Origin of the sequence: Micromonospora sp. NPDC048842, from assembly GCF_040649935.1 — a bacterium.
Lineage (GTDB): Bacteria > Actinomycetota > Actinomycetes > Mycobacteriales > Micromonosporaceae > Micromonospora > Micromonospora hortensis.
In genome coordinates, this window is the sequence record NZ_JBEZGK010000009.1 from 1 (window position 1) to 57,671 (window position 57,671).

Below are 57,671 nucleotides of genomic sequence, written 5' to 3' on the forward strand. Positions count from 1 at the left end.
TATCTTCTCCTCTGATTGTACAGTCATTCCCTTCACGACGCTCTTCCGTTCTCCGCGCCCCGCCCCGCCCCGCGCCCCGCCCCGCCCCGCGCGCGCCGATCTTGCAGTTTCTGTTGTTGATTTGGGTTGATATGCACTCTAGGTCGGGACAAAAAGTGCAAGATCGCGGAGTTGGGTCGGGTGCGGGAGACTCGCGTCGTTGCCGAACTTCAGTCGCCGTCGAGCAGCCAGCGGACCACCTCGATCTTCTCGGGGAAGACGATGTCGTCGGTGACGCTCCAGGACAGCGTGTGCCCGATCGTCCAACCCCGGACCCGTTCCCGGTCCAGCCCCAGTTCGGTGCTGAGCCGGTGCAGTCGATGCCGGACGGCGGCCGCTGAGTGCCCCAACTCCGGGCCGCGCACCATCGGCACGACCGAGAACTCGCGCTCCCCGATCAGCGGCTTCGGGTCGATCGCCAGCCACGGCCCTCGTCCAGCGGCAAGTGCGTCGGCGGCGAGTGCGTCGGCGGCGAGTGCGTTGGCGGCGAGGATGTTGCCGGCGTGCAGGTCCTGGTTGACCAGCACCTGCTCGCCCTGGCTCGACGCCAGACCGGTGGTCAGCTCGAGCGCCCCGTCCAGCAGCCGTCGCTCATACGGTCGCCCGGCCCGTTCCCAGGCCCGGGGCATCCGGTCGATCCAGCCGGCGGCCTCCTGCGCCAGCGGTGCGAACGGCGCGCCGGCCGGTCGCCAGAGCCGGGGGAGCAGACCGACCACCACGTCCAGCGCTCGGTCCGGCGGTAGGTCGTGCAGGGGAGTGCCGGGCTGGCAGCGTTCGAGCAGCAGGGCACGCCGCTCGGGGTCGTGGGCGAGCAGACGGATCGCCGCGTCACCGTCCCACTGGGCCAAGGCGTCGGCCTCGTACCGGCTCTCCTCGTCGGGAAACTGGAGCTTCAGCACCGCCGCAGTGCCGTCGGGCAGGTGGGCGGGGAGCGCCAGTGATGCGTACGCCTGCCGGAAGGGCGGCCCGACCCGTAGCGACCAGCGCTCGGCGCACTCGTTCAGCCACGTCGGGAGTGCCGCCAGCCAGGCGCGACCGGCCTGTGATCCGCGTACCCAGTCGAGTCCCTCGGGCAGATCCATCCGGCGCTCCTGAGTCGTGCGGCGATTCGTGCCGGCCGCCAGGTGATTCAGCCGGGCCACGGCGTTCACACGCCGGTCCACAGTGGCTAGCGTGGACGGGTGCAGATTGGTGTGAACGTACCGAACTTCGCCCCGGGCACCGACCCCGACGTGTTGCGTCGGTGGGCGCAGACGGTGGAGGGTCTCGGCTTCGACCTGTTGATGGTCTCCGATCACATCGCGGTGACCCCGGACGTGGCCGAGCAGTACCCGGCGCCGTTCTACGAGCCGTTCACCACGCTGTCCTGGCTGGCCGGGGTGACCAGTCGGGTTCGGCTGGGCACCACTGTGCTCATCGTCCCGTACCGGCACCCGCTGCTCACCGCCCGGATGGCGGCGAACCTCAACCGGCTCAGCGGCGGGCGGCTCGTCCTCGGTGTCGGCGTCGGCTGGGCCCGGCAGGAGTTCGAGGCGCTCGGCGTGCCGTTCCGGCAGCGCGGCGCGCTGACCGACGAGTACCTGCACACCATGCGCGAGGCCTGGCAGGACACCGACGACTACGACACGGCTGCGATCCCGATCTGGGTCGGTGGCAACAGCGAGGCCGGCATGCGCCGCGCGGTACTGCTCGGTGACGCGTGGCACCCGCTGCGGATCACGCCCGGACGGCTGGCCGAGGCGGTCGGACGACTGACGGACATCGCCGACGAGTTGGGTCGCCCGGTGCCCGCGGTGGTGCCGCGGATCGCGCTCCAGGAGACCCGAGAACCGAGCACCGGCCCGGAGCGGCTCGCCGGCGTCGGCACCATCGATCAGATCGTCGCCGACCTGGACAAGCTTCGTGCGCTCGGCGCGGAGACGGTGGTGCTGGACCCGTTCAACGGCGACCTGACCGAGATCCGCCAGCCCGAACGCGCCTGGCGGACCCTTGCGGCAGTGGCCGCACATCACGCAACCCAGGAGGACCGATGACCCCCGACGACGAGAAGTTTCTCCGCCACGCAGTGGAAATCGCCAGGCGGGCGGGGGCTTCCGGCGAACGGCCGTTCGGCTCGTTGCTGGTCGACGCGGCCGGCGTCGTCCTGATCGAGGACCACAACACTGTGGTCTCCGACGCGGACATCAGCGCCCATCCGGAGTTGAAGCTGGCCCGCTGGGCGGCTCGGGAACTCTCCCCCGAGGTGGCCGCCGGCACCACGATGTTCACCAGTTGCCAGCCCTGCGCGATGTGCGCGACGGCGATCGACCGGTCCGGCCTCGGGCGGGTGGTGTACGCGCTGTCCACCGAGCAGTTCGAGGAGGTCAAGCCGGCCACCCCGCCGCTGCCCCCGGTCCGTTACGAGGGGCCGGCGCTGTTCGACGAGGCACGCCAGCCGATCGACGACTACTACTGACCGGGCCCGTCTGCGGTGCCTGGTAGGTGAGGGCGAGACGACCCGGTGTTGCGGACGCGTGCGCGCCACAGGTCGTCCTGGGTGCCTGTCTTGTGCCAGAGGTGGGCGACGCCGTCCGGGCCGAGGTCGTCGAGGGGTACGAGGAAGTCAGTGGACAGCGTCTTGGCGAATTCGTCGACATCGGCGATCACGCGGGGGGTGCTGGCGGCGGCACCCAGCCGACGCAGCGTCCGGGACAGCAGGACCAGGGTATGGTCGCCGCTCGGCCGAGCGGCCATGAGCGTGGTGACGTACGCCGAGGCGGGGGACGTGGACAGCTCCCGGGAGTGGGTGGCGAAGTCGGCGACCTCCCGTGGCTGCAGGCGCAGGTCGTAGGAGGCGATGGTTCCGCCGGGGCGGTGGTGGAAGCGCCAGGTATCCGGATCGAGCCGCTCAAGCCGGTAGGCCAGACTTCCCTGGATGTGGGGCCCCTCCCGCATCGGCAACGGCTGGATGAATCCGTCGCCGATACCAGCGTCGGCCAGCCAGCGTCGCCCATCGAGGTCGACGAGCAGCGCGTTGTGGTTGCCCCACATCGCCTCGCCGCGGGTAGCGCGCCTACGCGCCGAACTCACCCAGCGCAGCGTGGACCGCTACCTGACCCTCATGCTCGATGGCCTGCGTGCTGGCCCGGACGTCCAAGACCTTCCCCCCGCCGAGATCGGCCTGGTCGACCTCGGGGGCGCCTGATGGATGTGGGACGCGGTCATCGCCACAGCCGGGCGGCCGTCCCCGTTGCGGTGTGACGCAGCCGGAATTGACAGTCGACCGACTGCCGGAGCAGGGTTGAGCGGTGACAACGATGTCAACGGTCAAATGGGAGGAAAAGCCTCCCGCCGCGTGCCGGCCCTGGCTGGTCGATTCGTGGCGTACCGTTGGCGGTTTTGCGGCGCGGACCCGGTCCGTCCGCCGATCCTGGCCGTATGTCCCTTTCCTACCCGACGGTGACCAGCTGAGATGACCGACGTGCCCCGACCTGACGCCGTAACGACCCCCACTCCGGCGGGGTCACCAGACCTGCCCGATCTGGACGAGTTCCTCGTCGACCAGACCCGGACGCTGCTCGACACCGCCCGCCGCTCGGTCCGGCCCGAGGGCGGTTTCTGGTGGCTCACCGACGACCGCACCCCGGATCGTGGCGAACCGATCCACACCTGGATCACCTGCCGGATGACCCACGTGGCCGCCCTCGCCCACCGCAACGGCGACCCGGACGCCGCCGCCCTGGTGGACCACGGGATCGCCGCGCTCAGCACGCTACTGCGCGACGACCGGTACGGCGGCTGGTTCGGCGCGGTGGACCAGCAGGGAGTGCCAGTCAACGACCGCAAGGCCGGCTACGACCACGCGTTCGTCCTGCTCGCCGCCTCCAGCGCCGCGCGCGCCGGACGGCCCGGCGCGAACCGGCTGCTCGCCGACGTGCTGGCCGTCGTGCGGGACCGGTTCTGGGACGACGACGCCGGCGCGGTCCGCGAATCGTGGAACCGGGACTGGACGGTCACCGAGGACTACCGGGGCGCCAACAGCAGCATGCACATGGTCGAGGCGTTCCTCGCCGCTGCCGCCGCCACCGGCGACGCGAGCTGGGCCGACCGGGCCCTGCGGATCGCCACCCACCTCGTGCACGGTGAGGCGGCCCGACACGACTGGCGGCTGCCCGAGCACTTCACCACCGACTGGACGCCGCTGCCCGACTACAACCGGGACCAGCCCGCCGACCCGTTCCGGCCGTACGGCTCCACGATCGGGCACTGGCTGGAGTGGGCCCGGCTGCTGCTGGAGTTGGAGGCGGTGCTGCCGCAGCCACCCCGCTGGCTGCTCGCCGACGCCCGCACCCTGTTCGCCGCGGCAGTGCGTCGCGGCTGGGCGGTCGACGGCGCGGACGGCTTCGTCTACACCATTGACTGGGACGACCGGCCGGTGGTGCGCTCCCGGATGCACTGGGTTCTCGCCGAGGCCATCGGTGCGACGATCACCCTGCACCGCCGCACCGGGGACGCGGTCTACCTCGACTGGTACCGGGTCTTCTGGGCGTACGCCCGCCGCACTCTCATCGACCAGACCGGATGGCGGCACGAGTTGGACGCGCAGAACCTGCCCGCCCAAACGGTCTGGCACGGCCGACCGGACGTCTACCACGCCTACCAGGCGGTACTGCTGTCCCGCGCGGCCGACGGGCTCGGCGGCCCCGGCCCGCTCGCACCGGGGGAGGTGACCGCGTGATCGTCGTCGCGGGTGAGGCGCTGATCGACCTGGTCGTCACCGCCGAGGGGCAGCGGGCCGTGCCCGGTGGCTCCCCGGCGAACGTCGCGGTCACCCTGGCCCGGCTCGACCAGCCGGTACGACTGCTGGCCCGACTCGCCAGCGACGAGTACGGTCGGCAACTCGTCGAGCACCTGAGCGCCAACCGGGTGGACCTGGAGTGGGCGGTACGCGCCGAGGAGCCCACGTCGGTGGCGGTGGCCACAGTGAACGCCGCCGGGCAGGCCAGCTACGAGTTCCGGCTGGCCGGTGCGGCCGACTGGCAGTGGACGCCACAGGAGTTGCCCGAGCTGGCCGGTTCACCGGCGATCGCACTGCACACCGGGTCCCTCGCGCTCGCGTTGGCACCCGGCGCGGACGCGCTGGAGGGCCTGCTCGCCCGGGAACGCCAGCGGGACGGGCTCACGGTCTCCATCGACCTCAACCTGCGCCCGAGCATCGTCACGGATCGGGTGGCGGAGCAGGAGCGGGTACGCCGGCAGATTCGCCTCGCGCACCTGGTCAAGGCCAGCGACGAGGACCTGGCCTGGCTCTACCCGGACCGTTCGGTGGCCGACGTGATGACCGAATGGCGTACGGCCGGTGTGTCCTGCGCCGTGGTGACCCGGGGCGGGGACGGCGCCTGGCTGCTCGCGCCGGACGGCTCGCTGCACGAGGAGCCGGCGGTCCGCACCACTGTGGTCGACACCGTTGGCGCCGGCGACTCGTTCACCGGTGGCCTGCTGGCCGCGCTGGCCGACCTCGACGCGCTCGGTGACCGGCCGGCCGATCGGCTCGCCGCGGTGACCCCGCAGCAGTGGGCGGAGGTGCTCCGACAGGCCGCCACTGTGGCCGCGCTGACCTGCGCCCGCCGAGGCGCCAACCCACCGACCCGCGCCGAGGTCGACGCCCTCCTGACGGCCGCGAGCTAAACCACTCTGCCGGTCGATCATGGACTTGTGGTGGGCGTTTGACCGCACTTTGCGGCATACGTGAGGCACCACAACTCCATGATCGACCCCCGGGAGCGGGGGGATCAGGTCAGGCCGCGGGGTAGGAGCCTCGTGGGGAGCACTGTGGTCGTCGGCGGGGAGTCGTCGCCGGCTATGCGCTCGAACAGCCGTTCGGTGGCGACCCTCGCCAGCTCCCTCGTGTCGTACGCGACGACGGTCAGCGGTCGGGGCATCAGGTGGGCCAGCTCGAAGTCGTCGAAGCCGACCAGCGCCGCGTCACTGCCCCGCCGGTGCAGCTCCTGGAGCGCGCCGACGGTGAGCCGGTTGTTGGCGCAGAAGAAGGCGGTGGGCGGCTCCGGAAGGTCGAGCAACCCGGCGACCGCTCGGCCGGCCTCCTCGGGAGCGATGAGCCGCTCACGGATCAGCGACTCGTCCGGCTCGACCCCGGCGGCGTCCAGCGCCGCCCGTGCCCCGGCCAGCCGCTCCCGCATCGTGGGCACGCTCGGCGCGCCGAGCAGCAGCCCCACCCGTCGGTGCCCCTCGTCGAGCAGCGCGGTCACCCCGGCGTGGCTGCCACCCCGGTTGTCCAACAGCACGGCGTCGGCCTGAAGCCCCTGCGGCGGCCGGTCCAGGAACACCACAGGCATGCCCAGCTCGACCTCGCGACGCAGGAACGAGTGGTCGAGGCCCGCCGGCACCACCAGCAGGCCGTCGACGCGGCGTTGGGTGAAGTCCTGGAGCAGGGCGCGTTCCCGCTCCGGATCCTCCTCCGACGACGCGGTGATCAGCATGGTGCCGTGGGCGGCGGCGATCTCGGCGGCGACGCTGGCGATGGTCGCGTAGAACGGGTTGGCGATCTCCTCGATCAGCAGCCCGACCGTGGCGTTGAGCTGCCGGGAGCGCAGGTTACGAGCGATGTCGTTGCGCCGGAAGCCCAGCTCGGCGATGGCGGCCAGGACCCGGCCGACCAACTCCTGGCCGACCGGCTCGTCGTTCACGACCCGGGAGACCGTCTTCAGGCTGACGTCGGCCCGCCGGGCCACGTCGACCATCGTGGGACGCCGACGCGCTGTCGGCCGGGTCGGGGTCTGGGTCACGGGGTGGTCCTCCACGGCGGGCGCGGGTCAACGGTCGAGGGCGGCGAGCGCGTCGACCGCTTTTCGGGCGGCGATGAGCACCGGATCCCAGACCGGCGCGTACGGCGGAGCGTAGCCCAGGTCCAGCTGTGTCATATCGTCCACCGTCATGCCGTTCCACAGCGCCACGGCCAGCGAGTCGATCCGTTTGGCCGCCTCGGACCAGCCGACGATCTGCGCGCCGAGCAACCGGCCGCTGGGACGCTCGGCGATCAGCTTGACGGTCATCGGCCGGGCGCCCGGGTAGTAGCCGGCCCGGTTGGTCGACTCGGCGATCACCGAGACGAACTCGAAGCCGGCAGCCGTGGCGTCGCGCTCGCGAAGACCCGTCCGACCCACCTCCAGGTCGCAGACCTTCGTCACCGCCGTGCCGATCACGCCCGTGAAGGTGGCGTACCCGCCGCCGATGTTGATCCCGGCGACCCGGCCCTGCTTGTTGGCGTGCGTGCCGAGCGGCACGTGCACCGGCAACCCGCTGACCCGGTGCAGGGTCTCCACGCAGTCACCGGCCGCCCAGACCCCGGGGTGTCCGGGCACCCGCATCCGCCGGTCCACCCGGATCGCACCGGTCGGGCCGAGGGGCAGCCCGGCCGCCTCCGCGAGCGCGGCGTTGGGGCGTACGCCCAGACCCATGACCACGACGTCGGTCGGGATCGGCCCCTCGGCGGTGACCACGGCGGATACCCGGCCGTCCCGCTCCTCCAGGCCGGTCACCGGCAGGCCGCCGCGGATCGTGATGCCGAGGCCGCGCATCGCCTCGGCGACCAGCTCGCCCATGTCGCTGTCGACAGTCGACATGGGCTGCTCGCCGGCCTCCACCAGGGTCACCGAGAGGCCGCGTTGGATGAGGGCCTCGGCGATCTCGACGCCGATGTACCCGCCGCCGACCACCACGGCCCGGCGCGGCTGCGGGTCGGCGTCCAGCCAGTCGCGTAGTGCCGCACCGTCGTCGAGGGTCTGCATGCCGAACACGCCGCCCGCGTCGGTGATCGCCCACGACGGTTTAACAGGCACCGCGCCGGTGGCGTACATCAGGTCGTCGAAGCGCTCGCGGACCTCGCCGCCGTCCTTCAGGTCCCGCGCGACCACCTCGCGGCGTTCCAGGTCGATGGCAGTGACCTCGTGACGCATCCGGACGTCCATCGCGTACTCGGTGCGGAACGTCTCCGGGGTCCGGGCGATCAACGCCTCGGGGCCGGGCACCAGGCCGCTGATCCAGTACGGGATGCCGCACGCCGAGTAGGAGGTGAAGTTGCCCCGCTCGAAGACCACGATCTCCAGGTCGCCGCGGTCACGGCGGCGTCGGGCCTGGGACGCCGCCGACATTCCGGCGGCGTCCCCGCCGATGACGATCAGCCGTTGCGCCACGGGTTCATCCTGTCATGCGGTGATCAGCCGCGGGTCTGCCGCGCGACGTCCTGCACCACGTCGGTGAGTCGGCCGGTGCGCTCGAACACCGCGCGTTGCCGCGCCGCGCCGCTGCCGTGCCGGCGCAACCCACCCAGCAGGTCGGTCACCTCGGCCCAGTCGCCGTGCTGCTCCAGCGCGGGCCGCATCCGCTCCACGAACCGGTCCAACAGCTCCCACGCCGGGCGCAGCTCACCGTTCGTGACGTCGACGGCTTCACCTTCCAGGCCGTCATGGGCGGCCCGCCAGTGCGCGCCGACCAGCAGGTGGTGGTCGGTCTGCAACGCCGGCCGGCCGGCCTCGACATCCGCCATGGCGGTGGCCACCAGCGCCCGGACCAGCGCGGCGACCAGCACTGCGTCGTCCACCGACGGGCAGACGTCGCCGATCCGCAGCTCCACGGTCGGGTACTTCGCCGACAGGCGGGCGTACCAGTAGAGCATTCCCTCGTCGAGCATCACCCCGCTGGAGATCAACTGGCGGATCAGCCGCTGGTAGTGCTCGTGCGACTCCAGGAACGGCGTCGGCGCCACCGACGGCCAGCGCTCCCACTCCACCGAGCGCCAACTGGCGTAGCCGGTGTCCTCGCCCCGGGAGAACGGCGAGTTGGTGGTCACCGCGTGCAGCATCGGCAGCCACGGCCGTACGTGGTTGAGCACCTGCACGCCGGTGTCCGGGTCGGGCACCCCGACGTGTACGTGCATACCGTTGTTGCCGGGGCCGGGAACGAGCAGCCGGAAGCGCTCGATCATCCGGTCGAAGCGGGGCTTGTCCACCACCGGCGGCACCGGGCCGTCCACCGGGCCGGTGCCGATGGCGAGCAGGCGTACGCCGGCCCGCTCGGCGGCGTCGGAGAGCGCCCGACGCAGGACGCCGAGGGAGTGCCGGATCGACGAGAGCTCCAGGCCGGGCGGGCTGCCGATCTCGATCTGACTGGTCTGGAACTCCCGCTCCACCTGTCCGCGAAGTTCGGCTGGCACCTGCTCCATGACCAGGTCCACGGCCGGAACCGCGGCTCCGGTGTGCGGGTCGACGAGCAGGAACTCCTCCTCGACACCCACGGTGAGCAACCCGGCCGCCGCAGCCATGTCGCTGGGCGCCTCCGCCACCTGACCCGTCATCGACATCACCCGTCCGTTCCTACCGTTCGCGGTCCGTCCGCGTTGGTCCTTCGTTGGTTACCCAACGTGGCGATGCCGGGAAACGTGGCGGCGGCGCGTCGTACGGGGCGGGCCGCCGGATTCGGCTGGGTGACGTGACAGCGGGTCCTATGCTGGGCCCGTGCCGGTGCTGCTGGGCTTTGTCGGGGTCGCGTGGGTGTCCGCGTTCGCCCAGCTCACAGTGCTCGCGGGCCGCCCGGTCGACCTGCTGGCGGGCGCCGCGCTGACCGCCCTGGTGCTGCTCGCCGTGGTGCTGGCGGCCCGGGTGCACGATCGGGCGGGCGCGCCCGGTGCCGGTCCCCGGTGGGCCGGGCTCCGGGCCCGCTCCCGCAGTCGCCGCATGCCTCGCCAGATCGACCCGGATGCGGCCGGTCGTCCTCGTCCCCGTGCTCCGGGGCACCCCTGCGCCGCGTAGCGCCTCGCCGCCGCGCGGCCGATCCCGCCGTCACCGGCCCCCCTGCTGAGCGAATACCGCCCGGGGAGGGCCTCACCGGAATCGGACCGAGGGGTTTCCCATGCTTGCCTTCGCACCACTGCACGACGCTGTCGCCGCTGCCGGCAGCGCACTGTCCTGGCTCACCGAACTGCTCGAACCACTGGCCGGCGGCGGAGCGACCGCCGCCGCCATCGTGCTCTTCACCATCGCCGTCCGCCTGCTGATCTCGCCGCTGACCGTCGCGCAGGTCCGCGGCGAGCGGCGCCGCGCTGCGCTCGCCCCACAGGTGCGTGACCTCCAGAAGCGGTACGCGGACGACCCGGCGACGCTTCAGCGCGAGGTGTTCACGTTGTACCGCGAAGCCGGCGCGAACCCGATCGCCGGCTGTCTTCCGTTGCTCATCCAGGCACCGTTCCTGCTGGTGCTGTACCGGTTGTTCAGCACCAGCGAGGGTGGCACCGGGTTGCTGGACGAGCGGTTGGCCGGCGTGCCACTGGGTCACCATCTCAGCGACGGGCTGGCCGGTGCGGCCGGACCGCTGTTCGGCGTACTCCTGGTGGTGTTGCTGGTGGTGGCCTGGTGGTCGTCGCGGCGGGCCCGGCGGGCGTCGGCGGCGGTGGGCACGGTGGCCGGTACGCCGACCGAGGGGCCGGGCGCGGCCACGCTCGGCCGGCTGCTGCCCCTGCTGCCGTTCACGACGGTGCTGGTGGCGCTGGTGCTGCCGCTCGCCGCGGTGATCTACCTGGTGACCACGAGCGTGTGGTCGGCCCTTGAGCAGGCGGTGCTCCGCCGCCCGCAGGCGGTCCCGACGCGCCCCCTGGACAGAAACAGTTAACTGTCTTAATAATTGACAGCAACGTTGACGTCCATGAATGCCCGTCCGGGCCCGGAGGGTCGCATGAAACGCTCCAGATCCCTTGTCCTGTCCCTCGTCGCCGCCCTCGCGGCGACACTCGGCGCGGCCTGGGTGGCGCTGCCCGCGTACGCCGCCGGCGCCACCGCCAGCTTCGTCAAGACCGCCGACTGGGGCTCGGGTTGGGAGGGGAAGTACACAATCACCAACGGCGGCAGCTCGACTGTCAACGGCTGGAGCCTCGCCTTCGACCTGCCGTCCGGCACCACCCTCGGCAGCTACTGGGACGCGTTGCTCAGCTCGTCCGGCCAGCGGCACACCTTCACCAACCGATCCTGGAACGGCGCGATCGCCCCGGGCGCGTCGGTTTCCTTCGGCTTCCTGGCCAGCGGCTCCGGCTCACCGAGCGGCTGCCAGCTCAACGGCGCGTCCTGCGGCGGCGGCACCCCACCCACCACGACGCCCCCACCCACCACGCCGCCGCCGACCACGCCGCCGCCGACCACGCCCCCACCGACCGACCCGCCCACCGGTGGGTTGCCGAAACACCTGCTCACCGGTTACTGGCACAACTTCGACAACCCCGCCGTCGAGCTGCGGCTACGCGACGTCCCCGCCGAGTACGACCTGGTGGCGGTCGCCTTCGCCGAGGCCACCGCGACTCCCGGCGCGCTCACCTTCGGCGTCGACCCCGGGCTGGCCGCTTCGCTCGGTGGTTACACCGACGCGGACTTCACCGCCGACGTCCGCACCCTGCACAGCCGGGGCAAGCGGGTCATCCTCTCCGTCGGTGGTGAGACCGGCCGGGTCACAGTGAACAACGCCGCGTCGGCCGCCGCGTTCGCCGACACGGCCGCCGCGTTGATCGCCCGGTACGGCTTCGACGGGATCGACATCGACCTGGAGAACGGGCTCAACCCGACGTACATGGCGCAGGCGCTGCGCGCGCTGCGAGCCACTGTCGGATCAAGCCTGATCATCGCGATGGCGCCGCAGACCATCGACATGCAGAACCCTGCCGGCGGCTACTTCAAGCTGGCGCTCGACATCAAGGACATCCTCACAGTCGTCAACACCCAGTACTACAACTCCGGCGCGATGCTCGGCTGCGACCAGAACGCTGCCTATGGTCAGGGCACCGTGAACTTCATCGTCGCGTTGGCCTGCATCCAGTTGGAGGCCGGGCTCCGCCCCGACCAGGTCGGCCTCGGCCTGCCCGCCGGAGCGGGGGCGGCCGGCGGCGGCATCGTCGCGCCCAGCGTGGTCAACGCCGCCCTCGACTGCCTGGCCCGAGGCACCAACTGCGGTAGCTTCCGCCCGCCGCGCACCTACCCCGGCATCCGGGGCGCGATGACCTGGTCGGTGAACTGGGACGTCAGCAACGGCAACGGCTTCGCCAACACGGTGGGCCCGCACCTGGACACCCTGCCCTGACCGCGCCCGCCGGCGTCCGGACCGGACGCCGGCGGTAGGCGGTAACGCGGATCAGCGACCGGCGGTCACCGACCGGCGGTCACCGACCGCCGGTCGTCGCGATCACGACGCTTGCGAACCTTGCGGATCGCCCAACTGGCCACCATCACGACGAAGACCGCGACGATCGCGTAGTTGAACCAGTCGCTGTAGCGCTCGACGTCCTGCCAACGGCGCCCGAGCGCGTAACCCGCGCCCACGATGAGGCCGTTCCACACCCCGCTGCCGATGGTGGTGAGCAGGATGAACTCACCCAGCGGCATCCGGTTGGCCCCGGCCGGCACGGAGACCAGGCTGCGGACCACCGGCACCACCCGGCCGATCAGCACCGCCCACCGACCGTGCCGCTCGAACCACTTGTCGGCCTTCTCCAGGTCGTCGCTGTCCACCAACGGGATGTGGTCCAGCCAGCGCTTGAGCCGTTCCTCGCCCAGCGCCGCGCCCAGCCAGTAGAGCACCAACGCGCCGACCAGCGAGCCGACCGTCGCGGCCAGCACCACGAGGAAGACGTTGAACTCACCCTCGTGGGCCAGGAAACCGGCGAGCGCCAGCACGATCTCACTGGGGATCGGCGGAACGATGCTCTCCAGCGCCACCAGCAGCGCCACTCCGACCGGGCCCATCGCCTCGATCACCGAGGCCACCCAGCCGGTCAACCCGGTGAACTCGGACGGGTCGCCAGCCTGGGCGTACGCCATGGGTCGTCCTTCCGGTCGGCTCTCGGGGATCGGATGGTCATACCCAGCGGGGCGTGAGCTACACCTGCGCTCAGTGCTCCGGGTGCAGCGCGGTGTCCGCCGGCCCCTGCCGCCAACCAGTGAACACCACTGTCAGGCCGGCGCGGGACGGCGCGCAGCAGAACGGGCCCGCCACGGCCTCGGCCGTCGGGTCCAGCGGGGCGAGGCGGACCAGTTGCCACGGCTCGCCGTCGACCCGGGCACGGACGGTCAGCGCGTCGCCGGCCCGGCTGACCCGGACGGTCACCTCCCGGCCCGCCCACTCCGGCACCGGTCCCACCGACCAGTCGGAGAACTCCCGGGTCACCACAGCGCCGAGCTGCGCCTCGCCGTCGCTCACCTCGACGCCGGCCTTGGTCCAGGTGCGTTCGTCGACCCGGACGAACGCACCGGCCTGGTCGAACTGCGCCGAGAAGTCGAGCCGGAAGCTCACCTCCATGGCCGTGCCCACCGGCAGCGGCGCCAGCAGGGCCGGGCCGTTGTCGTGGACGAAGCCGTAGCTGGTCCGCCGCCAGAAGTCGCTCTCCGCCGCCGGCTCGACTACCAACTCACCGGCCGGGCCCTCCTCGACGCGTACCGGCGGGTGCAGCCAACTGCCCCGGGACCAGTCCAACGGTTCGCTGGGCGGTACGAGGTCGTTCTCCATGACGGCACGGTAACCAACGCCGCCCACCGCCGCCGCACGGGTTTGCCGCGGTGATCGAACGGAGATGTTCCTTCGGCATGGGTGACCGTTGGTATTCCGAAGCCGTCGTCTACTGCCTCGACATCGACACGTACGCCGACTCCGACGGCGACGGGGTCGGTGACATCCGTGGGCTGATCGGGAGGCTGGACTACCTGGCCCGGCTCGGGGTGACCTGCCTGTGGCTGCACCCGATCCACCCGTCGCCCAACCGCGACGACGGCTACGACGCCACAGACTTCTACAACGTGGACCCGCGCTTCGGCACCCTGGGCGACTTCGCCGAGCTGCTGCACCAGGCGCAGAACCGGGGCATCCGCGTGATCATCGACCTGGTGGTCAACCACACCTCCGACGAGCACCCGTGGTTCCAGTCCGCCCGCTCCTCGCCGGACTCGCCCTACCGGGACTGGTTCGTCTGGTCCGACACCGAGCCGGACGACCGGCACCAGGGCATGGTCTTCCCCGGCGAGCAGGACGAGACCTGGAGTTACGACCGGACCGCCAAGGCGTGGTTCTACCACCGGTTCTACAAGTTCCAGCCGGACCTCAACTTCGGCAATCCGCAGGTCCGGGACGAGATCAAGAAGATCATGTCGTTCTGGCTCCAGCTCGGTGTCTCCGGTTTCCGGATGGACGCGGTGCCGTTCATCATCGAGCTGACCGAACCGGGCAACCCGAACTCCCCGAAGGACTTCGAGTTCCTCACCGAGATGCGCCAGCACGTCCAGTGGCGGCGTGGCGACGCCGTCCTGCTGGCCGAGGCGAACGTCGAGCCGGACCAGCTACCGACGTTCTTCGGCGACGCCAGCGGCTCCGGCAACCGGATCCACATGCTCTTCGACTTCATGCTCAACGGTCGACTGATGCTCGCCCTGGCCCGCGAGGACCCGGAGTCGCTGATCGAGGCGCTCCGCGACACCCCGAAGCTGCCGGTCGGCGGGCAGTGGGCCACCTTCCTGCGCAACCACGACGAGATCGACCTGTCCCGGCTGACGACCGAACAGCGAAACCAGGTGTACGCGAAGTTCGGCCCGGACGAGAACATGCGCATCTACGACCGGGGCATCCGTCGCCGGCTCGCCCCGATGCTCGGCAACGACCGGCGGCACATCGAGCTGGCGTACGCCCTCCAGTTCTCGATGCGCGGCACCCCGGTGCTGCGCTACGGCGAGGAGATCGGGATGGGCGAGGACCTGTCGCTGCCCGGTCGGGAGGCGATCCGTACCCCGATGCAGTGGTCGTACCAGCCGAATGCCGGCTTCTCCACGGCGGACCCGGAGAAGCTGGTCCGCCCGGTGATCGACAAGGGTGAGTTCGGCTACCAGAACGTCAACGTCACCGCCCAGCGCGGCGACGCCAAATCGCTGCTCGCCTGGTTCGAGCGCATGATCCGTACGCTGCGGGAGGCTCCGGAGATCGGCTCCGGCTCGACGACCCACATCGACGTGGCGATGCCGGCCGGAGTGCTCGCCCACCGGGCCGACGGCCCGACCGGGACGATGGTCTTCGTGCACAACCTCAGCACCGAGGACGTCGAGGTGGACCTCAGCAGCCTCGAGCCGGAGTCCGACCTGCCGATCGACGTGCTGGCCGACCGCGGCTACGGAGAGTTGGGCAAGCTCGGCGCTGTGAAGGTCTCCGGCCACGGATACCGGTGGATTCGCCTATGCCGAGGGTCGGCCTGTTGAGGTTAAGCTCCTCCGATCGACCCCAAGTTACCGGGAGGTAATCATGTCGGAGGAGTCCCGCGTCGCCATCGTCACCGGAGCCGCACGCGGCATCGGCGCGGCCACCGCCCGACGGCTGGCCGCCGACGGAATGGCCGTCGCCGTGGTCGACATCGAGGAGGCGGCCACCAAGGAGACGGTGGACGCCATCGCCGGGGCTGGTGGCCGGGCGCTCGGGGTGGGCGCCGACGTGTCCGACCGGGACCAGGTCGACGCGGCGGTGAGCCGGATCGCCGACGAGCTGGGCGCGCCCACAGTGCTGGTCAACAACGCCGGTGTGCTTCGGGACAACCTGCTGTTCAAGATGACCAACGCCGACTGGGACACGGTGATGGGGGTGCACCTGCGCGGCGCGTTCCTGTTCAGCCAGGCCGCCCAGAAGCACATGGTGGACCGGAAGTGGGGGCGGATCGTCAACCTCTCCAGCACCTCCGCGCTGGGCAACCGGGGCCAGGCGAACTACGCCGCCGCCAAGGCCGGTCTCCAGGGCTTCACCAAGACGCTCGCCATCGAGCTGGGGCCGTTCGGGGTGACAGTGAACGCTGTCGCACCCGGCTTCATCGTCACCGACATGACCGCGGCCACCGCCGCCCGGATGAAGGTCGACTTCGACGACTTCCAGAAGCACGCCGCCGCCGAGATCCCGGTCCGTCGCCCGGGCCGGCCGGAGGACGTCGCGCACACCATCTCGTTCCTGGCGAGCGAGGGCGCAGGCTTCGTCTCGGGCCAGGTCATCTACGTCGCGGGCGGCCCACGGGACTGACCCGTACTCCCGACGGGGGCGTTCCGGCAGGTGAGCCGGCGCCCTCGTCGCCGGGTCCGCGCCCGGTCGCGCGGCGGGTCAGCGGGTGCGGCGGGTCAGGCGGGTCAGGCGGGTGCGTGGCGGGTGCGCCAGAGCCAGATCAGGCCGAGCACCGGCAGCACCAGCGGGATGTAGCCGTAACCGCTGCCGAACTGCGACCAGACCGTCTCGTCCGGGAAGAGGTCCTTGTCGACCAGGCTCAGGATGCCGACCGCGACCACCCCGACCAGCTCCACCGAGCAGCACGCCAGCGCGACCTGACGGCCGGTGTGCCCGGCGCGGGCCAGCCCCACCGCCGCCACGATGTAGATGAGCGCGGCCACCCCGGAGAGCAGGTACGCCACCGGCGCCTCGTCGAACTTGGTGGCGATCTGCAGACCCGCCCGACTCGTCGCCGCGATCGCGAAGAGCAGGTAGACAGCGATCAACAGCCGACCCGGGCCGGAGTTCGTACGCTGCCGAGCCGATCCTGTCTCAACCACCGAGCACCTCCCAGGTCTGCTGCAACCGGACCACCACCACAGGGGTCACCAGGCAGACCGCGCACACGATCGCCGAGCCCCAGCGGGTCGGTTCCATCCGGGCCAGCACCCAGGCCAGTGGCGGCAGGCACACCAGCGTGACCAGGTAGCCGAAGAAGGCGCCGGGCTCGCCGGGCCGATCCCCGCCGCCGACCGCGACGAGCGCCAGCACGCTCAACACCAACAACGCCACTTCGAGTACGGCCAGACCGACGAACTGCAACCGGTCCGGTGGCCGGTGGCGTACCGCCGCCAGCAGCGCCCACACCGCCACGAGCAGCGACAGCACGATCGGCACTGTCGCGACGATCCCGTCCACCGGCGAATCGGCGGCCACGCTGGTCACCGGCACCACCCGGTCGTTGCCTCGGTCACCGGCACAGCCTACTAACCGTCGTAGTAAAGGGGGTGCCCTGCCTCTCCGCGTGTGACGCGTGCCCGTCGAGAGGTGGCAAGGAGCAGGTCCGGTCGGTCGTTTCCGAATCTGGAAGTGAAGGTGAGCTGCTTCGATTGGTCGAACCCGCCGCCGTCATGGCCGCCCGGGCGACTAGCGTGGATCACGTCCGTGGCGTTGTCGCGGTGCGGGGAAACAGCGGAGGTACACGTGCTGCGGTTCGGCTTGTTCGGCACCGGTCACTGGGCGATCGAGACGCACGGGAAGGCGCTGCACGCACATCCCGACGCGGAGCTGGTCGGGGTTTGGGGCCGCAACCCGGAGCGGGCCTCCGCGCTGGCCGAGCGGTACGGCGTGCCCGCCTACGCCGACGTCGACGCGCTGATCGAACAGTGCGAGGCGATCGCCGTCGCCCTGCCGCCGGACATCCAGGCCGACATCGCGGTCCGGGCCGCCCGCGCCGGCCGCCACCTGCTGCTCGACAAGCCGCTGGCGCTCAGCGTGGCCGACGCCGACCGGGTCGTGGCCGCCGCCGAGGAATCCGGGGTCGCCTCGGTCGTCTTCTTCACCCAGCGGTTCCAGCCGAACGTGACAGCGTTCCTCGCCGCCACCGCCGCCGCCGGGGGCTGGCAGCACGGCCGGACCACAGCGTTCGCCTCGATCTTTCAGGACGGCAGCCCGTACGGCGGCTCGTTGTGGCGTCGTGAGCACGGGGCGCTCTGGGACATCGCCCCGCACGCGCTCTCGATCCTCCTGCCGGTGCTGGGCCGGGTGACGCAGGTGGCGGCAATGGACGGACCGAGCGGGATGGTGCATCTGCTGCTCACCCACGAGGGCGGTGCCACGAGCAGCGCCTCGCTGTCCCTGGACGCCCCGACCGAGTCGATGGCCCGGGAGTTCGTGTTCTACGGCGAGAACGGCATCGAGAACGTCCCGTTCGGCGAGAACGACGCCGCCACCGCGTTCGGCGTCGCCATCGACCAGCTCGTCGAGCAGGTGCGGACCGGCACCCGGGACCACCGCTGCGACGTCCGCTTCGGCCGCGAGGTCGTCGCCATCCTCGCCGCCGCCGAAACCGCCCGCGCCGAATCCCGCACCATCCCCATCCCCTAACCCCCTCCGGGTGCCGTCCCACCCCACCAGCTCAGGTTGTGCTTGAAGAGCCTGATGTCTGTGAGTCATCCTGATGACTCACAGACATCAGGCTCTTCAGCATGTATGGGCCCGGCTGCCCGCCGGGCACCCCCGACTGGCCGCTGCCGCGGCACGCCCGAGACTGACCGGCCGAGGTTCTGCGACTCCGACACTGATCAAGAAGTTTGCGTCACGACACGCCACAGGGCACGACGCAAACCTCTTGATCACCGAAGCCGGGCCGGGCCGGGCCGGGCCGGGCCGGGGCGGGCCGGGGCGGGGTGGGGTGGGGTCGGTTCAGGTGGGGGTGGAGAGGGCGGCGTTTAGTTCGTCGGGGGAGTTGAACTGGTCGGGTGGTAGGGCCTGGAGCATCTGCAACATAGCCGTGCTGGCCCCGTTCTCCTGACCCCAGCGGATCAGGTCCTCCCGGGAGACCGGGTAGTCGAGCCCGGCCAGGTACTCCTGCAACTGAACCCCCGTGACGGTCATGTCGGCCGGCTACCCGCTCGCGGTGGTCGTACACCGGCGTGGTTGGGGCCCACGACGGCCCAGCGGCCGGCGTGTCGGCCCGCGACGCGCGCACGGTTTGCCGCAGCGGCGGCCGGGTAGCCGCTGGCATGCTGGTTCAGCGGCTCGGCGCGCCGAGCGATTTCGACCCGTTGCTGGAGCGCGTTCGCAACGCCAGGGTGGTGATGATCGGTGAGTCCACCCACGGCAGTTACGACTACTACCGGTTGCGTGAGCAGCTCACCCGCCGGTTGATCGCGGAGTGCGGTTTCTCCTTCGTCGCTGTGGAGGGTGACTGGCCAGACTGCGACCGGGTGCACCGGTCGGTGACTGCCGCGCCGGGCGGCGCGCTCGAACCACAGCTCGCATTAGAGGCGTTTGAGCGATGGCCGACGTGGATGTGGGCCAATGCCGAGGTGGCCCGCTTCGCGAGCTGGTTGCGGGCCTGGAACGTGGAGCGGCCGGAGGAGCAGCGGGCCGGGTTCCACGGGCTCGACGTGTACAGCCTCTGGGAGTCGATGCAGGCGATCTTCGACTACCTGGGCGAGGAGGACCCGAAGTCGCTGGAGGCGGCGCAGGACGCGTACCGGTGTTTCGAGCCGTACGGCAAGAGGGTCGAGGAGTACGGCGCGGCCAGCCGGTTCGTCTCCGCCCGGTGCGAGGAGGAGGTCGTCCGGTTGCTCGCCCGGACCCGCGAACACGCCCTCTCCGACGGGCCGGACCGCTTCTCGGCCTGGCAGAACGCGGAGGTGGTGGCCGGCGCCGAGCGCTACTACCGGGCGATGGTGGCCGGCGGGCCGGACTCGTGGAACATCCGCGATACCCACATGCAGGACACCCTGGACCGGTTGTTGGACCGCTACGGCCCGGACGCCCGGGGCATCGTCTGGGCGCACAACACGCACGTCGGGGATGCGCGGGCCACCGACATGGCCGCCGACGGGATGGTCAACATTGGTCAGTTGGCCCGGGAGCGGCACGGCGAGGACGCGGTGGCACTGGTCGGCTTCGGCAGCTACCGGGGCACTGTGATCGCCGCGCCCCGCTGGGGGTCGCCGCCCGAGGCGATGGTGGTGCCCCCGGCTCGGGAGGGCTCGATCGAGCGGCGGTTGCACGAGCTGATGCCGGAGCGGGCGGTGCTGATCTTCGGCGGTGACGACCAGCCGGGCTGGGTCACCGACACCGTGGACCACCGGGCGATCGGGGTCGTCTACGACCCGTCGTTCGAGTCCTGGGGCAACTACGTGCCCACCCGGCTCGGCGACCGCTACGACGCCTTCATCTGGTGCGACGACACCACGGCCCTGCACCCGCTACCGGTGCCAGCGGTCCCCGGCGAGATGGAAACCTACCCGGCAGGCGTCTGACGGCCACCTGCTCGCGTCGATCAAGGAGTTGTGGTGCTGGACGAAGGCCTCTGATCGGGGCACGACGGGCACCACAACTCCATGATCGACAGGATGGTGTGGGGTGGGGCGGGCTAGACGCGGGTTGGGGTGCGGTCTTCTAGGTGGGTGCGCAGGCCCTCGCCTTCGATGTCCACATTGGGCAGGGCGCGGTTGAGCCAGCGGGGCAGCCACCAGGCGCGGTCGCCAAGGAGCGACATCACCGCCGGGACGATGGTCATCCGGACCACGAACGCGTCGATGGCGACACCGATGGCGAGCGCGAAGCCCATCGACTTGATCACTGGGTCCTCGAGGAAGACGAAGCCCCCGAAGACCGAGATCATGATCAGCGCGGCGGCCGTGACCACCCGTGCGCCGTGCCCCATGCCGCTGATGGTGGCCTGTCGGGCGGTCTCGCCGTGGACGAAGTCCTCCCGCATCCGGGACACCAGGAACACCTCGTAGTCCATGGCGAGCCCGAACAGGATGCCGATGAGCAGGATCGGCAGGAAGCTGATCAGCGGGCCGGGCGTGTCCAGGCCGACCAGGTCGGCGAGGTGTCCCTGCTGGAAGACGGCCACCGTGATGCCGAACGTGGCGGCGACGGTGAGCAGGAAGCCCAGCGCCGCCTTGATCGGCACCAGCAGCGAGCGGAACACCAGCATCAGCAGCAGCACCGAGAGCCCGACCACCAGCAGCAGGTAGATCGGTAGCGCGTCGGAGAGCTTCTCGGAGACGTCGATGCCGATGGCGGTGACGCCGGTGAGCAGTACGTCCGCGTCGGGGATACCGCTCACCGCGCCACGGATGTCGTGCACCAGGGTCTCGGTGGCCTCGTCGGTCGGGCCGGTCTTCGGCACCACGCCGAGCAGCGCGGTCCGGCCGTCCGGGCTGAGCTGGGGCGGCGCCACCGCGAGGACGTTCTCGGTGCGCTGAAGCAGGGCGGTGACCTGCGGTACGGCAGCCGATGTGGCCTGTGGCGTGTCACCGGCGACCACCACCGCGAGCCGGCCGGTGAAGCCCGCCCCGAAGCCCTCGACGGTCAGGTCGTTCGCCACCCGGGCGGGTGAGCCGACGGCGGCCGTCGCGGCGCCTGGCAGGGCCAGCCGCATGTCCGGCGTGGGCAGCGCGAGCAGCCCCAGGCCGAGCAGGCCGACCAGGATGACAGGTACACGGAACCTGGTGACCAGTCGCGCCCAGCGGAAACCGAACCGGTTGCGCTCCTCGGTCGTGGTCGTGGTCGTCGTCGCGGCCGGCCGGTCGGTGATGTCCGAGTCGTCCTCGTCGGTGGCGGTGCCGTCGGTGGCGGTGCCGTCGGTGGGGACGGAGCGGAGGCGGCGGGGGAGCACCCGACGGCCGGCGAAGCCGAGCAGCGCCGGCTGGAGGGTGATGGCGACCAGTACGGCGACGGTGACGGTGCCGGCGGCGGCGAGACCCATCACGGTGAGGAACGGGATGTCCACCACGGCGAGCCCGGCCAGGGCGATGACGACTGTGGCGCCGGCGAACACCACTGCCGAGCCGGCGGTGCCCACGGCCCGTCCGACCGCCTCCTCCGGTGACAGGCCCTCGAGCAGGTTCTGCCGGTGCCGGGAGGTGATGAACAGTGAGTAGTCGATGCCGACCGCGAGACCGAGCATCAGCGCCAGGATCGGCGCGGTGCTGGTGAGCTGGACGGCGCCGCTCAGCGCGAACAGGCCGGCCATGCCGGCGCCCACGCCGATCAGCGCGTTGAGCATCGTCATGCCGGCGGCGACAAGGGAACCGAACGTGATGATCAGGACGATCGCGGCGACCAGCACGCCGAGCGCCTCGGTGGAGCCGATCTCCGGCTCGCCGCCGAGCACCTCACCGCCGGGGGCGACCTGCCAACCCTGCGCCTTGGCCGCTGCGCCAACCTGCTCGTACGCGGTGCGTTGCTCGTCGGTGACGTCGTCCCCGCCGGTGGCGAACTGCACCTGGACCAGCGCGTACCGCCCGTTGGGTGAGACCGCGCCGACCTGGAGCGGGTTGACCGCGCCGACAACGCCGGGCAGTGTCGACGCCTGCTGGACGAGTTCCTGCACCACTGCCTGACCCTGCGGGGTGGCCAGTTGACCATCGGCGGGCGCCTTGACCGCGATGGTGCCGGTGGCGCCGCTGGCCGCGGGGAACTGGTCGGCCAGCAGGTCGAGCGCCCGCTGGCTCTCGGTGCCGGGCATTGTGAAGTTGCTCGCCGTCGGGCCGCGCAGGGTCGCCGCGGCCAGGCCGGCGACGACGAGTACGACGAGCCAGAGCGCGACGACGAGCCGTCGCCGGCGCAACGCGCCCCGGCCGAGCCGGTAGAGCAGGGTGGCCATCAGGAGTCCTTGTCCTCGGTCGTGGGTGGATGGGGCAGGGGTGCGTCGACGGGTTCGACGGCCCGTCGGGCGAGGGTGAGCAGGGCGAGGCGCAGTTCGTCGTCGGGGATGTCGGCGAACTCGGCGCACGCCTCGGAGATGCCGGCGAGCAGCACCAGCGCGGCGATCCGGGCGCCCGGCCGGTCGGAGTGGCCGGCCAACGCGTCCCGCAGCCGGTCGGAGATCTCCTGGATGTGCGCGAAGGCCGGCTGGCACAGCAGTTCCGGGAACTCGCCGCGCAGTACGGCGATCTCCTGCCGGAACCGGACCGCGAGATCGACGAAGCCCTGTGCGGCGACCTCCTGCGCGGCAGCTCCGGTCAGGCCGTTGAGCTGGTCGTCGAGGCTGCGAAGCACCTCGATCGCGGGGGCCATCAGCTCGGCGAGCAGGGCTTCCTTGTTGGCAAAGTGGTAGAGCACAGTGGCCTTGGAACAGCCGACCTCCCGGGCGATGTCCTGCAGGGAGGTGCCCCGGTAGCCGGTCACCGTGAACTGCCTCGCCGCCGCGGCGAGGATCTCGCCGTGCGTGTCTGGTACCGCTCTGACCATGCCCGGTCCACCTCCCGCAGACCAGCATGCCTGACCGATCGGTCAGACCCTGACCGATCGGTCAGATGGAAGCGGTGGCGTTCACCACACCTCGGCGGGTTTTATCCGGCGTGCTGGGTGTCGTACCTGGTCCGCGCCTCGGCGATGGCCCGGCGGTGCCGCTCGGCCCAGCTGGTCAGCGCGACCAGCGACTCGTAGAGCTCCAGCGCCATCGGGGTGGCCGTGTATTCGACCTTGGGCGGGACGGTCGGGTAGACGGTGCGGTGCAGCAGGCCGTCCCGTTCCAGGTTGCGCAGCGTCAGCGTGAGCATCCGGCGGCTGATCCCCTCGATGTGCCGCTCCAACTCGGTGAAGCGCACCGGCCCGTGTGAGGCGGCCACCAAAATGCCGATGCTCCACTTGCCGCCGACCCGGTCGAGCACCTCGCGGACGGTGCACGCCCGCGCCTGGCCCGGGGTGAACGGAACGTTCCCGGCCGCGCAGGTCAGCTCGGCCTCGACCAGCGCGGACACATCGCTGTTCCTCTGGGACATCAAAGTGCCTCCTTCCGCTCCGGTTCATGGTCACAGACGATGACCTCGGTAACAAACCGTGCACCAAGGAGGGTTTCGTGGAGCGTGTCGTCCCATCCCGTTGGCCGGCGCTGCTGGTGCTCTGCGCCGGCAGCCTGATGATCATCCTGGATGGCACCGTCGTCGCGGTGGCGCTGCCTGCCATCCAACGCGACCTGGGCTTCAGCGCCGCCGACCTGGCCTGGGTGGTGAACGCCTACCTGGTCGCGTTCGGCGGGTTGCTGCTGCTCGCCGGCCGGCTCGGTGATCTGCTGGGCCGGCGCAGGGTCTTCCTGGCCGGCGTCGCGTTGTTCACGCTGGCCTCGCTGGCCTGCGCGGTCGCCACCGGGCCGGCACTGCTGGTGGGCGCGCGGTTCGGGCAGGGCGTCGGCGGCGCGCTGGCCATGGCGGTCAGCCTCGGCATGATCGTTCGGCTCTACTCCGAAGCGGCCGAGCGGGCCCGCGCCATCGCCGTCTTCAGCTTCACCGGTGCGGCCGGTGCGTCGGTCGGCACTGTCGCCGGAGGGGTGCTCACCCAGGCCGCCGGGTGGCGGACGATCTTCCTGGTCAACGTGCCGATCGGGGCGGCCATCCTCATCGCGGCCCTCCGCCGGCTCCCGGCCGAACGAGGGATCGGCCTGCGCGCCGGCCTGGACCTGCCCGGCGCGCTGCTCGCCACCGCCGGTCTGATGGTTGCCGTGTTGGGCATCGTCGGCACTGGCGAGCACGGCTGGACCAGCCCTCGGACGCTCGGCACTGTGGCCCTCGCGGCGCTGCTGCTCGGCGGGTTCGCGCTGCGCCAACGGGTGGCGGCGACTCCGCTGGTGCCGTCCCGGGTGCTGCGCGTCCCGGGTCTGGTGGCGGCGAACGCCGTGCAGTTCCTCATGGTCTGCGCGTACTTCGGATTCCAGTTCCTGCTCGCCGTGGAGTTGCAACTGGTGCTGGGGTTGGACGCCGCCGCTACCGGCTGGGCCTTCCTGCCCACCCCTGTCGTCATCGCCGTGGTCTCGCTCGGCCTGGCCGGTCGGCTGATCGCCCGCTTCGGTGCCCGGACCGTGCTGCTGGCCGGGCTCGGCCTGGCGACCGTCGGCTTCCTCCTGCTCGCCCGGCTGCCCGCCGACGGCGGCTACGTCGCGGACGTACTCCCCGCGATGCTGATCTTCGGGGTGGCCGGCGGCCTGACCCTGCCGGCGGTCACCACACTGGCCATGGCCGGCGCGACCGACACCGACGCCGGGCTCGCCTCCGGCCTGGCCAACACCACCCAACAGGTCGGCGGGGCGGTCGGCCTGGCCGCGCTGGCCACCCTGGCCGCCACCCGCAGCGACGGGCTGCGGGCCGCCGGTTGGGCCGAGACCGCCGCGCTCGCCGGCGGCTATCGGACCGCGTTCGCCGTGGCCGCCGGTCTCGTGGTCGCCGCGTGGCTGGTGGCGGCGACCACACTGCCCCGACGCCCGGCCGGGCCGCCGTCGGCGGCCGACCCGTCGGAATCGGCCGGGTTGGGCGCCGGAACCGATCCGTATCGAAGCGCCGCGTCCAGTTGACCGACGGCGGCGAGGCCGGGAGGGTGGTCGGGTGAGCGAGGCTGACGAGACCCGGGACGGCGTGGCCCTGACCAACCTGGACCAGCCGCTGTCCGACCGCGACGACGCGACGAAGCGTGACCTGGTCGACTACCTCGACGCGGTCCGGGACCGGATCCTCCCGCAGTTGCGGGGCCGGCCGCTGTCGGTGATCAGGGTCCGCCCCGGCCAGCCGCCGTTCATGCAGAAGAACCTGCCCCGCTACACCCCGGACTGGGTCCGCCGGGCGCCGGTCTGGGCGGAGGCATCGCACCGGGAGATCTCGTACGCCCTCTGCGACGACCGCCGCACCCTGCTCTGGTTCGCCAACCAGCGCGCGGTGGAGTACCACCCGACGCTGGCCACCGTGGCGGATCTGCACCGCCCGACCCACCTGATCCTCGACCTGGACCCGCCGGACGGCGACGGGTTCCGTCAGGCGGTCGACGCCGCCCTGCTGGTCCGTCAGGCGCTCGCCGACGCCGGTCTGGCCGGCGCCGTCAAGACCAGCGGCGCCAAGGGCGTGCACGTCTTCGTCCCGGTGACCGACGAACCAACGGCCGAGGAGTTGGCAGCCGCCACCCGGGCGCTCGCCGTCCGCGCCGAGCGGCTCGACCCGGCGCTGGCCACCACTGCGTACATCAAGGAGGACCGGGGTGGCCGGGTCTTCGTGGACGCCACCCGGGCGGGCGGGGCGACAGTGGCCGCCGCGTACAGCCCTCGGCTGCGTCCGGGGATGCCGGTCTCGTTCCCGGTCGACTGGGCCGACCTGACCGAGGTGACCCCCGCCGACTTCACCATCCGGACCGCGCCCGCACTGCTCGCCGACGGCGACCCGTGGGCCGCGCTGATGCCGGCCCCGCAGTCGCTCCCCGCCGACCTCGTCGCCGAGGGCCGGACCATCCCGGTGGCCCGGGTGCAGGCCATGCACGAGGGGAAGCGCCGGGCCCGCGCCCGCCGCGAGGCCGGCTGACCGGCTCGTCGGACCCCAGCCCGCGCTCGGCGTGCGGCGGATTGTCGGTGGGTTGTGGCACGATTTCGCAGGTGAGCAGCAAATCCGACGCGACCCAGCGACTGGCCGACCTGGCGCGGCTGCGCCGGGTCCGCGACCGGATCGACAGGGAGTACGCGTCTCCGTTGGACGTCGAGGCGCTCGCCCGTGGCGCGCACATGTCGGCCGGGCACCTCAGCCGCGAGTTCCGGCTCGCCTATGGCGAATCTCCGTACAGCTACCTCATGACCCGACGGATCGAGCGGGCGATGGCCCTGTTGCGCCGTGGCGACCTGAGCGCCACCGACGTCTGTTTCGCTGTCGGTTGTTCGTCGTTGGGCACCTTCAGCACCCGCTTCACCGAGCTGGTGGGCGTGCCGCCGAGCGTCTATCGGCGGCAGGCGGCGCAGGCGACGGCCGGAATGCCGTCGTGCGTGGCGAAGCAGGTGACCAGACCGGTCAGGAATCGAGAAGCGCGGGTCACCGAGCCGCAACTAGCGTGACCAGCATGGACATCACCATTCACTCGAGTTTCCTGCCGCATACCGACCCGGAGGCCTCGCTGGCCTTCTACCGCGACATCCTCGGCTTCGAGGTCCGCCTCGACGTCGGGTACGAGGGGATGCGGTGGATGACGGTCGGGCCGGTCGGCCAGCCCAGCACCGCCATCGTCCTGCACCCGCCGGCCGCCAACCCCGGCATTACCGACGACGAGCGGCAGACCATCCTTGAGCTGATGGCCAAGGGCAGCTACTTCGGCGTCAACCTCGCCACCACCGACCTCGACGCCACCTTCGCCAAGCTGGAGGCCAGCGACGCCGAGGTCGTCCAGGAGCCGACCGAGCAGCCGTACGGCGCGCGCGACTGTGCCTTCCGGGACCCGGCGGGCAATATGGTCCGCATCCAGGAAGTGCGCTGAGTCCTGCGCGCCCGACAGATGGAGACACGATGAGCACGGCCATCCAGCCGTCCGCGCCGCACGTCGCCGACAGCCATGACCTGATCCGGGTGCAGGGCGCGCGGGTGAACAACCTCAAGGACGTCAGCGTCGAGATCCCGAAGCGGCGGCTGACGGTGTTCACGGGTGTCTCCGGCTCCGGCAAGAGCTCGCTGGTGTTCGGCACCATCGCGGCCGAGTCACAGCGGATGATCAACGAGACCTACAGCGCCTTCGTGCAGGGCTTCATGCCGACGTTGGCGCGGCCCGAGGTCGACCTGCTGGATGGCCTGACCACGGCGATCATCGTGGACCAGGAGCGGATGGGCGCCAACTCCCGCTCCACCGTCGGCACCGCCACCGACGCCAACGCGATGCTGCGCATCCTGTTCAGCCGGCTCGGGCAGCCGCACATCGGCTCGCCCAACGCGTACTCCTTCAATGTTCCCTCGGTGAAGGCGACCGGCGCGATCACGGTCGATCGCGGCGCCGGCAAGACGAAGACCGAGAAGGCGACCTTCAACCGTCTCGGCGGCATGTGCCCGCGGTGCGAGGGCATGGGTGCGGTGACCGACATCGACCTGTCGGCGCTCTACGACGACAACCTCTCGCTCAACGAGGGCGCGATCACCATCCCGGGTTACAGCATGGAGGGCTGGTTCGGCCGGATTTTCCGGGGCTGCGGCTACTTCGACCCGGACAAGCCGATCGCCAAGTTCACCAAGCGGGAGCTGCACGACCTGCTCCACAGGGAGCCCACCAAGATCAAGATTGATGGGATCAACCTGACGTACGCGGGCCTGATCCCGTCGATCCAGAAGTCCTTCCTCGCCAAGGACATCGACGCGTTGCAGCCGCACATCCGCGCCTTCGTGGAGCGGGCGGTGACCTTCACGACCTGCCCCGAGTGTGCCGGCACCCGGCTCAGCAAGGAGGCCCGGTCGTCGAAGATCAAGGGCAAGAACATCGCCGACGCGTGCGCCATGCAGATCAGCGACCTGGCGGCCTGGGTGCGCGGGATCGAAGACGCGTCGGTGGCCCCGTTGCTGGCCGGCCTGCAACACCTCCTCGACTCGTTCGAGGAGATCGGGCTGGGCTACCTGTCGCTCGATCGACCGTCGGGCACCCTCTCCGGTGGTGAGGCGCAGCGCACCAAGATGATCCGCCACCTCGGCTCCTCGCTCACCGACGTCACCTACGTCTTCGACGAGCCGACGATCGGGCTGCACCCGCACGACATCCAACGGATGAACGAGCTGCTGCTCCAACTGCGCGACAAGGGCAACACGGTGCTGGTCGTGGAGCACAAGCCGGAGGCCATCGCCATCGCCGACCACGTCGTCGACCTCGGGCCCGGCGCCGGCACCGAGGGCGGGACGGTCTGTTACGAGGGCACAGTGGGAGGTCTGCGGGCCAGCGGCACCATCACCGGCCGCCACCTCGACGACCGGGCGGCACTCAAGGAGACGGTGCGGACGCCCACCGGCAAGCTGGAGATCCGGGGCGCCACTGCCAACAACCTCCGGGACGTGAACGTCGACGTACCCCTCGGGGTGCTCGTCGTCGTGACCGGCGTCGCCGGCTCCGGCAAGAGTTCGCTCGTGCACTCCTCGATCCCGGCCGGCGCGGGCGTGGTCTCGATCGACCAGGGCGCGATTCGCGGCTCACGGCGCAGCAACCCGGCCACGTACACCGGGTTGCTCGACCCGATCCGCAAGGCGTTCGCGAAGGCCAACGGGGTGAAGCCGGCGTTGTTCAGCGCCAACTCCGAGGGTGCCTGCCCGAGCTGCAACGGCGCTGGCGTCATCTACACCGACCTGGGAATGATGGCGGGCGTCGCTGCCCCCTGCGAGGACTGCGAGGGCAAGCGGTTCCAGGCATCGGTGCTGGAATACCGCTTCGGCGGTCGCGACATCAGCGAGGTGCTCGCGATGTCGGTGACGGAGGCCGAGAAGTTCTTCGGCGCCGGCGAGGCTCGTACACCGGCGGCGCACGCCATCCTCGACCGGCTCGCCGACGTCGGGCTCGGCTACCTGAGCCTGGGGCAGCCGCTCACGACTCTCTCCGGCGGTGAGCGGCAACGGCTCAAGCTGGCCACCCACATGGCGGAGAAGGGCGGCGTCTACGTCCTCGACGAGCCGACCACCGGCCTGCACCTGGCCGACGTCGAGCAACTGCTCGGCCTGCTCGACCGCCTGGTCGACTCCGGCAAGTCGGTGATCGTCATCGAGCACCACCAGGCGGTCATGGCGCACGCCGACTGGATCATCGATATCGGCCCCGGCGCAGGCCACGACGGTGGCCGGATCGTCTTCGAGGGCACGCCCACGGACCTCGTCGCCGCCCGCTCCACCCTCACCGGCGAGCACCTGGCGACGTACGTCGGAGGCTGACGGCCGCCGTTCACGCCATCGGGGGTCGGGCGCGCCGAGCCGTCGTGGTGGCGAGGACTCCGCAGGTGGCGGCGACCAGACCGAGGCCGGCCGTGCCCGGGGTGACGTACCCGGGCACGGACGAGGTGACGTAGGAGCCGCCACCGCTGAGGCGGCACTCGAAGCGCAGCGGTAGGAAGGTGACGTCGTAATCGACGACCAGGCTCGCCACCGGTGGTCCGGCCTCGCGACAGGGTCCGACCGGGGCGGATCCGGCACCACCGTCCTCGGCCTGCAGCACCGCGTAGCCGAGGTTGAGCAGGCCCCAGGCGTACAGGGCGATGGCACCCGCGCCGACGAGCAGCGCCGCCGAGCGGAGGCGACCCGACCGTTCGCTCTTCCTGACCATTGCGCGGAACCCACTGACGGTGAGGACGGTCGCGATGACGGCCCCACCCAGCGCGGCGAGGAGCAGACCGAGAAACAGCATGATCGACATTCTGGCGGGTGTGCCGCCAACACGATGAAGGCCCCTGACCGAGTTTCTGGTCAGGAGCCTCTCGTGCTGGTCAATCTTCGTGCCCCCGGCAGGATTCGAACCTGCGCCCCCGCCTCCGGAGGGCGGTGCTCTATCCCCTGAGCTACGGGGGCTCAGCGACTGGAGAAGACTAGCAAACCTCCCCTGCGTACGCCGAATCGGTATCGGGTGAGCCGATCGTGTCGGACCGGCCCACCCGGTGCTCAGGCGGCTACCGCCCGCCCGCAGCTTGGCAGCGGGTGCAGGACGATTCGCCGGGGGAGCCGGCGCGGCCACTCGTTGCGTGGCCAGGAGCCATCCACGATCAGGTGGACGGTGCGCTGCTCCTCGCCACTGAGCCGCAGCACGAAGTCGCGGGGGAGCGGCGGGTCCACAGTCGGGGTAGTGATCATGAAGCGCACCCGACCCCGGGACGAGACAGCGGAGATCACGTCTGCGGCCGGCATCGTGCCGCGCAGCCGGACCCGGCCGATCCAGTAGACCTCGGCGAGGTGCTCCTGAGCGGCCCGGGTGATCCCCGGGTACTCGCTGCGGACCCAACGCTCGACAGCGCTGACGCAGAGCCCGCAGGCCCGCTCGCGCGGTTCCCGCGGCCCCAACCCCCAGGCCCGCAGGTACGCCCCGACCGCGCCAGTGTCCAGCGGCAGCTCGAAGCGCCGCTGGATGAGCGTGGTGAGGCTCTGCCGCGTCCACAACTCCTCGTCCAGGCCGAACTCGTCGGGATGGACGCCCCGCAGCATGTCGATCAACTCGAGTTCCTGTTCGCGGCTGAGCAATCCCGGCTCGCCCTGCCGCTGTCCGCGACGGACGGCTGCCACCGCCCCGTCACCACCGATGGTGTGGCGTCGGCACCAACTGGTTACCGAACGCCGTGCGTCTCTGAGTGCAACCCCCACGTCTTGGGCAACGAGCCCGAATCGCAACTGGTCACGATATGTGGGGAGAAAACTCTCTAAGCAACGTAATCGCCTGTGCCTCGCAAAACGCCCACAAGGGACGAGAGGGGTGTTCAGGTCATACACGACGGCTTCGGCATGGGGCCGGGGCTGCGCCAGCGGTTGGCAGGCGCCGAGCCGGCGGGTGCTCTGGAGTCGACATGGTGCGGCCCGCGTCACCGCCACGGATCGGCGGGGACGCGGGCCGGGTGCGCCAGTCCGGTCGGTCAGCCCTTGGCCTGCGCCTGGAGCTGCCGGAGGTTGTTCAGCTCGGTCTGCTGGGTGTTCTTCATGGTGTTCGCCACCCGCACCACCTCGGCGTTGTCGGTCGCGCCGAGCGCCGCGTCGATCATGTGGATGCCGCCCAGGTGGTGGTTGTACATCAGGGTCAGGAACTGTCTGTCGACCTCGATGCCCTGGGCGTCGCGAAGGGCGGTCATCTGTTGCGGCGTGGCCATGCCCGGCATCAGACCGTCCTTGACGGCGGCCCCGTCGGACATCCACGACATCGGCGGGTTCGACCCGGTCGGGCTGAGGCCCCACTCGCGCAGCCAGGTCTGCATCGCGCCGATCTCGCCCTGCTGCCCGGTGGCGATGTCGACGGCGATCTGCCGCACCTCGGGGAGGGTCGCCGACCGGTACGCGATCAGGCTCATCTCCACCGCCTGCGCGTGGTGGGTCGTCATGTCCCGGGCGAAGCCCGCCTCGACGGAGGCGTCACCGGGTCGGGTGAGCCGCGGGGTGAGCAGACCGCCCGCGTACCCGAGGAGGAGCCCCACCACCAGCATGATGGCGAGCGCCAGCACGCCGTAGCGCGACGCCGGGGCCCGGCCGCCCTCGTGCGGGACGGCCGGGATCTCGTCGTACTCGCTGTCGGTGGTTGCCGGAGCGGTCATTGCCGTCCTTACTGGGTGGGCTGCTGCTGTTGCTGGAGTTCACGCGGCGTGGTGCCGGTGGCGGTGATGCCGGTGTTGCAGAGCGCCGTCGGGCCCTCGACGGAGGCGTTCACCCGCAGGTCCTTGATGAACTCGTCGATCCGCGAGTCGTCGGCGTTGTCGACCTTGAGCTGGTAGCCCCAGGCCTGCAGCGAGATGGGCTTGTCCAGGCCCTCGTACGGGCTCATCAGCATCTTTTCGACGCCGCGCACCTTGCCGGCGAGCTTGTCGACCTGGTCCTTGGGCAGGTCCGGGCGGTAGGTGATCCACACCGCGCCGTGCTCCAGGCTGTGCACCGCGTGCTCGCTGGCGATCGGGGCGTCGTAGACGTCGCCCATGCAGTTCTGCCAGGCGGCGTTGTGCACGCCACCCACCGGCGGCGAGTACTTGTAGGTCAGCGGGCCCGACTTGTGCGACTCGTAGTCGAGGCTCGTCTTGTCGGTCTTGCGGATGTTGACGATGCCCTCGATGGCGTCGGCCCGCTTGTCCCAGGGCTTGGAGCCCTGGAACGACGCCCAGGCGCCGTACCCGATGATGCCGGCCGCGAGCACGCCGACCGCGACGAAGAGCGCGATCGGCCCCCACGCGCGGCCCTGGCTCACCTTGACCGGGGTGACCGGCTTGCGCGGGCCCTTGCCCCCGGCCCGGGGGGAGCCCGTCGGCTTGCCGGAACCGGCCTTGGCGCCGGACGCCGGCCGGCCCGCGGCCGGCTTCTTGCCGGTGCTGACCACGGTCGGGCGGCGCTCAGGGCCACCCGGGGTGCTGATGCTCATCGTGCCTCGTCAAGTCGGTCGGTCAGGGGAGTGGCGGGCCGGATGACGCGCAGGGGAGCCGCCGAATGCCCGAGTCTACCCCCGATAACATGGTTGGGTGACTCCTGCAGAACTAGCCTCGGTCGTCCTTGCCGCCGCCCACGCCGTCTTCGAGCAGCGTGGGCTGGACCGCGCCGCGTTGCCGGCGAGCACTGTGGTGGAGCGACCGCGTAACCCCGAGCACGGCGACTACGCCTCGACGCTCGCGCTGCAGTTGAGCAAGAAGGTCGGCGTCCCGCCCCGGGAGCTGGCGACGGCCCTGGCCGACGAGCTGGGCCGGGCACCAGGGGTCAAATCGGTGGAAATCGCAGGGCCGGGCTTCCTGAACATCCGGCTCGACGCCGCAGCGGCCGGTCAGCTCGCGCGGGTGATCGTGGAGACCGGCGCCGAGTACGGCCGCAGCGACCGGCTCGCCGGCGAGAAGATCAACCTGGAGTTCGTCTCGGCCAACCCGACCGGGCCGGTGCACATCGGCGGGGTCCGCTGGGCGGCCGTCGGCGACGCGCTGAGCCGGCTGCTGCGGGCCACCGGCGCCGACGTCGGCACGGAGTACTACTTCAACGACGCCGGTTCGCAGATCGACCGGTTCGCCCGCTCGCTGCTCGCCGCCGCCAAGGGCGAGCCGGCGCCGGAGGACGGCTACGGCGGGGCGTACATCGCCGAGATCGCCGCCGAGGTGCAGGCCCGCCGGCCGGAGGTGCGCTCGCTCGACGACGACGCCGCCCAGGAGGTCTTCCGGGTCGAGGGCGTCGCGCTGATGTTCGACGAGATCCGCACCTCGCTGCGCGACTTCGGGGTGGAGTTCGACACCTACTTCAACGAGAAGGACCTGCACGACCGGGGTGAGCTCGACCTGGCGTTGAACCGGCTGCGCGAGCAGGGGCACCTCTACGAGTCCGAGGGCGCCACCTGGCTGCGCACCACCGACTTCGGCGACGACAAGGACCGGGTGCTGCGCAAGTCCAACGGCGAGTGGACGTACTTCGCCGCGGACTGCGCCTACTACCTGGACAAGCGCGAGCGCGGCTTCGAGCGGGTCGTGATCATGCTGGGCGCCGACCACCACGGCTACATCGGCCGGATGAAGGCGATGTCCGCCTGCTTCGGCGACGACCCGGAGCGCAACCTGGAGATCCTCATCGGGCAGCTGGTCAACCTGCTGCGCGACGGTGCGCCGATGCGGATGAGCAAGCGGGCCGGCACCGTGATCACCCTGGAGGACCTGGTCGACGCGATCGGCGTGGACGCCTCCCGGTACGCGTTGGCCCGCTACTCCAGCGACTCCCCGATCGACATCGACATCGAGTTGTGGACCCGGGCGACCCGCGACAACCCGGTCTACTACGTGCAGTACGTGGCAGCCCGGACAGCGGGCGTGGCCCGCAACGCCGCCGAGGTGGGGCTGGTTCCGGGCGACGCCGACGCGTTCCGCCCCGAGCTGCTCGACCACGAGAAGGAGAACGAGCTGCTCAAGGCGCTCGCGCAGTTCCCCGCTGTGGTGGCGACGGCCGCCGAGCTGCGGGAGCCGCACCGGGTGGCCCGCTACCTGGAGGAGAGCGTTGCCGCCTCCTACCACCGGTTCTACGACAACTGCCGGGTGCTGCCGCTGGGCGACGAGAAGATCACCGACCTGCATCGCGCTCGGCTCTGGCTCAACAACGCCACCCGCACGGTGATCGCCAACGGCCTCTACCTGCTCGGCGTCTCCGCACCCGAGAGGATGTGACATGAGGGCTCATGAGGCTGGTGCGCTGCACGCGGACATCAGCAACCAGGGACCGGCCTGGCTGCGTACCCCGGCCGACGTCAACGAGCTCGTGCCGGCGCTGTGGCCGCGGTCGGTGACGCGCGGCGCCGACGGCGCGGTCGCCGTCGCGGGCCTGAGCGTCCGCGACATCGCGGCCGAGTTCGGCACCCCGGTGTACGTCCTCGACGAGGCCGACCTGCGCTCGCGCTGCCGCGACTTCCGGGCGGCCTTCCCGACCGAGGACGTGTTCTACGCGGGCAAGGCGTTCCTCTGCCGGGCGGTGGTCCGGATGATCGCCGAGGAGGGGCTGCACCTGGACGTCTGTACCGGTGGCGAGCTGGCCACCGCACTGTCGGCCGGAATGCCGCCGGAACGGATCGGCTTCCACGGCAACAACAAGTCGGTCGCCGAGCTGGGCCGGGCGCTGGACGCCGGGGTGGGCCGCATCATCGTCGACTCGTTCACCGAGATCGACCGGCTCACCGCGCTGGCCCGCGAGCGCGGGGTCCGGCCCCGGGTGCTGGTCCGGGTCACAGTGGGGGTCGAGGCGCACACCCACGAGTTCATCGCGACCGCCCACGAGGACCAGAAGTTCGGCTTCTCGCTGGCCGGCGGTGCCGCTGCCAACGCCGCGTTCAAGATCCTCGACGAGGGCGTGTTGGAGCTGCGCGGGCTGCACTCGCACATCGGCTCGCAGATCTTCGACGCGAGCGGCTTCGAGGTCTCGGCCCGGCGGGTGCTCGCCCTTCAGGCGCAGATCCGCGACGCGCGCGGTGTGGAGCTGCCCGAGCTGGACCTGGGCGGCGGCTTCGGCATCGCGTACACCACCCAGGACGACCCGGCGACCCCGCAGGATCTGGCCAAGCGGCTCCGCAAGATCGTCGATTCGGAGTGCGCGGCAGAGAACCTGGCGGTGCCGCACCTGTCGATCGAGCCGGGCCGGGCCATCGTCGGGCCGGCCGTGTTCACCCTCTACGAGGTCGGCACGGTCAAGGACCTCGACGGCCTCCGGACGTACGTCAGCGTCGACGGCGGGATGAGCGACAACATCCGCACCGCCCTCTACGACGCGTCCTACTCGGCGACGCTGGCCTCGCGGGCCTCGACCGCGCAGCCGTTGCTCGCCCGCGTGGTGGGAAAGCACTGTGAGTCCGGGGACATCGTGGTGAAGGATGAATTCCTGCCCGCCGACGTGCAGCCCGGAGATCTTGTCGCAGTGCCCGGCACCGGTGCGTACTGCCGAAGCATGGCCAGCAACTACAACCATGTGCCCCGGCCACCGGTGGTCGCTGTGCGCGACGGCCAGGCGCGCTTGATCGTCCGGCGGGAAACCGAAGAGGACCTGCTCGCATTGGATGTTGGATGACGTCACCTGTGCGCTTGGCGCTGCTCGGCTGTGGCACTGTCGGCCAGGAGGTGGTCCGGCTGCTGCACGAGCAGTCGTCCGACCTCACCGCGCGGATCGGCGCCCCGCTGGAGATCGCGGGCATCGCCGTCCGTCGGCTCGGCCGCGACCGGGGTGACCTGCCGGTCGACGAGGACCTCTTCACCACCGACGCGCTTGGCCTGATCAAGCGCGACGACGTGGACGTGGTGATCGAGGTGGTCGGTGGCATCGAACCGGCCCGGAGTTGGCTGGTCGAGGCGCTGCGCGCCGGCAAGAGCGTGGTCACCGCCAACAAGGCGCTGCTCGCCGAGGACGGCGTGGCCCTGCACGAGGCGGCGGCCGAGGGCGGCGGCGACCTCTACTACGAGGCATCCGTGGCCGGGGCGATCCCATTGCTGCGCCCGCTACGGGAGTCGCTGCACGGTGATCGGATCAACCGGGTCACCGGCATCGTCAACGGCACCACCAACTTCATCCTCTCCGCGATGGACGCGACCGGCGCCGGCTTCGCCGAGGCCCTCGAAGAGGCCACCGCCCTGGGGTACGCGGAGGCCGATCCGACCGCCGACGTGGAGGGCTTCGACGCTGCGGCGAAGGCGGCGATCCTCGCCTCGCTGGCGTTCCACACCCGGGTCGGCGCCGCCGACGTGCACCGCGAGGGCATCACCGAGGTGACCGCCGCGGACATGGCCAGCGCCCAGGCGATGGGCTGCACCATCAAACTGCTCTGCATCGCGGCCCGGGGTGTCGACCCCACCGGCCGGGAGACGGTCAGCGTCCGGGTGCACCCGGCGATGATTCCGCGCAGCCACCCGCTGGCCAGCGTCGGTGACGCGTTCAACGCGGTCTTCGTGGAGGCGGACGCGGCCGGGCAGTTGATGTTCTACGGTCGGGGCGCCGGCGGCGCGCCCACCGCCAGCGCGGTGCTCGGTGACGTGGTCGCGGTGTCCCGCAACCGGCTCGCCGGGGTGCGCGCGGCCAGCGAGAGCGCGTACGCGGACCTCGCGGTCCGGCCGATGGGTGAGGCGTTGACCCGCTACCACGTGAGCCTCGACGTGGCCGACCGTCCGGGTGTGCTGGCCTCGGTGGCGAGCGTGTTCGCCCGGCACGACGTGTCGATCGCGACGGTGCGGCAGGGTTCGGCCGGCGGGCCGGCGGGCCGCGACGGCGACGCCGAGCTGGTCATCGTCACGCATGTGGCACCGGACGCCGCGCTCGCCGCGACCGTCGGTGAGCTGCGCGGTCTGGACATCGTCCGGTCGGTGACGAGTGTGCTGCGGGTCGAGGGCGACGCCTGAGTCGTTGCATCATCGACGGGACGGTCCGCGCGTCCCGCCAGGTGGGTACGCGGGGGTGTGCCATTGACCACTTCGGCAGGCTGGTCCAAGGTGGCCCTGACATTCGGGTGGGCGCGGCGGTAGAGGCGAGGAGAGCGACATGTGGCGGGGTCTGATCGAGGCGTACCGGGATCGGCTGCCGGTCACCGCTGCCACGCCGGTCGTCACGCTGCACGAGGGCAACACCCCGCTGTTGCCGGCGCCGGTGCTGTCCGCCCGGATCGGTTGCGACGTGCACCTCAAGGTGGAGGGCGCCAACCCGACCGGCTCCTTCAAGGACCGGGGGATGACCCTCGCGGTGTCCAAGGCGGTCGAAGCCGGCAACAAGGCCATCATCTGCGCCTCCACCGGCAACACCAGTGCATCCGCCGCCGCGTACGCGGCCCGGGCCGGGTTGACCTGCGCCGTGCTGGTGCCGCAGGGCAAGATCGCGCTGGGCAAGCTGGCCCAGGCGCTGGTGCACGGCGCGAAGCTGCTCCAGGTGAACGGCAACTTCGACGACTGCCTCGCAACGGCCGCCAAGCTCGCCCAGGACTACCCGGTCGCGTTGGTCAACTCGGTGAACATCGACCGGCTGCACGGCCAGAAGACCGCCGCCTTCGAGATCGTCGAGGCGCTCGGTGACGCGCCCGACATCCACTGCCTGCCGGTCGGCAACGCCGGCAACATCTCCGCGTACTGGATGGGGTACGGGGAGGAACTGGCCGCCGGTGCCACCACCCGCACCCCCAAGATGTACGGCTTCCAGGCCGCCGGGGCGGCCCCGATCGTGACCGGCCAGGTGGTGCCGGAGCCGTCCACCATCGCCACGGCGATCCGGATCGGCAACCCGGCGAGCTGGACCAAGGCGTTGGATGCCCGGGACGCCTCCGGTGGCCTGATCGCGTCGGTGACCGACCGGGAGATCCTCTCCGCGTACCGTCTGCTCGCCCGTGAGGTGGGGGTCTTCGTCGAGCTGGGCAGCGCGGCCAGCGTGGCCGGCCTGTTGCAGCAGGCCGCGGCGGGCGCGGTGCCGCCCGGCTCCACTGTGGTCTGCACCGTGACCGGCCACGGGCTGAAGGACCCGGAATGGGCGATCTCCACAGCGCCGGCGCCGGTGACCATCGCGAACGACCCGCTGGCCGCGGCGCGCGCCCTCGACCTGGCCTGAGCGCGCCGCCGTCCGGGCGGTGATCGACTGCGGGTAGCGCGACGGCGCGGCGGCCCGGGGGCGGCGGGGGCCGAGGTATGCGAGTCCGGCACACTTTCGGGTATCCCCGCCCGCATTCTCGTTCAGGAGTGAGCCAGGCCGATGTCGCTGCTCGCCAGATTCAGCCTCGCCAACCGAGGGCTGATTGCCCTCATCGCGGTGGTGACCACGGTGTTCGGAGTGTTCGCCGTGCCGTCGCTGAAGCAGCAACTGCTGCCGTCGCTCGAGTTCCCGGCCGCGTTCATCGTGGCTCCCTACCCCGGCGCCGGCCCCGAGATCGTCGAGTCGCAGGTGACCGAGCCGATCGAGAACGCCCTCCAGGGCATCCCGGGGCTGGACCAGGTCACCTCCACCTCCCGCGAGGGAGCGGCCACCGTCCAGGTGACGTACGAGTTCGGCACCGACCTCGACGACGTGGTCAACAAGATGCAGACCGCGCTGAGCCGGATCGACGCCCAACTGCCGGAGGGCGTCGACCCGCAGGTCATCGCGGGTAGCACCGACGACCTGCCGGCGGTGGTGCTGGCCGCGGCCGGCACGGCGGACGAGCGGGCGCTCGCCGAGAAGCTGCGCGCGACTGTGGTGCCGGAGCTGGAGGGCATCGAGGGGGTCCGCACTGTCGAGGTGACCGGCACCCGCGACGACGTCGTGGTGGTCACCCCGGACCCGGCGAAGTTGGCCGCCGCGAAGATCCAGCCGACGGCGATCGGCGCGGCGCTGAAGACAAACGGCGTGGCGGTTCCGGCCGGCGCGGTGACCGACGGCGCGTTGACCCTCCCGGTGCAGGTCGGCACCCCGATCTCCACCCTTGAGGAGCTGCGCGGGATCGTGGTCTCCCCGGCCGCGGCACCCGTTCGCCTCGGTGACGTGGCGACTGTCGAGCAGCAGCTCGCCCCAGCCACGGCGATCACCCGGACCAACGGCAAGGACAGCCTCGGTATCGCGGTCACCGCGGCACCCGACGGCAACGCCGTGGAGATCTCGCACGAGATCCGGGACCGGCTCGACGACCTGAAGGACGCCTCCGGCGCGGAGCTGACGGTGGTCTTCGACCAGGCGCCGTTCGTCGAGAAGTCGATCGAGTCGCTGACCACCGAGGGCCTGCTGGGCCTGGTGATGGCGGTCATCGTCATCCTGGTCTTCCTGCTGTCGGTGCGCTCGACGGTGGTCACCGCGGTCTCCATCCCGCTCTCCGTGCTGGTGGCGCTGATCGCCCTGTGGATCGGTGACTACTCGCTCAACCTGCTCACCCTCGGCGCGTTGACCATCGCGGTCGGTCGGGTGGTCGACGACTCGATCGTGGTGTTGGAGAACATCAAACGACATCTGGAGTACGGCGAGGAGAAGCGGCACGCGATCATCACAGGCGTCCGGGAGGTCGCCGGTGCGGTAACCGCGTCCACCCTCACCACGGTGGCGGTGTTCGCGCCGATCGCACTGGTCGGCGGGTTCGTGGGCCAGCTCTTCGCGCCGTTCGCGATCACCGTGACGGTGGCCCTGCTCGCCTCGCTGCTGGTGTCGCTGACAGTGATCCCGGTCCTCGCGTACTGGTTCCTCAAGCCGCGTGGCGGCACCTCGGACGACGAGGCGGTACGGCACGCCGCGGAGGAGAAGGAGCTGCGCAGCCCGTTGCAGCGGGCGTACCTGCCCGTGATCGGGTTCGCCACCCGCAAGCGTTCGACCCGTTGGATCACCGTCGGGCTCGGCCTGCTGGTGCTCTTCGGCACCTTCGGTCTGGCGCAGAAGTTGGAGACCAACTTCCTGGACGACTCCGGCCAGGACACCCTCAACATGAGCCAGGAGCTGCCGGCCGGCAGTGGCCTGGCGGCCACCGACGCGGCGGCCAAGCAGGTCGAGACGGTGCTGTCCCGCACCGACGGCGTCGAGACGTACCAGGTGACAGCGGGCGGTGGGGAGAACCCGTGGGCGGGCGGCGGCGGCAACAACGTCGCCAGCTGGTCGCTGGCGCTCGACGGTGACACCGACGCGAAGCAGATGCGTGAGGTGCTGCGCAAGGAGTTCGACAAGCTCGGCGCCGGTGTGGGTGAGATCAGCTTCGGTGGCGGGCAGGAGGCGTCGACCAGCCAGCTGGAGGTGATCGTCCAGGCCAGCGACCCGGAGGCGCTGACCCGGGCCGCCGAGGAGGCGCGGGCCGCGATGGCCGGGGTCCCGGACGTCGAGGACGTCTCCACCAGCCTGGCCGCGCGGGTGCCGCGGGTCGACGTGGTGGTCGACAGGGTCGCCGCTGGTCGGGTCGGGCTCACCGAGGCCGCTGTGGGGCAGCTCGTGTCGCAGGCGTTCCGGGGAGCGCCGCTGGGTCAGGTAGCGCTCGACGGCCAGCAGCAGAACGTGGTGCTGCGGTTGGGCACGCAGCCGCCGATGACGGTGGAGGAGCTGCGGGCACTGCCGGTTGGTCCGGTCAAGCTGGGCGACATCGCGCAGGTCACCCAGGGCGAGGGCCCGCAGCAGGTCACCCGGATCGACGGTGAGCGCAGCGTGTCGGTGACCGGCGCGGCGACCGGCTCGAACCTTGGCGCGACCAGCCAGGAGTTGCAGAAGCGGCTGGATGGCATCAACGTGCCGGGTGCGAGCTTCACCATCGGTGGTGTCAGCGCGGATCAGGCGGATGCCTTCGCGGACCTGGGCCTGGCGGTGCTGGCCGCGATCGCCATCGTCTTCCTGATCATGGTGGCCACGTTCCGCAGCCTCACTCAGGCGCTGATCCTGCTGATCTCCATCCCGTTCGCGGCGACCGGTGCCATCGGTCTGCTGTTGATCACCGGGACGCCGCTCGGTGTGCCGGCGCTGATCGGTGTGCTGATGCTGGTCGGCATCGTGGTGACCAACGCGATCGTGTTGCTCGACCTGATCAACCAGTACCGGGCGCAGGGCATGGGGGTTCGGGAGGCGGTGGTCGAAGGTGGCCGTCGCCGGCTGCGCCCGATCCTGATGACGGCGGTGGCGACCATCTTCGCGCTGCTGCCGATGGCGTTCGGGTTGACCGGTGAGGGCGGCTTCATCTCTCAGCCGCTGGCGGTCGTGGTGATCGGTGGTCTGCTCAGCTCGACGCTGCTCACGCTGATCCTGGTGCCGACGCTGTACACGATGGTGGAGCACACCAAGGAGTCGCTGCGGGCCCGGCGCGCACGGCGGCGCTCCGGAGGGTCGACGGTGACCACGACGGAGACCGACGAGGTGCCAGCGCCGAACCAGGTAGCGGTGCCGAGCGGCGCGCCCGCCCCGGTCGCGGCCGAGGGTGTGCAGCCGGCCGGGCGACCCGCGCCGTCGGCCGCGTTGGTGGAGGGTACTGACCAGTTCGAGGTGCTGCGGCTGCCGCGTAGCCGTACCTCGCCGCTGCCTCCGGCGGAGCCGACCGAGTAGGTCAGAGCGCGCTTCGGAACGCCCCCGGCGGATTTTCGCCGGGGGCGTTTCAGGTTTGTTCGACCGAAAACACTCCGACTCGCCCAGCCCATACTTTGTGTAACTTCTTGCATACTCCTCGTAGGAGAGTGGGGGTGTGGGTGAGGCGGAGCGGGCGGATGGTCGAGGGCGCGAGCGGGTGGGGGCGACGCGATCTGCTGCGCCGTGGCCTGCTGGTGGCGGGCGGTGTGGCCATCGGCGCGGGAACGTCCGAGGCGTGGTGGATCACCCATCGCCGGATGCCGGTGGCCGGTGGCCCCGCCAGCGCCACCCTCGGTAGCGGTCAGCAGGATGTCGGCTCCGGCGCGCTGGAGGTCGTCTGGTCCGGGCGGACCAACCAGCGCCTGGTGGCCCTCACCTTCGACGACGGCCCGGCACCACAGTGGACGCCCATGGTGCTCGATACACTGGGTCAGCACCGGGTTCCGGCCACCTTCTTCATGGTCGGGGCGCAGGTCCGCCGGCACGCCGACGTCGTCCGCGACCGGCTCGCCGGGCACGAGGTGGGAAACCACAGCTGGGAGCACCGGGACCTGGCCGAACTGGACGCCGCCGAGGCGTACGACGACCTGCGCCGCAGCCACGACGCGATCGGGGACCTGACCGGGGCGCCGCCGGCGCTCCTGCGCCCGCCGTACGGCCACCTGGGCGGAGCGGTGCTGCACGCGGCGGCCCGGTTGGACTATCGGCTGGTGCTCTGGTCGTTGCAGATGGTGGAGCGCGAGTTTCCCGACGATCCGGCCGGTCACGCCCAACGGATCGTGGCCGCGGTTCGACCGGGAACGATAGTGCTCGGCCACGATGTGGGGGCGCGTCGGCGGCTGGTGGCACTGCGGGGCCTGACCGACATGATCAACGGACTTCGGTCGCGCGGCTACACCTTCGTCACGGTCTCGGCGCTGCTGGGAGCGGGTGTGGGTCCGACACCGACCAGGTAGGGTCGCGCTCCGTGGCGTCCACCCTCTCGGTCCTGACCGGCAATCGGAGCTTCCGCAACCTGTTCCTCGCCGAGCTGGTGGTCTTCGGGGCCGACTGGTTCGTCATGGTGCCGCTGCTGGTGCTGCTGCCGCACCTGACCGGCAGTGGCGTCTGGGGCGCGCTGGTGTTGGCCGTGGACACCGGCATCGTGGCGTTGCTGCTGCCGTACACCGGCACGATCGCCGACCGCTTCGACCGCCGGAAGATCATGATCGCAGCGAACGTGGCCGCGCTGGCGGGCGTGTTGCTGCTGCTCGGCGTGCGGAACGCCGGAACGGCGTGGCTGGCGCTGGTCGCGATCGGTGTGGTGGCGGTCGCTAAGGCGTTCTACTCGCCGGCCGCCCAGGCCGCGCTGCCCAACGTGCTGGAGCCGCACGAACTCGCCGCGGGCAACGCCGTCGCCGGCTCGGCCTGGGGCACCATGACCGTGGTCGGTGCCTCACTCGGCGGCGTGCTCAGCACCGCTGCCGGACCGTACGTCTGCTTCTGGGTGGCGGCGGCGGGCCTCGCGGTGGCCGCGACCCTCGCCACGCGGATCCGCCGGCCGTTGCAGGCGCCCCGGGACGCCGACCAACCGGCCCAGCGGACCTGGTCGGCGGTTCGCGAGGCGCTCGGCTACATCGGTCACCGCCCCCGGGTGCTCGCGCTGGTCACTGTGAAGTCCGCGGTGGGCCTGGGCAACGGCGTGCTGACAGTGTTTCCGCTGCTGGCCGGCGTGTACGGTGTCGGCCCGCTCGGCGCCGGCCTGCTCTTCGCGGTACGCGGCGCGGGAGCGTTGGTGGGGCCGATCCTGATGCGCCGGGTGTTGACCAACCGGGCCTGGCTGCTGCCTGGGCTCGCGCTGTCCATGTCGCTCTACGGCCTGTCGTACCTGGGCACCTCGGTGGTGCGATGGTTTCCGCTGGTGCTGCTGCTCGTCTTCGTGGCGCACTTCGCGGGTGGCAGCAACTGGGTGATGTCGAACTTCGCCCTTCAGGGTGAAGTTCCGGACCGGCTGCGGGGCCGTGTCTTCGCCACCGACATGATGCTGGCGACGCTGGCGATCTCGGTGAGTCAACTGGCGGTGGCCCTGGTGGTGGACTCGGTAGACGAACGGGTGGTGCTCGCCGGCTGCGGTCTGATCACCCTCGTGTACGCGGTCGGCTGGCGGATCGCCACCCGCCGGCTGTCGCTCACCGATCCGGCCGTCGAGCCGGTCCCGAACCCGGCCGGCTGAACTCGGCGGTCCCAGGCAGCGGGCGCGCGACCGGTTCGTCGGTCCCGAGCCCTAGCATGAGCGCGTGCCGACGAACTTCACCGCCGAGCCGGTCCGGGTCCGCGTCCCGGCGACCAGCGCCAACCTGGGCCCGGGCTTCGACGCGCTGGGTCTCGCCCTCGGGCTCTACGACGACGTGGCCGCCGAGGTCGCCTCGGGTGGTGTCCGGGTGACAGTGGCCGGGCAGGGCGCCGGTGAGCTGCCCGACGACGACCGGCACCTGGTGGTGCGTGCGATGCGCGCCGCGTTCGACGTACTCGGGGCCCACCCCGCGGGGCTGAGCGTGGAGTGCGTCAACCGGATCCCCCAGGCACGTGGGCTGGGCTCCTCGTCCGCCGCGATCGTCGCCGGGGTGCTGCTGGCCCGTGCCCTGGTCGTCGACGGGGAGCACCGCCTCGACGACGCCGGCGCGCTGCGCCTGGCCGCCGAGATCGAGGGCCACCCCGACAATGTGGCGCCGTGCCTGCTCGGCGGTTTCACAGTGGCCTGGTCCGAGCCGGGCGGCGCGCGGGCGGTCTCCCTGCCGGTCGCCGCGGCGGTGCGGCCCACTGTTTTCGTCCCGGCGGAACGCGGTTTGACGGCGACCGCGCGGGCGGCTCTGCCGGCAACAGTGCCCCACGGTGACGCCGCGTTGACCGCCGGGCGGGCAGCGCTGCTGGTGCACGCGCTCACCACGGACCCGACCCTGCTGCTGCCGGCCACCGTCGACCGACTCCATCAGGATTACCGCGCAGCCGGGATGCCAGGCACGTCTGCCCTGGTCAGCGCGTTGCGAGCGGCCGATGTGGCAGCTGTGGTCAGTGGGGCGGGGCCCACTGTGCTGGCGCTCAGCCAGCCTCCAGCCGGCTTCCCACTGGGAACAGACTGGGAGATCTGGCAGTTACCGATAGACGTCAGCGGCGCGCGGGTCGCACGGGGTAGACTTGGACACGCCGAGCGGGACCCTGTTGCCGCAGGTCGGAAGAGTTGATTACGCTCTAGACCTAGCACAGCCGCGAAGCACGCGATCTCCTGCGGGGCGGCGCACCCCCGAAGCTCTCGGCGGTCAGCCCGTCTACCCCTGCCAAAGGCCCACGCCGCACCGCAGTTTCCACAGGTCGCCGCAGACGGCGAGACCTGCTCACCGACGTTGGTGAGTCGGGATACCGACCGGCTGCTGTGTCACAGACTCCCGCGACGCGTCCTTGCGAGGCGGGTGCACCGAGGCCGCCCGGCCACCTGAGCTCCGACTCCGGGCAGTCCCGGCCTATCGAGGGAAGGAATCCATTGAGCGACACCACCGACGTGACGTCGGATGTTTCCAACGTCGCTGGCGATGCCACCGCAGCCGCTCCCGCCCGTCGGCGGCGTAGCGGCACCGGTCTGTCGGCGATGCTGCTGCCAGAGCTGCAGAGCCTGGCTGCGTCGCTCGGCATCTCCGGCACGGCTCGCATGCGCAAGGGCGAGCTGATCGCCGCGATTTCCGAGCGGCAGGGCGGCAACGCCGCCGGGACCCCTCGACCACGGGCCGAGGTTGCGGCCGCGGCCGCCCCGACCCGTGAGGGAGTGCGCGCCGAGGTGCGGGAGACCGCCGACCGGCCGGCAGCCGAAGGACGCGGTGCCGAGCAGGCACCGGCCGAGCCGGCCGCCGAGACCGAGGGCCGTAGCCGCACCCGGCGGAGCCGGACCGCAACGGCGGAGGCCCGTACCACCGAGGCCCGCCCCGCTGAGGCGCGGGCGACCGAGGCGCGGGCGACCGAGGCCCGCCCCGCTGAGGCGCGGGCGACCGAGACGCGTACCGACGAGGCGGAGGCCGGCGAGCGGGCCGACCGTGGCGAGAACCGCCGCGAGCGGACCGAGCGTGCCGACCGGGGCGAGCGGACCGAGCGTGCCGACCGGACCGACCGTGGCGAGCGGACCGAGCGTGGCGAGCGGACCGAGCGTGGCGAGCGTGGCGAGCGGACCGAGCGTGGCGAGCGTGGCGAGCGGACCGAGCGTGCCGACCGTGGCGAGCGGACCGACCGTGCCGACCGTGGCGAGCGTGCCGACCGTGGCGAGCGTGCCGACCGGGGCGAGCGCAACGACCGGGGCGAGCGTGCCGATCGGGGCGAGCGCAACGACCGGGGCGAGCGTTCCGACCGCGGCGAGCGGGCCGAGCGCAACGACCGACCCGACCGCAACGACCGCAACGACCGCAACGACCGTGGTCAGCGTGCCGAGCGGGACAACGGCGACGACGACGACGAGGGTGGCGGCCGGCGCGGCCGGCGCAGCCGTTTCCGGGACCGTCGGCGCGGGCGCGGCGAGCGCACCGAGACTGGTGCCGACACCGGCGGGCGTGAGCCGCAGGTCAACGAGGACGACGTGCTCGTCCCGGTGGCCGGCATCATCGACGTGCTCGACAACTACGCCTTCGTGCGGACGACCGGTTACCTGGCCGGTCCGAACGACGTGTACGTCTCGATGTCCCAGATCAAGAAGTACGGCCTGCGCCGTGGTGACGCGATCACCGGTGCGGTGCGGGCGGCCCGCGAGGGCGGCAACAGCGGCGACCAGCGGCGCGACAAGTACAACCCGCTGATGCGGCTGGACACGATCAACGGGATGGAGCCCGAGGAGGCCCGGCGTCGTCCGGAGTTCTACAAGCTCACCCCGCTCTACCCGCAGGAGCGCCTGCGGCTGGAGACCGAGCCGCACATCCTGACCACCCGGGTCATCGACCTGGTCATGCCGATCGGCAAGGGCCAGCGGGCACTCATCCAGTCTCCGCCCAAGGCGGGTAAGACGATGGTGCTGCAGGCGATCGCGAACGCGATCACCCGCAACAACCCGGAGTGCCACCTGATGGTGGTGCTGGTGGACGAGCGGCCTGAAGAGGTCACCGACATGCAGCGGTCGATCAAGGGCGAGGTCATCGCGGCCACGTTCGACCGTCCGCCGCAGGACCACACCACTGTGGCGGAGCTGGCCATCGAGCGGGCCAAGCGCCTCGTCGAGCTTGGACACGACGTCGTCGTGCTGCTCGACTCGGTGACCCGGCTCGGTCGGTCGTACAACCTGGCGGCGCCGGCCAGCGGCCGGATCATGTCGGGTGGTATCGACTCCACGGCGCTGTACCCGCCGAAGCGCTTCCTCGGCGCGGCCCGCAACATCGAGAACGGCGGGTCGCTGACCATCATCGCCACGGCGCTGGTGGAGACCGGGTCCATGGCGGACACGGTCATCTTCGAGGAGTTCAAGGGCACCGGCAACGCCGAGTTGAAGCTGGACCGGAAGATCGCCGACAAGCGGACCTTCCCGGCCATCGACATCAACCCGTCCGGTACGCGTAAGGAAGAGGTCCTGCTCGCACCGGAAGAGCTGGCCATCATCCACAAGCTCCGGAAGGTGCTGCACTCGCTGGACTCGCAGGCCGCGATGGATCTCCTGCTGGACCGGCTCAAGCAGTCCCGCACGAACATCGAGTTCCTGATGCAGATCGCGAAGTCGACGCCGGGGGAGTAACCATCCCCGGGTGACGACGAAGGGGCACGGCCATCGCGGCCGTGCCCCTTCGTCATGTTCCCGGGCCCGACACCCGCAGTCGCCGGGAGCCACAGCGGGCGGAAGCTGACGTCCGCGCCGTGCGCTGATGGAATTTTCCTTCGGTTCAGTCGACAGGTATTGAAACTTCTATTCATTGCCGGGTTGACTGTCGTCCATGCGTACCCGCAGACGATCCGCCCGCCGCACAGGCGTCCTGCTGCTGACGCCGCTGCTCGCCCTGGCCCTGTCGCCGCCGGCCACCGCCGCACCCACCACCGACCCGCCCACCGTGGCCAAACCGTCAGTGGCCTCACCCACCATCGCCGAGGACGCGCCGCCCGCGTCCTCCCGCCCGGCCGGCTCGGTCAGTCTGGCCGCCGCCCCGACCACCGGCGCTGGTGGTCGGGAGCCGGCCGGCGGGCTGGAGACCACGACCGCCACCCGGCCGGTCGCGCCGGGCGTGCAGCTGACGTCCTTCGACAGGTACGACGCCGAGGGCTGGCTGCGCGCCGACGCGCTCACCACCGACCTGGCCGGCGGCTCCACCGTCGACTACGTCAACTCCGGCGCCGTCAGCCGGGCCGAGCCGCTGCGAAAGGCTGTGGACCAGTCGCACGCGGTCGCCGCTGTCAACGGCGACTTCTTCGACATCAACAACTCCGGTGCCGCCCAGGGCGTCGGCGTCCGCGACGGCGAGCTGATCCAGTCAGGGGTCAGCGGTCACCGCAACGCGGTGGCGGTCACCACGAACGGCCTCGGTCGGGTGATCGAGGTGAACTTCGACGGCAGCGCCACACTGCCCACCGGGCCGGTCCCGCTGACCCAGTTCAACAACATGGTGCAGACCGACGGCATCGGCGCCTTCACCGAGCTGTGGGGGACGTACTCCCGGCAGCGTGCCGTGGAGGGCGCGGCCCGGGTGGTCGAGGTCACAGTGACCAACGGTCGGGTGGCCGCGGTGGGAAATGTGGCCGGTAGCGGCCCGATCGTCGCAGGCAGCACCGTGCTGCTCGGGCGTGACCTCGGCGCGGACGCGCTGGCCGGCCTGCGCCCCGGTGACCCGGTGGCGGTGGCCTGGCGGCCGAAGCCCTCCGATGGCAGCACCCTGCACGCGGCGGTCGGTGGCGGCAACGTCCTGGTCCGCGACGGTGTCGTGCAGAACATCGCCGACCCGACCCTCGCCCCCCGCACCGCCGTCGGGTTCAGCGCCGACGGTCGAAAGATGATCATGCTGACGGTGGACGGCCGCCAGGTCGACAGCCGCGGGGTGACGCAGACCGAGATGGGCCGGATGATGGCCGAGCTGGGCGCCCACCACGCGCTCAACCTGGATGGTGGCGGATCGTCCACGCTGCTGGCCCGGGAGCCGGGCGCGCCCGCCGTGCAGTTGGAGAACGGCCCCTCCGACGGCAGCGAGCGGGCCGTGCCCAACGGCCTGGCCATCTACGCGCCGACGGGCAGTGGGCGACTCACCGGTTACTGGGTCGAGACGGCCAGCGATCCCACCGCCGCCCCGGGCGTCTCACCGGTGCGAGGTGGGCGGCCCGACCGGGTCTTCCCGGGCCTGACCCGCACCCTCACCGCATCCGGCTACGACGAGACGTACGGCCCGGCGGCCGGCGCCCCCACCTGGCGGGCGACCCCGGCGCTACGCGGCCGCATCGACAGTGACGGCGTGTTCCGCGCCGGCGCACCGGGGGCCAGCACGGTCACCGCCGCACGGGGGCGGGCCACCGGCTCGCTGGACCTCACAGTTCTCGGCCCGCTGGCGGGGATCGGCACCACCGAGCCGCGGGTCGGGCTGACCGGCCGGGACGGTAACGCCGTGGTCGGCGTGGTCGGGTACGACGCCGAAGGCAACACCGCGCCCATCGAGCCGGCCGACCTCACAGTCGACTACGACCGGGACCTGCTGCGGATCACTCCGACCGCGGACGGCAACCTGTCCATCGCCGCGTTGCGGGACACAGGCTCGGGCCTGGTGACCGTTCACGTCGGACGCACGAGCGCTATCCTGCCGGTCACCGTCGGGCTGACCGACGTGCCGGTCGCCGGTTTCGACGACGCCGCGTCCTGGCGGTTCAGCCAGGCCCGCGCCAGCGGTTCGGTCGCGCCGGCGCCCGGGCACACCGGCACCGGTCTGCGAATGTCGTACGACTTCAGCCAGTCCACCGGCACGCGGGCCGCGTACGCCGACCCGCCCGCCTGGATCGAGGTGCCCGGTCAGCCGCAGGCCTTCGGGATGTGGATCCACGGCAACGGCACCGGGGAGTGGCCCAGCCTGCACCTGCACGACGCCCAGGACACGCAACACGTGCTGCGTGGCCCGCTGATCACCTGGACCGGCTGGCGATACGTGGAGTTCGCGGTGCCGGCCGGGGTGCAGTACCCGGTGCGGGTACGCCGCTTCTACGTGGCCGAGACGAACGCCGCGGCGCAGTACACCAGCGAGGTGATCATCGACGACCTGGTGGCGAAGGTGCCCCCGACTGTGGACGTGCCGCAGGTGGCCTCGCGTACCGATCGGGTGGTGGTCCGCGACGGCAACGTGGACGGCGCGCCGTGGCGGTTCGCGGTGCTCTCCGACGCCCAGTTCGTCGCCGCCGACCCGGACAGCGACCTGGTCGCCCAGGCCCGGCGGACGTTGCGCGAGGTGCGGGCGGCCCGGCCGGACTTCCTCCTGATCAACGGCGACTTCGTGGACACCGCCTACCCGGCCGACTTCGCGCTGGCCCGGCGGATCCTCGACGAGGAGTTGGGCGACGCGCTGCCCTGGTACTACGTGCCCGGCAACCACGAGATCATGGGCGCACCGATCAGCAACTTCGCTGCCGCGTTCGGCGCCACCTCCCGGGTGTTCGACCACAACGGCACCCGCTTCGTCACGCTGAACTCGTCCACCGGGACGCTGCGCGGCGGCGGCTTCGACCAGGTGCGGATGCTCCGGGAGACGCTGGACGCGGCTGCCACCGACCGACGCGTGGGTTCGGTGGTCGTCCTGCACCACCACCCGCCGCGCGACCCCAGCCCGGCGCAGGCCAGCCAGCTCGGCGACCGCAAGGAGGCGGCGCTGCTGGAGCAGTGGCTGGCCGACTTCCAGCACCGCACCGGCAAGGGCGCGCTGTTCGTGGGCGGGCACGTCGGCACCTTCAACGCCGACCGGGTGGACGGGGTGCCGTACGTGATCAACGGCAACGCGGGCAAGACGCCATCCACCCCTGCCGACCAGGGCGGCTTCACCGGTTGGACCGAGTTCGGCGTGGATCCGGTGACCCCGGCCGAGGCCGACCGGGCCCGCCGTGACCCGCTCGCCGAGGGCCCGCGCTGGGTGGACGCGGAGTTCCACGCGCACACCGACCGCCTCACGGTGGCCGCACCGGCCAGCGTCGCGGTCGGCACCCCCGCCGCGGTCACCGCCACGCTGACCCAGCCCGGTGGGCGTACGGTCCCGGTGGCCGCACCGGTCAGCGCCGACTGGTCGGCCTCGCCGGGAGTGCACGTCGGCTCGGCGGCCGGGGTGCGTCAGTGGCACACCGCTCGATTCGACCCGGCCACCGGCACCCTGACGGCGCTGCGGCCCGGTGCGCCGATACGCCTGACTGTCGAGGTCAACGGCGTCCGTGCCGAGGCCACCATCACCGTCACCCGGTGAACTGTCCGGACGGGCCCCCAACGCGCGGGGCCCGTCCGGACACCTCAGAAGTCGCCGTCGGCCACCTGGAAGACGGTGAGGCCGAGGGATCGCCACATCTGGACCACCTGGACACGATCGTCGAAGACGCCCGCCACCCGGTAACGGTCCCGGATCTCCCGGTCGTAGATCTCCCGCTTGACGATCGAGTCCTTCCGGGAGTCACCGATGGCCCGCAGGTGCAGGCCCAGGTAGGGCACTCGTACGTGCCGGGCCAACCACGCCTCGGTGGCCGCGCGGGCGGAGGCGTCCCGCCCCGAGCAGAAGACCACCCCGTCGCCGGCGGCGTGCATCGCCCGGACCGCCGCGATCACCGCCGTGTTCGGCTGGTCCTGGCCCACCCGGGTCATGTCGTACGGGCTGCGGGAGACGGCCAGCGCGACGGTGCCGTCGATGTCCACCAGGACGATCTCCGGTGGGTCGGCCGACGGCGGGTGCACCACTGCGGGGCGTCCGGTGCGGGTCTGCGGCACCGGCAACGGCAGCTCCCGACCCTGAAGGTACCGCTCGTGCAGCCGGCGGATCGCGTCCGCGCCGACCTGGTCGACGGCCGGCCGGGCGGCGTCGCGGCGCAGGCACTCGTCCAGCGGCACGTCGGTGAAGTCGTGCACCTCGAAGTCCGCGCCGTGGCGGGCGGCCAGCTCGGCCCAGCCCCGCAGGGTCCGCGCGCGCAGATTGGTGTCGTCCACGCAGACGTCCGCTCTGGCCCGCAGCAGCGCCTCGACCTGAGCCTCCTGTACGGCGGTCACCTGCGCCTCGGCCCACTGGGTGAACAACCGTTCGCCGTGCAACATCCGGCGCAGATCGTCCCGGTTGACCCGCGATACGGACGGCTGGAGCGTACGGGCGAACGTCGTCTTGCCCGAGGCGGGCAGTCCCCGGGTGGCGATCAGGCGGGTCATCGACGCACCTCCGGCTCGACGGGCGTACCCCGGCCGGGGTACCTGGCGGCGATCCGGCGGGTGCGCGAATGCCCCGCCAGGCGGCGGGAATGCGGATGGGTAGGCACGTGTTGACGATGCCGGACGAGGTGTGCGGCCCGATTACCGGGTCGGCTCAGGCCCATGGCACACTGGTCAATCGGCCACCGGTTCCGGTTCACGCCCGAGCCCGTCGCGTACGGCGCGACGAGCGATGACGGCGACCCGGCGACCACCAACGAGAGGACCGAGGCGATGAAGGCAAACATCCACCCGGAGTACGTGACCACCGAGGTCAGCTGCTCCTGTGGCAACACGTTCACGACCCGCAGCACCGCCAAGGGCGGGGCGATCCACGCCGAGACCTGCAGCGCCTGCCACCCGTTCTACACCGGTAAGCAGCGCGTTCTCGACACCGCCGGCCGGGTCGCGAAGTTCCAGCAGAAGTACGCCAAGGTTCAGGCCAAGAAGGCCAAGTAACTCCTCGTTCGGCGCCCGCGTCCGGTTTTCCACCGGACGCGGGCGCCGTCCGCATTTTCCTCCCATTCCACCCGGCTGCTGGCCTCCCGGCCCCGGCCCGGTCGTCGCGCACCGTCGAAGGAGCATCCGCAGCATGAGCAGCGAGCGTCTGGCCGGCCTTCTCGACGAGTACGCGGAGCTGGAGAAGCGGTTGGCCGATCCGGCCATCCACGCCGACCAGGCCACCGCGCGCAGGGTCGGCCGCCGGTACGCCGAGCTGGTGCCGCTGCACAAGGCCGCCGACGAGTTGGAGCAGGCCCGCGCCGATCTGGCCGCGGCTCGCGAGCTGGCCGCCGAGGACCCGTCCTTCGCGGCCGAGGCGGACGCCATCGCCGGGTCCCTGCCGGTGCTGGAGGAGCGGCTCGCCGAGCTGCTCATTCCGCGCGACCCGCATGACGCCAAGGACGTGATCGTCGAGATAAAGGCCGGTGAGGGTGGCGAGGAGTCGGCGCTGTTCGCCGGTGACCTGCTGCGGATGTACACCCGGTACGCCGAGCGGCACGGCTGGGTCACCGAGGTGATCGACGCGCAGGATTCCGACCTCGGCGGGGTCAAGGACGTCTCCCTGGCGATCAAGACCAAGGGTGTGCCGGACGGCGGCAACGGCGTCTGGTCGCGGCTCAAGTGGGAGGGCGGCGTGCACCGGGTGCAGCGTGTCCCGGTGACCGAGTCGCAGGGCCGGATCCACACCAGCGCCGCCGGGGTGCTGGTGCTGCCGGAGGCCGAGGACGTCGACGTCACCATCGACCAGAACGAACTGCGCATCGACGTGTTCCGCTCGTCCGGCCCGGGTGGCCAGTCGGTGAACACCACCGACTCGGCGGTGCGGATCACCCACCTGCCGACCGGCATCGTCGTCTCCTGCCAGAACGAGAAGTCCCAGTTGCAGAACCGGGAGCAGGCGATGCGGATCCTGCGGGCCCGGCTGCTCGCCGCCGCCCAGGAGCAGGCCGACGCCGCCGCCTCGGACGCGCGCAAGGCCCAGGTGCGCACTGTGGACCGCTCGGAGCGGATCCGCACCTACAACTTCCCGCAGAACCGGATCACCGATCACCGGATCGGCTACACCGCGTACAACCTGGACCTGGCGCTCGGTGGCGAGCTGGACGGGGTGCTGGACGCGCTCACCGAGGCAGACCGGGCCGCTCGGCTAGCCGGCGACACCGAGCTAACCCGCCGCTGACCGCGACACCAACCCGGCCCGCCCCGCCCCGCCCCGCCCCGCCCCGCCCCGCCCCGCCCCGCCCCGCCCCGCCCCGCCCCGCGCCCCGCCCCGCCCCGCCGATCATGGAGTTGTGGTGGGCGAATTGGCACGGCGTGGGGTTTTCGTGGGGCACCACAACTCCTTGATCGACGCCAGGGCCAGCGCCAGGGCCCGGCCGGGGTCAGCGCCAGGGCCCGGCCGGGGTCAGCTCGCGCGGGGGCGGGTCTTGGCGCGGAGCATCTCGCGGTCGGCCTGCTCGAACGCGACGCTGAGCGCGTCGCGCAGCCCGCTGCCACCGGAGACCTCGGCGAAGCCGATGCTCACCCCGACCGGGGTGCCCGGGACCAAAGACTCCCAGTCCTCCAGGCGGACCGCGGCCTCGATCCGGCGGGCCACCTCGGCGGCCTCGGTCATGCCGGTGTCCGGCAGCACCACAACGAATTCGTCACCGCCGTAGCGGGCCACGAAGTCGCCCCGGCGCATCACCCGGTTGATCACGCCGGCGACGCGTTGCAGAACCAGGTCGCCCGAGTGGTGCCCGTGCCGGGTGTTGACCGCCTTGAAGCCGTCCAGGTCGCAGACGCCGATCACCACTCGATCGCCGCGGGTGACGACGGCCGTGATGTAGCGCTCCAGCCGGCGGCGGTTGGGCAGCCCGGTGAGCGGGTCGGTCAACGCCTCGCCCTCGAAGCGTGCGGCCTCGCGGCGCATCTCCTCGTGGTCGATGCGGGCGGCGATGCCGTCGATGTAGACGTCGCGCAGCCGGTCGTTGCGCTGCGCGGCGAGCCGGAACGCCAGCCGGTCGGCCCGGTGCGCCGCCAGGTGGTCCCCGGCGCGGGTCAACGCGATGCTGCGCAATCGGGCCGGCTCGGCCGCCCCGAGCGTCTCGTTGGAGACCTGGACGGTGTCCAGTCGGGCGACCGCCTCGATCGGCCTACCGTCGGCGACGGCGAGGCACACCTGACCGAGCTGACGCAGGTCGCGGGCGCGGGCGCTGTCCCCGCCGTGGGTGATCAACCGGGCCGGCTCGGGGCCTTCGGTCGCCACCTGGTCGCCGAGCGCGGCCTGTCGGGCCGCCGCGTAGCCGTACGCGGCGAGGCTGCTCGGGCGTAGCTGGCCGGCCCGCCCGGCGCGGACGAAGCGGGTCAGGTCGGCGGCCACGTCCCGGAGCACCCGCAGGCAACCGTCGCTGTCGCCGTTGTGGTCGAGGGCCACGGCGTTGCGCAGCCGGATGCCCGGAGCGGCGAACGTCTCCTCCGGGATCCCGGCGGTCAGCCCGAGCTGTCGGGCCCGCTCGATGGCGCCCAGGGCGTACCCGTGGAAGCTGAGGTAGCTGTAGGCCATGGCCAGGTCGTGCCAGCCCCAGGCGGTGTCCCGGTCCGGGTCGGCGACGGCGCCCAGCGCCCGGGCCGCCCGGACGAGGTGCATGACGCAGCGGTCCAGGGCGCCCTGGTGGTGCGCGGCGAGGGCGGCCAGCGCGTTGAGGTGACCGTGCAGGTAGGGCTCGGCGAGGTCGCGGACCGCCGCCGACGCCTCTTCGATGGCCCTGGTGAACTCCGCAGTCCGACCGAGATTGATCAGCGCGGAGAGGCGCTGCACCATCGCGTCCGCCCGCGCCGCCGGATCGTTGGTGGTGCGGATCACACGCTCCAGCAGGACGTACGCCTCCGCGGAGCGGCTGGCCTCCTGCAACGCCCGGGCGTGCGTCAGGGCGTCAACCTGGTCATCGACCCGGTCGAGCCAGCCCACCCGTCAACCTCCTGTCGTGCGCGCCTGGGCGCACCTGTTCGTCACGTCGCCCGCGACGCTTCATGATTATGTCGTGAGTACTTTGCCGCAACACCCCCCCGAAGGGACAGGCCCCATCCGGCCGTCCGCCGCGGTGGCCCGAGCGGCCCGCGCGCTCGCCGCCGCCGGGATCGGCTCGGCCCGGGTGGAGGCCGAGTTGCTGGCGGCGTACGTGCTCGGGGTTCCCCGGGGTCGGTTGGCTCTCGCCGACGACCTGAGCGTCGACCAACTGGTGCGACTCGACGAGATGACGCGCCGCCGCGTCGCGCGTGAGCCGTTGCAGCACCTGACCGGTCGGGCCGGGTTCCGGCACCTGGAGCTGTCGGTCGGCGCGGGTGTCTTCGTGCCCCGGCCGGAGACCGAGCTGTTGGCCGGCTGGGGCGTCGAGCAGGCCCAGGGTCGGCCCGATCCGGTGGTGGTGGACCTGTGCAGCGGCTCGGGCGCTATCGCGCTGGCGGTGGCTCAGGAGCTGCCGGGAGCGCGGGTGATCGCCGTGGAGCGGTCCCCGGCGGCACTGGTGTGGCTGCGACGCAACGCGGCGGAGCGCGCCGCGGCGGGGGACCGCCCGATCGAGGTGGTCGAGGCCGATGTGACAGCGCCGGACCTGCTCGCCGAGCTGGTGGGCCGGGTGGACGTGCTGCTCTGCAACCCGCCGTACGTGCCGGACGACGTGGTGGTCCCGCCGGAGGTGGCCGGGCACGACCCGGCGGAGGCGGTCTTCGGCGGCGCGGACGGTCTGGTGGTGATCCGGCCGGTCGTCGCCCGGGCGGCGGTGCTGTTGCGCCCGGGGGGTGTGTTCGGCGTCGAGCACGACGACACCCACGGCGCGGCGGTGCCCGAGCTGCTCGCCCAGGACGGCGGCTTCACCGCTGTCGCGGAGCATCTGGACCTCACCGGGCGTCCCCGCTACGCGACCGCGTCCCGACGGGCGGACGGCCAGCACGCCCCGATCGGGCCGGCGTGGCAGACTGACTCCTCGTGATGCTCTACGACTGCCGGTCGCCCGCCGATCGGGACCGCGGCATCGCTGCGGCCATCGAGGCGGTCAAGAACGGCGAGCTGGTCGTTCTCCCGACGGACACCGTGTATGGGATCGGCGCGGACGCGTTCACCCCGTACGCGGTGAAGGCGCTGCTCGATGCCAAGGGCCGGGGTCGGCAGATGCCGCCGCCGGTGCTGATCGGCTCGCGGCACACCCTGGACGGGTTGGTCTTCTCGCTGCCCACCGCCGCCCGGGACCTCGTGGAGGCGTTCTGGCCGGGTGCCCTGACGATCGTGGTCGAGCACTCGCCGAGCCTGCAGTGGGACCTGGGCGACAAGACCGGCACTGTGGCGGTGCGGATGCCACTGCACCCGGTGGCGTTGGAGGTGCTGCGCGAGACCGGCCCGATGGCGGTCTCGTCGGCCAACAAGACCGGCCAGCCGGCCGCGGTCACCGCCGACGAGGCACGTGACCAGCTCAGCTACTCGGTGCGGGCCTACCTGGAGGCCGGGCCCTGCCCGGACCCGGTGCCCAGCACGATCGTGGATCTGACCGGTGAGGTGCCGCAGCTGTTGCGGGCCGGGGCGATCCCGCTGGAGAAGCTGCGCGACGTGGTTCCGGATCTCGTCGACGGTCGGGCGGTCTGAGTGCCCCCGTTCACTGTTCTGCACGTCTGCATGGGCAACATCTGCCGCTCGCCGATGGCGGAGCGGCTGCTGGCCCTGGCGGTGCGGGAGCGGCTGACCCGGCGTTCGCAGGACCCGGCCCAGGCCGAGGAGTTGGTGCACAGCCACAGCGCCGGCACTGGTGGCTGGCACGCGGGCGAGGAGATGAACCCGCCGGCGGCACGGCAGGTCACCGGCCGTGGTGGGGACGTGGCGGGGTTCGCCGCGCGCAAGCTGCGCTCGGACCACATCGACGCCGCCGACCTGGTCCTGACCGCCACCGCCGACCAGCAGGAGTACGTGGTGGCGCTTCGTCCGGACGCGGCGGCCCGCACGTTCGTGCTGGGCGAGTTCGGCCGGCTGCTGGCCGCTGTGGACGCCGCCGCGCTGCCGCCGGGTGACGCCACCCCGGAGGCCGTGTACGCCCGGGGGATGG

General features: G+C 71.5%; 50 protein-coding genes and 1 tRNA gene (1 of these 51 running past the window's edge). 31 read left to right on the forward strand and 20 right to left on the reverse strand.

Annotated features, from left to right (window positions below; translation table 11 throughout):
• Positions 1–209: 209 nt before the first annotated feature.
• On the reverse strand, positions 210–1,121 hold the full coding sequence (locus AB0C19_RS14850; protein WP_357184732.1) for an aminoglycoside phosphotransferase family protein: 912 nt from the start codon (positions 1,119–1,121) through the stop codon (positions 210–212).
• 99 nt (positions 1,122–1,220) lie between these two features.
• Here AB0C19_RS14850 and AB0C19_RS14855 point away from each other — a divergent pair, with 99 nt between their 5' ends.
• Together AB0C19_RS14855 and AB0C19_RS14860 are read left to right on the forward strand one after the other, a co-directional pair.
• Positions 1,221–2,072: an LLM class flavin-dependent oxidoreductase gene (locus tag AB0C19_RS14855; RefSeq protein ID WP_357184735.1), complete on the forward strand. Its 852-nt coding sequence runs from the start codon at positions 1,221–1,223 to the stop codon at positions 2,070–2,072.
• Positions 2,069–2,494, forward strand: a complete 426-nt coding sequence (locus AB0C19_RS14860; protein WP_091405997.1) for a nucleoside deaminase — start codon at positions 2,069–2,071, stop codon at positions 2,492–2,494. Before AB0C19_RS14855 ends, AB0C19_RS14860 begins: the two co-directional genes overlap by 4 nt.
• On the opposite strand, the gene AB0C19_RS14865 is transcribed toward AB0C19_RS14860, so the two are convergent.
• Complete coding sequence (locus tag AB0C19_RS14865; RefSeq protein ID WP_357184739.1) at positions 2,488–3,108, reverse strand: arylamine N-acetyltransferase; 621 nt, start codon at positions 3,106–3,108, stop codon at positions 2,488–2,490. The two genes, AB0C19_RS14860 and AB0C19_RS14865, sit on opposite strands and share 7 nt — an antisense overlap.
• A gap of 382 nt (positions 3,109–3,490) precedes the next feature.
• On the opposite strand from AB0C19_RS14865, the gene AB0C19_RS14870 reads away from it, so the two are divergent.
• Together AB0C19_RS14870 and AB0C19_RS14875 are read left to right on the forward strand one after the other, a co-directional pair.
• A complete protein-coding gene (locus AB0C19_RS14870) occupies positions 3,491–4,756 on the forward strand; it encodes an AGE family epimerase/isomerase (protein WP_357184742.1) in 1,266 nt (421 codons plus the stop codon).
• Complete coding sequence (locus AB0C19_RS14875) at positions 4,753–5,706, forward strand: carbohydrate kinase (protein WP_357184745.1); 954 nt, start codon at positions 4,753–4,755, stop codon at positions 5,704–5,706. Before AB0C19_RS14870 ends, AB0C19_RS14875 begins: the two co-directional genes overlap by 4 nt.
• A 104-nt stretch (positions 5,707–5,810) precedes the next feature.
• On the opposite strand, the gene AB0C19_RS14880 is transcribed toward AB0C19_RS14875, so the two are convergent.
• From AB0C19_RS14880 to AB0C19_RS14890, 3 genes are all read right to left on the reverse strand, one after another.
• A complete protein-coding gene (locus AB0C19_RS14880; RefSeq protein ID WP_357185260.1) occupies positions 5,811–6,779 on the reverse strand; it encodes a LacI family DNA-binding transcriptional regulator in 969 nt (322 codons plus the stop codon).
• A 72-nt stretch (positions 6,780–6,851) separates the two neighbouring features.
• Positions 6,852–8,231: an FAD-dependent oxidoreductase gene (locus AB0C19_RS14885; RefSeq protein ID WP_357184749.1), complete on the reverse strand. Its 1,380-nt coding sequence runs from the start codon at positions 8,229–8,231 to the stop codon at positions 6,852–6,854.
• A gap of 23 nt (positions 8,232–8,254) precedes the next feature.
• Entirely contained in the window at positions 8,255–9,391 is a 1,137-nt protein-coding gene (locus tag AB0C19_RS14890; RefSeq protein ID WP_357184752.1) for a glutamate--cysteine ligase, read from the reverse strand.
• 160 nt (positions 9,392–9,551) lie between these two features.
• Between AB0C19_RS14890 and AB0C19_RS14895 the strand changes: the two genes are divergently transcribed.
• The 3 genes from AB0C19_RS14895 (at position 9,552) to AB0C19_RS14905 (ending at position 12,153) form a co-directional block, all read left to right on the forward strand.
• Positions 9,552–9,845, forward strand: a complete 294-nt coding sequence (locus tag AB0C19_RS14895) for a DUF6412 domain-containing protein (RefSeq protein ID WP_357184755.1) — start codon at positions 9,552–9,554, stop codon at positions 9,843–9,845.
• A 100-nt stretch (positions 9,846–9,945) separates the two neighbouring features.
• Positions 9,946–10,701: a membrane protein insertase YidC gene (gene yidC, locus AB0C19_RS14900; protein WP_357184758.1), complete on the forward strand. Its 756-nt coding sequence runs from the start codon at positions 9,946–9,948 to the stop codon at positions 10,699–10,701.
• 63 nt (positions 10,702–10,764) lie between these two features.
• Complete coding sequence (locus AB0C19_RS14905; RefSeq protein WP_357184762.1) at positions 10,765–12,153, forward strand: cellulose binding domain-containing protein; 1,389 nt, start codon at positions 10,765–10,767, stop codon at positions 12,151–12,153.
• Positions 12,154–12,218: 65 nt separating this feature from the next.
• On the opposite strand, the gene AB0C19_RS14910 is transcribed toward AB0C19_RS14905, so the two are convergent.
• The gene (locus AB0C19_RS14910) at positions 12,219–12,890 is read right to left on the reverse strand and encodes a DedA family protein (RefSeq protein WP_357184765.1); all 672 of its coding nucleotides are present in this window, start codon (positions 12,888–12,890) and stop codon (positions 12,219–12,221) included.
• Between the two features lie 70 nt (positions 12,891–12,960).
• On the reverse strand, positions 12,961–13,575 hold the full coding sequence (locus AB0C19_RS14915) for a DUF1349 domain-containing protein (RefSeq protein WP_357184768.1): 615 nt from the start codon (positions 13,573–13,575) through the stop codon (positions 12,961–12,963).
• A gap of 77 nt (positions 13,576–13,652) precedes the next feature.
• On the opposite strand from AB0C19_RS14915, the gene AB0C19_RS14920 reads away from it, so the two are divergent.
• Positions 13,653–15,305 carry an alpha-amylase family protein gene (locus tag AB0C19_RS14920; RefSeq protein ID WP_357185263.1) on the forward strand — a complete coding sequence of 551 codons (1,653 nt, stop codon included), beginning with the start codon at positions 13,653–13,655 and terminating at the stop codon, positions 15,303–15,305.
• A gap of 43 nt (positions 15,306–15,348) precedes the next feature.
• Positions 15,349–16,107 (forward strand): 3-oxoacyl-ACP reductase FabG, encoded by a 759-nt coding sequence (gene fabG / locus AB0C19_RS14925; RefSeq protein WP_357184771.1) that lies wholly within the window; start codon positions 15,349–15,351, stop codon positions 16,105–16,107.
• A 104-nt stretch (positions 16,108–16,211) separates the two neighbouring features.
• On the opposite strand, the gene AB0C19_RS14930 is transcribed toward fabG, so the two are convergent.
• The gene (locus AB0C19_RS14930) at positions 16,212–16,628 is read right to left on the reverse strand and encodes a hypothetical protein (protein ID WP_357184774.1); all 417 of its coding nucleotides are present in this window, start codon (positions 16,626–16,628) and stop codon (positions 16,212–16,214) included.
• Positions 16,621–17,013, reverse strand: a complete 393-nt coding sequence (locus tag AB0C19_RS14935; protein WP_357184777.1) for a hypothetical protein — start codon at positions 17,011–17,013, stop codon at positions 16,621–16,623. The genes AB0C19_RS14930 and AB0C19_RS14935 overlap by 8 nt, the downstream gene beginning before the upstream one ends.
• 258 nt (positions 17,014–17,271) lie before the next feature.
• On the opposite strand from AB0C19_RS14935, the gene AB0C19_RS14940 reads away from it, so the two are divergent.
• Positions 17,272–18,174, forward strand: coding sequence for a Gfo/Idh/MocA family oxidoreductase (locus AB0C19_RS14940; RefSeq protein WP_357184779.1), 903 nt, complete (start codon positions 17,272–17,274; stop codon positions 18,172–18,174).
• A gap of 318 nt (positions 18,175–18,492) precedes the next feature.
• Here AB0C19_RS14940 and AB0C19_RS14945 read toward each other — a convergent pair whose 3' ends face one another.
• The gene (locus AB0C19_RS14945) at positions 18,493–18,684 is read right to left on the reverse strand and encodes a DUF2795 domain-containing protein (RefSeq protein ID WP_238670564.1); all 192 of its coding nucleotides are present in this window, start codon (positions 18,682–18,684) and stop codon (positions 18,493–18,495) included.
• A gap of 128 nt (positions 18,685–18,812) precedes the next feature.
• Between AB0C19_RS14945 and AB0C19_RS14950 the strand changes: the two genes are divergently transcribed.
• Positions 18,813–20,069 carry an erythromycin esterase family protein gene (locus AB0C19_RS14950; protein WP_357184783.1) on the forward strand — a complete coding sequence of 419 codons (1,257 nt, stop codon included), beginning with the start codon at positions 18,813–18,815 and terminating at the stop codon, positions 20,067–20,069.
• A gap of 113 nt (positions 20,070–20,182) precedes the next feature.
• On the opposite strand, the gene AB0C19_RS14955 is transcribed toward AB0C19_RS14950, so the two are convergent.
• The 3 genes from AB0C19_RS14955 to AB0C19_RS14965 form a co-directional block, all read right to left on the reverse strand.
• Entirely contained in the window at positions 20,183–22,429 is a 2,247-nt protein-coding gene (locus AB0C19_RS14955; protein WP_357184786.1) for an MMPL family transporter, read from the reverse strand.
• Positions 22,429–23,016 (reverse strand): helix-turn-helix domain-containing protein, encoded by a 588-nt coding sequence (locus AB0C19_RS14960; RefSeq protein ID WP_357184789.1) that lies wholly within the window; start codon positions 23,014–23,016, stop codon positions 22,429–22,431. The genes AB0C19_RS14955 and AB0C19_RS14960 overlap by 1 nt, the downstream gene beginning before the upstream one ends.
• A 101-nt stretch (positions 23,017–23,117) precedes the next feature.
• Positions 23,118–23,552, reverse strand: a complete 435-nt coding sequence (locus AB0C19_RS14965; RefSeq protein ID WP_357184792.1) for a helix-turn-helix domain-containing protein — start codon at positions 23,550–23,552, stop codon at positions 23,118–23,120.
• Between the two features lie 74 nt (positions 23,553–23,626).
• Here AB0C19_RS14965 and AB0C19_RS14970 point away from each other — a divergent pair, with 74 nt between their 5' ends.
• From AB0C19_RS14970 to AB0C19_RS14990, 5 genes are all read left to right on the forward strand, one after another.
• Positions 23,627–25,111 carry an MFS transporter gene (locus AB0C19_RS14970; protein WP_357184795.1) on the forward strand — a complete coding sequence of 495 codons (1,485 nt, stop codon included), beginning with the start codon at positions 23,627–23,629 and terminating at the stop codon, positions 25,109–25,111.
• A gap of 31 nt (positions 25,112–25,142) precedes the next feature.
• Positions 25,143–26,102 carry an ATP-dependent DNA ligase gene (locus AB0C19_RS14975; protein ID WP_357184798.1) on the forward strand — a complete coding sequence of 320 codons (960 nt, stop codon included), beginning with the start codon at positions 25,143–25,145 and terminating at the stop codon, positions 26,100–26,102.
• A 71-nt stretch (positions 26,103–26,173) separates the two neighbouring features.
• A complete protein-coding gene (locus AB0C19_RS14980; RefSeq protein WP_357184801.1) occupies positions 26,174–26,623 on the forward strand; it encodes a helix-turn-helix transcriptional regulator in 450 nt (149 codons plus the stop codon).
• Between the two features lie 5 nt (positions 26,624–26,628).
• Positions 26,629–27,039, forward strand: a complete 411-nt coding sequence (locus tag AB0C19_RS14985) for a VOC family protein (RefSeq protein WP_357184804.1) — start codon at positions 26,629–26,631, stop codon at positions 27,037–27,039.
• Between the two features lie 29 nt (positions 27,040–27,068).
• Positions 27,069–29,450 carry an excinuclease ABC subunit UvrA gene (locus AB0C19_RS14990; protein ID WP_357184807.1) on the forward strand — a complete coding sequence of 794 codons (2,382 nt, stop codon included), beginning with the start codon at positions 27,069–27,071 and terminating at the stop codon, positions 29,448–29,450.
• A gap of 10 nt (positions 29,451–29,460) precedes the next feature.
• Here AB0C19_RS14990 and AB0C19_RS14995 read toward each other — a convergent pair whose 3' ends face one another.
• The 5 genes from AB0C19_RS14995 to AB0C19_RS15015 form a co-directional block, all read right to left on the reverse strand.
• Positions 29,461–29,919: a hypothetical protein gene (locus AB0C19_RS14995; RefSeq protein WP_357184810.1), complete on the reverse strand. Its 459-nt coding sequence runs from the start codon at positions 29,917–29,919 to the stop codon at positions 29,461–29,463.
• Positions 29,920–30,008: 89 nt separating this feature from the next.
• Positions 30,009–30,080: transfer RNA gene (locus AB0C19_RS15000), tRNA-Arg, on the reverse strand.
• 90 nt (positions 30,081–30,170) lie between these two features.
• Complete coding sequence (locus tag AB0C19_RS15005) at positions 30,171–30,863, reverse strand: winged helix-turn-helix domain-containing protein (protein WP_357185266.1); 693 nt, start codon at positions 30,861–30,863, stop codon at positions 30,171–30,173.
• 266 nt (positions 30,864–31,129) lie between these two features.
• Positions 31,130–31,798 (reverse strand): DUF305 domain-containing protein, encoded by a 669-nt coding sequence (locus AB0C19_RS15010; RefSeq protein ID WP_357184813.1) that lies wholly within the window; start codon positions 31,796–31,798, stop codon positions 31,130–31,132.
• An 8-nt stretch (positions 31,799–31,806) separates the two neighbouring features.
• Entirely contained in the window at positions 31,807–32,610 is an 804-nt protein-coding gene (locus AB0C19_RS15015) for a DUF3105 domain-containing protein (RefSeq protein WP_357184816.1), read from the reverse strand.
• Positions 32,611–32,707: 97 nt separating this feature from the next.
• Here AB0C19_RS15015 and argS point away from each other — a divergent pair, with 97 nt between their 5' ends.
• The 10 genes from argS to AB0C19_RS15065 all read left to right on the forward strand — a co-directional run bounded on the left by argS (position 32,708) and on the right by AB0C19_RS15065 (position 51,118).
• A complete protein-coding gene (gene argS, locus AB0C19_RS15020) occupies positions 32,708–34,375 on the forward strand; it encodes an arginine--tRNA ligase (protein WP_357184819.1) in 1,668 nt (555 codons plus the stop codon).
• Position 34,376: 1 nt separating this feature from the next.
• Entirely contained in the window at positions 34,377–35,762 is a 1,386-nt protein-coding gene (gene lysA / locus AB0C19_RS15025; protein WP_357184822.1) for a diaminopimelate decarboxylase, read from the forward strand.
• Between the two features lie 8 nt (positions 35,763–35,770).
• Entirely contained in the window at positions 35,771–37,081 is a 1,311-nt protein-coding gene (locus AB0C19_RS15030; RefSeq protein WP_357185268.1) for a homoserine dehydrogenase, read from the forward strand.
• Between the two features lie 139 nt (positions 37,082–37,220).
• Positions 37,221–38,270: a threonine synthase gene (gene thrC / locus AB0C19_RS15035; protein ID WP_357184825.1), complete on the forward strand. Its 1,050-nt coding sequence runs from the start codon at positions 37,221–37,223 to the stop codon at positions 38,268–38,270.
• 141 nt (positions 38,271–38,411) lie between these two features.
• A complete protein-coding gene (locus AB0C19_RS15040; RefSeq protein WP_357184828.1) occupies positions 38,412–41,690 on the forward strand; it encodes an efflux RND transporter permease subunit in 3,279 nt (1,092 codons plus the stop codon).
• A 158-nt stretch (positions 41,691–41,848) separates the two neighbouring features.
• On the forward strand, positions 41,849–42,667 hold the full coding sequence (locus tag AB0C19_RS15045) for a polysaccharide deacetylase family protein (RefSeq protein ID WP_357184831.1): 819 nt from the start codon (positions 41,849–41,851) through the stop codon (positions 42,665–42,667).
• An 11-nt stretch (positions 42,668–42,678) separates the two neighbouring features.
• Complete coding sequence (locus tag AB0C19_RS15050; RefSeq protein WP_357184834.1) at positions 42,679–43,923, forward strand: MFS transporter; 1,245 nt, start codon at positions 42,679–42,681, stop codon at positions 43,921–43,923.
• A 64-nt stretch (positions 43,924–43,987) separates the two neighbouring features.
• Positions 43,988–44,932, forward strand: coding sequence for a homoserine kinase (thrB, locus tag AB0C19_RS15055; protein ID WP_357184837.1), 945 nt, complete (start codon positions 43,988–43,990; stop codon positions 44,930–44,932).
• Positions 44,933–45,228: 296 nt separating this feature from the next.
• The gene (gene rho / locus AB0C19_RS15060; protein WP_357184840.1) at positions 45,229–47,445 is read left to right on the forward strand and encodes a transcription termination factor Rho; all 2,217 of its coding nucleotides are present in this window, start codon (positions 45,229–45,231) and stop codon (positions 47,443–47,445) included.
• A gap of 196 nt (positions 47,446–47,641) precedes the next feature.
• Entirely contained in the window at positions 47,642–51,118 is a 3,477-nt protein-coding gene (locus tag AB0C19_RS15065; protein WP_357184843.1) for a phosphodiester glycosidase family protein, read from the forward strand.
• A 44-nt stretch (positions 51,119–51,162) separates the two neighbouring features.
• On the opposite strand, the gene AB0C19_RS15070 is transcribed toward AB0C19_RS15065, so the two are convergent.
• Positions 51,163–52,059, reverse strand: coding sequence for an AAA family ATPase (locus tag AB0C19_RS15070; RefSeq protein ID WP_357184847.1), 897 nt, complete (start codon positions 52,057–52,059; stop codon positions 51,163–51,165).
• Positions 52,060–52,332: 273 nt separating this feature from the next.
• Here AB0C19_RS15070 and rpmE point away from each other — a divergent pair, with 273 nt between their 5' ends.
• Together rpmE and prfA are read left to right on the forward strand one after the other, a co-directional pair.
• Positions 52,333–52,557, forward strand: coding sequence for a 50S ribosomal protein L31 (rpmE, locus tag AB0C19_RS15075; RefSeq protein WP_030333150.1), 225 nt, complete (start codon positions 52,333–52,335; stop codon positions 52,555–52,557).
• A 133-nt stretch (positions 52,558–52,690) separates the two neighbouring features.
• Positions 52,691–53,779: a peptide chain release factor 1 gene (prfA, locus tag AB0C19_RS15080; protein ID WP_091405908.1), complete on the forward strand. Its 1,089-nt coding sequence runs from the start codon at positions 52,691–52,693 to the stop codon at positions 53,777–53,779.
• A gap of 225 nt (positions 53,780–54,004) precedes the next feature.
• On the opposite strand, the gene AB0C19_RS15085 is transcribed toward prfA, so the two are convergent.
• Positions 54,005–55,549 carry a GGDEF domain-containing protein gene (locus AB0C19_RS15085; RefSeq protein ID WP_357184850.1) on the reverse strand — a complete coding sequence of 515 codons (1,545 nt, stop codon included), beginning with the start codon at positions 55,547–55,549 and terminating at the stop codon, positions 54,005–54,007.
• A gap of 73 nt (positions 55,550–55,622) precedes the next feature.
• Between AB0C19_RS15085 and prmC the strand changes: the two genes are divergently transcribed.
• The 3 genes in view from prmC to AB0C19_RS15100 are tightly spaced (each overlapping or abutting the next) and all read left to right on the forward strand, a layout consistent with a single transcriptional unit that may run on beyond the window.
• Positions 55,623–56,570 (forward strand): peptide chain release factor N(5)-glutamine methyltransferase, encoded by a 948-nt coding sequence (gene prmC / locus AB0C19_RS15090; RefSeq protein WP_357184853.1) that lies wholly within the window; start codon positions 55,623–55,625, stop codon positions 56,568–56,570.
• Positions 56,570–57,217 (forward strand): L-threonylcarbamoyladenylate synthase, encoded by a 648-nt coding sequence (locus AB0C19_RS15095; RefSeq protein WP_091406475.1) that lies wholly within the window; start codon positions 56,570–56,572, stop codon positions 57,215–57,217. Before prmC ends, AB0C19_RS15095 begins: the two co-directional genes overlap by 1 nt.
• On the forward strand, positions 57,218–57,671 hold the 5' portion of the coding sequence (locus tag AB0C19_RS15100; protein WP_238687357.1) for a phosphotyrosine protein phosphatase. The gene runs 158 nt beyond the window's last position; only the first 454 of its 612 coding nucleotides appear in the window; it begins with the start codon at positions 57,218–57,220; the stop codon falls past the right edge of the window.

Coding starts and splice junctions, on each gene's coding strand:
- AB0C19_RS15040 (WP_357184828.1), top strand. CDS start 38,412: ATGTCGCTGCTCGCCAGATTCAGCCTCGCCAACCGAGGGCTGATTGCC.
- AB0C19_RS14955 (WP_357184786.1), bottom strand. CDS start 22,429: ATGGCCACCCTGCTCTACCGGCTCGGCCGGGGCGCGTTGCGCCGGCGA.
- fabG (WP_357184771.1), top strand. CDS start 15,349: ATGTCGGAGGAGTCCCGCGTCGCCATCGTCACCGGAGCCGCACGCGGC.
- AB0C19_RS14850 (WP_357184732.1), bottom strand. CDS start 1,121: ATGGATCTGCCCGAGGGACTCGACTGGGTACGCGGATCACAGGCCGGT.
- prfA (WP_091405908.1), top strand. CDS start 52,691: ATGAGCAGCGAGCGTCTGGCCGGCCTTCTCGACGAGTACGCGGAGCTG.
- yidC (WP_357184758.1), top strand. CDS start 9,946: ATGCTTGCCTTCGCACCACTGCACGACGCTGTCGCCGCTGCCGGCAGC.
- AB0C19_RS15070 (WP_357184847.1), bottom strand. CDS start 52,059: ATGACCCGCCTGATCGCCACCCGGGGACTGCCCGCCTCGGGCAAGACG.
- AB0C19_RS14945 (WP_238670564.1), bottom strand. CDS start 18,684: ATGACCGTCACGGGGGTTCAGTTGCAGGAGTACCTGGCCGGGCTCGAC.
- AB0C19_RS14910 (WP_357184765.1), bottom strand. CDS start 12,890: ATGGCGTACGCCCAGGCTGGCGACCCGTCCGAGTTCACCGGGTTGACC.
- rpmE (WP_030333150.1), top strand. CDS start 52,333: ATGAAGGCAAACATCCACCCGGAGTACGTGACCACCGAGGTCAGCTGC.
- AB0C19_RS14890 (WP_357184752.1), bottom strand. CDS start 9,391: ATGACGGGTCAGGTGGCGGAGGCGCCCAGCGACATGGCTGCGGCGGCC.
- AB0C19_RS14960 (WP_357184789.1), bottom strand. CDS start 23,016: ATGGTCAGAGCGGTACCAGACACGCACGGCGAGATCCTCGCCGCGGCG.
- AB0C19_RS14995 (WP_357184810.1), bottom strand. CDS start 29,919: ATGCTGTTTCTCGGTCTGCTCCTCGCCGCGCTGGGTGGGGCCGTCATC.
- AB0C19_RS14880 (WP_357185260.1), bottom strand. CDS start 6,779: ATGGTCGACGTGGCCCGGCGGGCCGACGTCAGCCTGAAGACGGTCTCC.
- AB0C19_RS14985 (WP_357184804.1), top strand. CDS start 26,629: ATGGACATCACCATTCACTCGAGTTTCCTGCCGCATACCGACCCGGAG.
- AB0C19_RS14920 (WP_357185263.1), top strand. CDS start 13,653: ATGGGTGACCGTTGGTATTCCGAAGCCGTCGTCTACTGCCTCGACATC.
- AB0C19_RS14860 (WP_091405997.1), top strand. CDS start 2,069: ATGACCCCCGACGACGAGAAGTTTCTCCGCCACGCAGTGGAAATCGCC.
- AB0C19_RS15015 (WP_357184816.1), bottom strand. CDS start 32,610: ATGAGCATCAGCACCCCGGGTGGCCCTGAGCGCCGCCCGACCGTGGTC.
- AB0C19_RS14915 (WP_357184768.1), bottom strand. CDS start 13,575: ATGGAGAACGACCTCGTACCGCCCAGCGAACCGTTGGACTGGTCCCGG.
- AB0C19_RS15010 (WP_357184813.1), bottom strand. CDS start 31,798: ATGACCGCTCCGGCAACCACCGACAGCGAGTACGACGAGATCCCGGCC.
- AB0C19_RS14870 (WP_357184742.1), top strand. CDS start 3,491: ATGACCGACGTGCCCCGACCTGACGCCGTAACGACCCCCACTCCGGCG.
- AB0C19_RS14990 (WP_357184807.1), top strand. CDS start 27,069: ATGAGCACGGCCATCCAGCCGTCCGCGCCGCACGTCGCCGACAGCCAT.
- AB0C19_RS15065 (WP_357184843.1), top strand. CDS start 47,642: ATGCGTACCCGCAGACGATCCGCCCGCCGCACAGGCGTCCTGCTGCTG.
- AB0C19_RS15045 (WP_357184831.1), top strand. CDS start 41,849: ATGGTCGAGGGCGCGAGCGGGTGGGGGCGACGCGATCTGCTGCGCCGT.
- thrC (WP_357184825.1), top strand. CDS start 37,221: ATGTGGCGGGGTCTGATCGAGGCGTACCGGGATCGGCTGCCGGTCACC.
- lysA (WP_357184822.1), top strand. CDS start 34,377: ATGAGGGCTCATGAGGCTGGTGCGCTGCACGCGGACATCAGCAACCAG.
- AB0C19_RS14950 (WP_357184783.1), top strand. CDS start 18,813: ATGCTGGTTCAGCGGCTCGGCGCGCCGAGCGATTTCGACCCGTTGCTG.
- AB0C19_RS15095 (WP_091406475.1), top strand. CDS start 56,570: ATGCTCTACGACTGCCGGTCGCCCGCCGATCGGGACCGCGGCATCGCT.
- AB0C19_RS14905 (WP_357184762.1), top strand. CDS start 10,765: ATGAAACGCTCCAGATCCCTTGTCCTGTCCCTCGTCGCCGCCCTCGCG.